This window comes from Mucilaginibacter sp. SJ (genome assembly GCF_028993635.1).
In the GTDB taxonomy this organism is placed as follows: Bacteria; Bacteroidota; Bacteroidia; order Sphingobacteriales; family Sphingobacteriaceae; genus Mucilaginibacter.
On sequence record NZ_CP118631.1, the window covers coordinates 689143 to 746813 of the forward strand.

Annotated in this window: 53 protein-coding genes and 1 tRNA gene (2 of these 54 only partly in view); 35 read left to right on the forward strand and 19 right to left on the reverse strand. The window is 40.7% G+C overall.

Translation table 11 applies throughout. From position 1 onward, the window contains the following. From MusilaSJ_RS02680 to MusilaSJ_RS02705, 6 genes are all read left to right on the forward strand, one after another. Nucleotides 1-172, forward strand: partial view of a peptidase domain-containing ABC transporter gene (locus tag MusilaSJ_RS02680; RefSeq protein WP_274988536.1) — the 3' portion only. The gene continues 2060 nt to the left of window position 1, outside the view; 172 of the gene's 2232 nt are visible here — the last part of the coding sequence; its start codon lies beyond the left edge, outside the window; the stop codon is at nucleotides 170-172. Nucleotides 173-201: 29 nt separating this feature from the next. Next, nucleotides 202-1545, forward strand: coding sequence for an HlyD family secretion protein (locus MusilaSJ_RS02685; protein WP_274988537.1), 1344 nt, complete (start codon nucleotides 202-204; stop codon nucleotides 1543-1545). 726 nt (nucleotides 1546-2271) lie between these two features. Further along, entirely contained in the window at nucleotides 2272-2502 is a 231-nt protein-coding gene (locus MusilaSJ_RS02690; RefSeq protein ID WP_274988538.1) for a hypothetical protein, read from the forward strand. Between the two features lie 335 nt (nucleotides 2503-2837). Beyond that, nucleotides 2838-3083, forward strand: a complete 246-nt coding sequence (locus tag MusilaSJ_RS02695) for a hypothetical protein (protein WP_274988539.1) — start codon at nucleotides 2838-2840, stop codon at nucleotides 3081-3083. Nucleotides 3084-3127: 44 nt separating this feature from the next. Then, complete coding sequence (locus MusilaSJ_RS02700; RefSeq protein WP_274988540.1) at nucleotides 3128-3250, forward strand: hypothetical protein; 123 nt, start codon at nucleotides 3128-3130, stop codon at nucleotides 3248-3250. Between the two features lie 33 nt (nucleotides 3251-3283). After that, complete coding sequence (locus MusilaSJ_RS02705) at nucleotides 3284-3445, forward strand: BF3379 family histone-like protein (protein WP_274988541.1); 162 nt, start codon at nucleotides 3284-3286, stop codon at nucleotides 3443-3445. Between the two features lie 59 nt (nucleotides 3446-3504). Here the strand turns inward: MusilaSJ_RS02705 and MusilaSJ_RS02710 are convergent, their stop codons facing one another. The 3 genes from MusilaSJ_RS02710 to MusilaSJ_RS02720 form a co-directional block, all read right to left on the reverse strand. After that, entirely contained in the window at nucleotides 3505-4041 is a 537-nt protein-coding gene (locus MusilaSJ_RS02710; protein ID WP_274988542.1) for a hypothetical protein, read from the reverse strand. Further along, nucleotides 4038-5009: a hypothetical protein gene (locus MusilaSJ_RS02715; protein WP_274988543.1), complete on the reverse strand. Its 972-nt coding sequence runs from the start codon at nucleotides 5007-5009 to the stop codon at nucleotides 4038-4040. The genes MusilaSJ_RS02710 and MusilaSJ_RS02715 overlap by 4 nt, the downstream gene beginning before the upstream one ends. A 339-nt stretch (nucleotides 5010-5348) precedes the next feature. Next, complete coding sequence (locus MusilaSJ_RS02720; protein ID WP_274988544.1) at nucleotides 5349-6476, reverse strand: endonuclease/exonuclease/phosphatase family protein; 1128 nt, start codon at nucleotides 6474-6476, stop codon at nucleotides 5349-5351. A 472-nt stretch (nucleotides 6477-6948) separates the two neighbouring features. Between MusilaSJ_RS02720 and MusilaSJ_RS02725 the strand changes: the two genes are divergently transcribed. Then, nucleotides 6949-7761 carry a hypothetical protein gene (locus MusilaSJ_RS02725; protein ID WP_274988545.1) on the forward strand — a complete coding sequence of 271 codons (813 nt, stop codon included), beginning with the start codon at nucleotides 6949-6951 and terminating at the stop codon, nucleotides 7759-7761. On the opposite strand, the gene MusilaSJ_RS02730 is transcribed toward MusilaSJ_RS02725, so the two are convergent. The 5 genes from MusilaSJ_RS02730 to MusilaSJ_RS02745 all read right to left on the reverse strand — a co-directional run bounded on the left by MusilaSJ_RS02730 (nucleotide 7762) and on the right by MusilaSJ_RS02745 (nucleotide 14491). Beyond that, nucleotides 7762-8181: a PD-(D/E)XK nuclease domain-containing protein gene (locus MusilaSJ_RS02730; protein ID WP_274988546.1), complete on the reverse strand. Its 420-nt coding sequence runs from the start codon at nucleotides 8179-8181 to the stop codon at nucleotides 7762-7764. Nucleotides 8182-8202: 21 nt separating this feature from the next. Further along, the gene (locus tag MusilaSJ_RS02735; protein ID WP_274988547.1) at nucleotides 8203-8661 is read right to left on the reverse strand and encodes a hypothetical protein; all 459 of its coding nucleotides are present in this window, start codon (nucleotides 8659-8661) and stop codon (nucleotides 8203-8205) included. A gap of 271 nt (nucleotides 8662-8932) precedes the next feature. Beyond that, nucleotides 8933-9130, reverse strand: a complete 198-nt coding sequence (locus tag MusilaSJ_RS28050) for an AbiV family abortive infection protein (RefSeq protein WP_446725140.1) — start codon at nucleotides 9128-9130, stop codon at nucleotides 8933-8935. Nucleotides 9131-9240: 110 nt separating this feature from the next. Beyond that, nucleotides 9241-11835, reverse strand: a complete 2595-nt coding sequence (locus MusilaSJ_RS02740; RefSeq protein WP_274988548.1) for a KAP family P-loop NTPase fold protein — start codon at nucleotides 11833-11835, stop codon at nucleotides 9241-9243. A 250-nt stretch (nucleotides 11836-12085) separates the two neighbouring features. Continuing rightward, nucleotides 12086-14491 carry a hypothetical protein gene (locus MusilaSJ_RS02745; protein ID WP_274988549.1) on the reverse strand — a complete coding sequence of 802 codons (2406 nt, stop codon included), beginning with the start codon at nucleotides 14489-14491 and terminating at the stop codon, nucleotides 12086-12088. Between the two features lie 215 nt (nucleotides 14492-14706). Here MusilaSJ_RS02745 and MusilaSJ_RS02750 point away from each other — a divergent pair, with 215 nt between their 5' ends. Further along, a complete protein-coding gene (locus tag MusilaSJ_RS02750; RefSeq protein ID WP_274988550.1) occupies nucleotides 14707-17388 on the forward strand; it encodes a S8 family peptidase in 2682 nt (893 codons plus the stop codon). Nucleotides 17389-17397: 9 nt separating this feature from the next. Here the strand turns inward: MusilaSJ_RS02750 and MusilaSJ_RS02755 are convergent, their stop codons facing one another. The 3 genes from MusilaSJ_RS02755 to MusilaSJ_RS02765 all read right to left on the reverse strand — a co-directional run bounded on the left by MusilaSJ_RS02755 (nucleotide 17398) and on the right by MusilaSJ_RS02765 (nucleotide 21191). Further along, nucleotides 17398-18429, reverse strand: coding sequence for an AAA family ATPase (locus MusilaSJ_RS02755; protein ID WP_274988551.1), 1032 nt, complete (start codon nucleotides 18427-18429; stop codon nucleotides 17398-17400). Nucleotides 18430-18673: 244 nt separating this feature from the next. Beyond that, nucleotides 18674-19999 (reverse strand): ApeA N-terminal domain 1-containing protein, encoded by a 1326-nt coding sequence (locus tag MusilaSJ_RS02760; protein WP_274988552.1) that lies wholly within the window; start codon nucleotides 19997-19999, stop codon nucleotides 18674-18676. 388 nt (nucleotides 20000-20387) lie between these two features. Continuing rightward, nucleotides 20388-21191: a competence protein CoiA family protein gene (locus MusilaSJ_RS02765; protein WP_274988553.1), complete on the reverse strand. Its 804-nt coding sequence runs from the start codon at nucleotides 21189-21191 to the stop codon at nucleotides 20388-20390. Between the two features lie 48 nt (nucleotides 21192-21239). Between MusilaSJ_RS02765 and MusilaSJ_RS02770 the strand changes: the two genes are divergently transcribed. Beyond that, nucleotides 21240-22013: a hypothetical protein gene (locus tag MusilaSJ_RS02770; RefSeq protein WP_274988554.1), complete on the forward strand. Its 774-nt coding sequence runs from the start codon at nucleotides 21240-21242 to the stop codon at nucleotides 22011-22013. Continuing rightward, complete coding sequence (locus MusilaSJ_RS02775; protein WP_274988555.1) at nucleotides 22003-22314, forward strand: hypothetical protein; 312 nt, start codon at nucleotides 22003-22005, stop codon at nucleotides 22312-22314. Before MusilaSJ_RS02770 ends, MusilaSJ_RS02775 begins: the two co-directional genes overlap by 11 nt. A gap of 123 nt (nucleotides 22315-22437) precedes the next feature. Here MusilaSJ_RS02775 and MusilaSJ_RS02780 read toward each other — a convergent pair whose 3' ends face one another. Next, on the reverse strand, nucleotides 22438-22677 hold the full coding sequence (locus tag MusilaSJ_RS02780; RefSeq protein WP_274988556.1) for a hypothetical protein: 240 nt from the start codon (nucleotides 22675-22677) through the stop codon (nucleotides 22438-22440). 448 nt (nucleotides 22678-23125) lie between these two features. Between MusilaSJ_RS02780 and MusilaSJ_RS02785 the strand changes: the two genes are divergently transcribed. The 7 genes from MusilaSJ_RS02785 to MusilaSJ_RS02815 all read left to right on the forward strand — a co-directional run bounded on the left by MusilaSJ_RS02785 (nucleotide 23126) and on the right by MusilaSJ_RS02815 (nucleotide 27150). Then, nucleotides 23126-23887 (forward strand): hypothetical protein, encoded by a 762-nt coding sequence (locus MusilaSJ_RS02785; protein WP_274988557.1) that lies wholly within the window; start codon nucleotides 23126-23128, stop codon nucleotides 23885-23887. Nucleotides 23888-24060: 173 nt separating this feature from the next. Then, nucleotides 24061-24330, forward strand: a complete 270-nt coding sequence (locus MusilaSJ_RS02790) for a helix-turn-helix transcriptional regulator (RefSeq protein WP_274988558.1) — start codon at nucleotides 24061-24063, stop codon at nucleotides 24328-24330. 15 nt (nucleotides 24331-24345) lie between these two features. Next, nucleotides 24346-24609 (forward strand): helix-turn-helix domain-containing protein, encoded by a 264-nt coding sequence (locus MusilaSJ_RS02795; RefSeq protein ID WP_274988559.1) that lies wholly within the window; start codon nucleotides 24346-24348, stop codon nucleotides 24607-24609. Further along, the gene (locus tag MusilaSJ_RS02800; RefSeq protein ID WP_274988560.1) at nucleotides 24606-24914 is read left to right on the forward strand and encodes a hypothetical protein; all 309 of its coding nucleotides are present in this window, start codon (nucleotides 24606-24608) and stop codon (nucleotides 24912-24914) included. The genes MusilaSJ_RS02795 and MusilaSJ_RS02800 overlap by 4 nt, the downstream gene beginning before the upstream one ends. Before the next feature lie 243 nt (nucleotides 24915-25157). After that, on the forward strand, nucleotides 25158-25535 hold the full coding sequence (locus MusilaSJ_RS02805) for a MobC family plasmid mobilization relaxosome protein (RefSeq protein ID WP_274988561.1): 378 nt from the start codon (nucleotides 25158-25160) through the stop codon (nucleotides 25533-25535). Beyond that, complete coding sequence (locus MusilaSJ_RS02810; RefSeq protein ID WP_274988562.1) at nucleotides 25525-26505, forward strand: relaxase/mobilization nuclease domain-containing protein; 981 nt, start codon at nucleotides 25525-25527, stop codon at nucleotides 26503-26505. The genes MusilaSJ_RS02805 and MusilaSJ_RS02810 overlap by 11 nt, the downstream gene beginning before the upstream one ends. Nucleotides 26506-26547: 42 nt before the next feature. Next, nucleotides 26548-27150, forward strand: coding sequence for a hypothetical protein (locus MusilaSJ_RS02815; protein WP_274988563.1), 603 nt, complete (start codon nucleotides 26548-26550; stop codon nucleotides 27148-27150). A 323-nt stretch (nucleotides 27151-27473) separates the two neighbouring features. Here MusilaSJ_RS02815 and MusilaSJ_RS02820 read toward each other — a convergent pair whose 3' ends face one another. Together MusilaSJ_RS02820 and MusilaSJ_RS02825 are read right to left on the reverse strand one after the other, a co-directional pair. Then, the gene (locus MusilaSJ_RS02820) at nucleotides 27474-28586 is read right to left on the reverse strand and encodes a tyrosine-type recombinase/integrase (RefSeq protein ID WP_274988564.1); all 1113 of its coding nucleotides are present in this window, start codon (nucleotides 28584-28586) and stop codon (nucleotides 27474-27476) included. Between the two features lie 95 nt (nucleotides 28587-28681). After that, the gene (locus MusilaSJ_RS02825) at nucleotides 28682-29104 is read right to left on the reverse strand and encodes a helix-turn-helix transcriptional regulator (RefSeq protein ID WP_274988565.1); all 423 of its coding nucleotides are present in this window, start codon (nucleotides 29102-29104) and stop codon (nucleotides 28682-28684) included. Nucleotides 29105-29297: 193 nt separating this feature from the next. Here MusilaSJ_RS02825 and MusilaSJ_RS02830 point away from each other — a divergent pair, with 193 nt between their 5' ends. From MusilaSJ_RS02830 to MusilaSJ_RS02855, 6 genes are all read left to right on the forward strand, one after another. Next, on the forward strand, nucleotides 29298-30725 hold the full coding sequence (locus MusilaSJ_RS02830; RefSeq protein WP_274988566.1) for a hypothetical protein: 1428 nt from the start codon (nucleotides 29298-29300) through the stop codon (nucleotides 30723-30725). 22 nt (nucleotides 30726-30747) lie between these two features. Beyond that, nucleotides 30748-31650, forward strand: coding sequence for a HEPN domain-containing protein (locus tag MusilaSJ_RS02835; protein ID WP_274988567.1), 903 nt, complete (start codon nucleotides 30748-30750; stop codon nucleotides 31648-31650). A gap of 36 nt (nucleotides 31651-31686) precedes the next feature. Continuing rightward, complete coding sequence (locus MusilaSJ_RS02840; RefSeq protein ID WP_274988568.1) at nucleotides 31687-32583, forward strand: tyrosine-type recombinase/integrase; 897 nt, start codon at nucleotides 31687-31689, stop codon at nucleotides 32581-32583. Next, a complete protein-coding gene (locus tag MusilaSJ_RS02845; protein ID WP_274988569.1) occupies nucleotides 32580-33635 on the forward strand; it encodes a hypothetical protein in 1056 nt (351 codons plus the stop codon). The genes MusilaSJ_RS02840 and MusilaSJ_RS02845 overlap by 4 nt, the downstream gene beginning before the upstream one ends. Nucleotides 33636-33682: 47 nt before the next feature. After that, complete coding sequence (locus MusilaSJ_RS02850; RefSeq protein WP_274988570.1) at nucleotides 33683-34462, forward strand: metallophosphoesterase; 780 nt, start codon at nucleotides 33683-33685, stop codon at nucleotides 34460-34462. Between the two features lie 117 nt (nucleotides 34463-34579). Next, on the forward strand, nucleotides 34580-35725 hold the full coding sequence (locus MusilaSJ_RS02855) for an IS481 family transposase (protein WP_446725127.1): 1146 nt from the start codon (nucleotides 34580-34582) through the stop codon (nucleotides 35723-35725). Between the two features lie 58 nt (nucleotides 35726-35783). Here the strand turns inward: MusilaSJ_RS02855 and MusilaSJ_RS02860 are convergent, their stop codons facing one another. From MusilaSJ_RS02860 to MusilaSJ_RS02875, 4 genes are all read right to left on the reverse strand, one after another. Then, entirely contained in the window at nucleotides 35784-36320 is a 537-nt protein-coding gene (locus tag MusilaSJ_RS02860) for an ORF6N domain-containing protein (protein ID WP_274988571.1), read from the reverse strand. A 66-nt stretch (nucleotides 36321-36386) separates the two neighbouring features. Then, complete coding sequence (locus MusilaSJ_RS02865) at nucleotides 36387-37598, reverse strand: site-specific integrase (RefSeq protein WP_274988572.1); 1212 nt, start codon at nucleotides 37596-37598, stop codon at nucleotides 36387-36389. A gap of 245 nt (nucleotides 37599-37843) precedes the next feature. Then, a tRNA-Ser gene (locus tag MusilaSJ_RS02870) sits at nucleotides 37844-37933 on the reverse strand. A gap of 175 nt (nucleotides 37934-38108) precedes the next feature. Then, the gene (locus MusilaSJ_RS02875) at nucleotides 38109-38444 is read right to left on the reverse strand and encodes an ArsR/SmtB family transcription factor (protein WP_274988573.1); all 336 of its coding nucleotides are present in this window, start codon (nucleotides 38442-38444) and stop codon (nucleotides 38109-38111) included. A 672-nt stretch (nucleotides 38445-39116) separates the two neighbouring features. Between MusilaSJ_RS02875 and MusilaSJ_RS02880 the strand changes: the two genes are divergently transcribed. Continuing rightward, nucleotides 39117-40310: a hypothetical protein gene (locus MusilaSJ_RS02880; RefSeq protein WP_274988574.1), complete on the forward strand. Its 1194-nt coding sequence runs from the start codon at nucleotides 39117-39119 to the stop codon at nucleotides 40308-40310. Between the two features lie 14 nt (nucleotides 40311-40324). Here MusilaSJ_RS02880 and MusilaSJ_RS02885 read toward each other — a convergent pair whose 3' ends face one another. Continuing rightward, nucleotides 40325-40654: an ArsR/SmtB family transcription factor gene (locus MusilaSJ_RS02885; RefSeq protein ID WP_274988575.1), complete on the reverse strand. Its 330-nt coding sequence runs from the start codon at nucleotides 40652-40654 to the stop codon at nucleotides 40325-40327. A 199-nt stretch (nucleotides 40655-40853) separates the two neighbouring features. On the opposite strand from MusilaSJ_RS02885, the gene MusilaSJ_RS02890 reads away from it, so the two are divergent. From MusilaSJ_RS02890 to MusilaSJ_RS02940, 11 genes are all read left to right on the forward strand, one after another. Next, entirely contained in the window at nucleotides 40854-43643 is a 2790-nt protein-coding gene (locus tag MusilaSJ_RS02890; protein ID WP_274988576.1) for a TonB-dependent receptor, read from the forward strand. 55 nt (nucleotides 43644-43698) lie between these two features. Then, a complete protein-coding gene (locus tag MusilaSJ_RS02895; RefSeq protein WP_274988577.1) occupies nucleotides 43699-45150 on the forward strand; it encodes a beta-helix domain-containing protein in 1452 nt (483 codons plus the stop codon). 86 nt (nucleotides 45151-45236) lie between these two features. Further along, nucleotides 45237-45926, forward strand: coding sequence for a helix-turn-helix domain-containing protein (locus MusilaSJ_RS02900; protein ID WP_274988578.1), 690 nt, complete (start codon nucleotides 45237-45239; stop codon nucleotides 45924-45926). Nucleotides 45927-46023: 97 nt separating this feature from the next. Further along, nucleotides 46024-46557, forward strand: a complete 534-nt coding sequence (locus MusilaSJ_RS02905) for a hypothetical protein (RefSeq protein WP_274988579.1) — start codon at nucleotides 46024-46026, stop codon at nucleotides 46555-46557. 451 nt (nucleotides 46558-47008) lie between these two features. Beyond that, complete coding sequence (locus MusilaSJ_RS02910; protein WP_274988580.1) at nucleotides 47009-50443, forward strand: DUF8693 domain-containing protein; 3435 nt, start codon at nucleotides 47009-47011, stop codon at nucleotides 50441-50443. A 4-nt stretch (nucleotides 50444-50447) separates the two neighbouring features. Continuing rightward, the gene (locus MusilaSJ_RS02915; protein WP_274988581.1) at nucleotides 50448-50696 is read left to right on the forward strand and encodes a hypothetical protein; all 249 of its coding nucleotides are present in this window, start codon (nucleotides 50448-50450) and stop codon (nucleotides 50694-50696) included. A 363-nt stretch (nucleotides 50697-51059) separates the two neighbouring features. Next, on the forward strand, nucleotides 51060-53228 hold the full coding sequence (locus MusilaSJ_RS02920; protein ID WP_274988582.1) for an alpha-galactosidase: 2169 nt from the start codon (nucleotides 51060-51062) through the stop codon (nucleotides 53226-53228). Nucleotides 53229-53783: 555 nt separating this feature from the next. Beyond that, nucleotides 53784-54587: a DUF4350 domain-containing protein gene (locus MusilaSJ_RS02925; RefSeq protein WP_274988583.1), complete on the forward strand. Its 804-nt coding sequence runs from the start codon at nucleotides 53784-53786 to the stop codon at nucleotides 54585-54587. Nucleotides 54588-54665: 78 nt separating this feature from the next. Next, nucleotides 54666-55202 (forward strand): RNA polymerase sigma factor, encoded by a 537-nt coding sequence (locus MusilaSJ_RS02930; RefSeq protein ID WP_274988584.1) that lies wholly within the window; start codon nucleotides 54666-54668, stop codon nucleotides 55200-55202. Nucleotides 55203-55378: 176 nt separating this feature from the next. Next, entirely contained in the window at nucleotides 55379-56257 is an 879-nt protein-coding gene (locus tag MusilaSJ_RS02935) for a FecR family protein (protein ID WP_274988585.1), read from the forward strand. Between the two features lie 138 nt (nucleotides 56258-56395). Further along, on the forward strand, nucleotides 56396-57671 hold the beginning of the coding sequence (locus MusilaSJ_RS02940; RefSeq protein WP_274988586.1) for a SusC/RagA family TonB-linked outer membrane protein. The gene runs 2123 nt beyond the window's last position; the window shows 1276 of its 3399 coding nt (coding positions 1-1276); its start codon is at nucleotides 56396-56398; its stop codon lies off the right edge, out of view.

The following is a 57671-nucleotide window of genomic DNA, read 5'->3' on the forward strand; positions in this document are numbered from 1 at the left end:
AGAAAAGACAGTAGTTGTAGTAGCACACAGGTTAAGCACTGTTAAAAGTGCCGATAAAATTGTCGTTTTGGATAAAGGTAAGATTGTTGAAGAAGGGACCCATGAACAACTCACTTTGGCTAAAGGCAAGTATTATCAACTTGTTAAAAATCAATTGGAAATGGGGAATTAATTATCAATCAAAGCAGGAAGAAAAAGTTTATGTCAAGCAAACAAAACGAAGAATGCGAATCAATAAATCGCGACCTTTTAAAAATAACTTCAACTAATCATCTCCAGAGCAGGTCAGAGCTGGCCCAGGAGATTATTGACCGGAGACCTTCCTTCTTTGAAAAGTGGGCGTTGATGCTTTTTTCCGCAATATTATTATGTCTTTTTGGAGGCACTTGGTTTATCAAATATCCGGATATTATTGAAGCAAATGCAACCCTTTCGGCTTATAATGCGCCTAAAGAAATTATTTCAGTGCAAACGGGAAGGCTTATCAAATTGTTCGTTCAAAATGGCCAGCAAGTGAAAAAGGATGATATGATAGGTTGGATAGAAAGCGCAGCAAAACCAGATGAGGTTTTAAGGCTTTCAGCTCAACTTGATAGTGGCTTGCGTTTATTAATGGTTGGAAAGTCAGAAAAAGTGTCTGTTTTGTTCAAAGAGCAATTTCAAAACCTCGGAGCTATACAGGTTTCTTATCAAACTTATATAATGGAACTCCAACAGTTTAACGATTATTTGGTAAACGGATTTTATGAAAATCAAAAGAAGTTGATTTTAAATGATGTCTCTTCGATAAGGAACACGGACCGGGAATTAAAAGAGCAAAAGCAGTTACTTAGGAAAGATAATGAGGTGGCAAGTCAGACTTATGAAATGAATCAAAAATTATTTGACCAGCATGTGATTACAAAGGAGGAATATCGTCAACAACAGAGTAAACTTTTTAATAAACAATTGGGAATGCCCCAGATAAATTCCAGTATTATTTCAAATCAGAATCAGGGGCAACATAAATTAAGAGAACTGGAACAAATTGATCATGATATGGCACAACAAAAAGTTCTCCTTCAGCAAGCACTTCAGACATTGAAAAGTAATGTTGACGAATGGAAAAAGCGTTATATTTTATCCGCTCCTATGGATGGGACATTGTTTTTTGCTTTGGAATTGCAACAGAACCAATTTGTAGAGCAAAATAAATTGCTTGGCTATGTTAAACCTGCTGACAGTAAATTTTACGCACAATTAGTTTTGCCCCAAAGAAACCTCGGAAAGGTCGATACAGGAATGCAGGTGCAACTGCGTTTCGATGCCTATCCCTATCAGGAGGTAGGTTTTATCAAAGGAAAAATAAACTATATTTCAAATATCGCCACTGATAGCGGCTATATTGCCAAGGTACAATTGAAAACAGATCTCAAAACTAATCTCGGCGAAAAAATTCGATATAAAACAGGTCTAAAAGCTACCGCTCTGGTCATTACTAAAGATATGCCATTGATCAAGCGGTTGTATTTCACTGTTGTAAAAGCTACCAGTCAAGGGAAATAGAGACAAATGGGGGAGTTTAACTTGATCTTTATATATATATGCAACTGTTTTAAATGAAACGGCGATGTGTACATCAAACAAAATCAAATTCGGATAGATTACGGTAAAATGCCTGGGGCATCTCCACGTTATTGGGAAGGAACACCTCATAGCCCGATTTCTGTATATCATATTCAATAATTCCAAAATATCATCATCATCAGTTAGCAGGGCCATTTACGCAGGCAGTACTGGGCGAATTTATCCGTGCGTTTGCTGGGCCGGGATCGGCACATCTTAGTAGATCATTGTCGGATCGCTGCCCGGGTGTAACAGGCATTACTTGATTTTTTAGATTAAATGCACACTCTTGAGAATGTATTAAATAATATAAGTTACATTCATTTAATCGAAACTTCATGTAGATAAGTCATTCGCTTTGCAAAACATAAAGGCCAATACCTGTTATAATGGCTTCTATAAAGCGCACATTTTCCAACAAATGGCTATATGAAAGATGGATCTTTAACATAATTTTAAAAATTATTGAATTGACAAGTGCGTGAAACATAGTTCACGGGATGAAACTCGTTTTTTAATGGCAGAATATGACCTGTGACGAAATTATGTATCATTCCCTTTTAACTGAATTTTAGATATTGATAGCAGGTCTTCTTTGAATCGGTTCGAACCAATTAAGTCAAGGAGTAATGAAGAAGAGTCTATTCATCATTTAATCATCAGAACATGAATTTGAACAATTTGGAGGACCTCAGGAAAGAGGTGGGGATGCTGGGCTTCAGCAAGCAAAGCCTGAATCAACTGGAGCCGCAGATGCGGACAGGAACGGGTTATTTGGATATCCGGGAGCAGCTGCCGGGAGATACGGGAATACCTGTGGAATTGACCTTACATCTCCGCAAGTCGAATGAATCAAAGTATTCTAACCTCAATAAGTTTGAGGCAGTGGCGAGCTAGATCCCGCCTGCGCCGTCCGGACAGCAATATATGGTCCTGACGGAGAATAAGGATAAGCCTGAAGTGCCGCTGGTGAAGAATTTTGATGCGGGTTATGATGCGGTGGAGTTTTTCAAGAAACAGAAAGGCAATGTGGAGTTGGCGGTCGGTGAAAGCCCGCAGGGGAAACAGTTGCTAGCGAGCCGGGAGCGTGGTTCGGAAAAGGAGAATTATGTGAACAATGATTTCCGCCAGGCTTTTTATGGTTCGGCGACGAGCCAGACTTTTTATGTGAATAAGGGTGTGGGGAGCAGGCGGTTAATATGGTGTATGGGCGTACGGTACACAGGGATAATATGCTCAACCCGGCAAGCGGAGAGATGTACCAGGCTTGGATCAAACTGGACAATGATCAGCCAAAGGATAATTACGGGAATTACAAGCTGAAACAGATGAATGACCCTTCTTTTGGTTTTGACCTGAAGCAGACCATGGACCTGTTTAATATCAAAGACCTGGCTGACCCGGCGAAAAAGGAACAGATTGTTGCTGCGATGTATAATTGTGACCGTGCACAGGTGACGGTGGAGCGGGAAGGATAATAAGGAGCAACAGGTGATGATGGCGGACAATCCGAGGTATGAAAATGGATTTCTTTACGGAGCAGGGCAGCAGGCTGAAAACGGAGCTTTTCATGAAAGCCCCTGCGCTGAATCTTAACCTGGGCAAGGCGAAGGACAAAAGCCAGGACCAGGGCGTGGGTGTGTAATTGTTTATTGTTTTACTGATAAAATCTATAAAGATGAATGCATTTCAGCAAATCGAACAATTGGTTGTTGCCGCGAAAGATGATGCAGAGAAGTTTTACGGAAGAGGTAATCAGTCTGCGGGTGTACGGTTGCGCAAGGCTTACCAGCAGATGAAATCACTAGCTCATGAAGGACGTAAGGAGGTGACGAAGTAGAAGGGCAAGGCTGCTGAGGTATAAATAAAAATGCCCCGCCAGTAGCGGGGCATTTTTATTTACTCTTGATTTTGATCAATTTCTTCTTCTTGGACTTGCGGTTCTCTTTCTTTTTGTAATCCGATGATTTTTGACAAGATTAGCAGGTTTCTCCATAACGTTGTTACGATTATTACTAATCCAATTATATTCCAAAAAGTTATATACCTAGTAGCCGCTTCATTCAGAAATATTTTAAGTGAGAATCCTACCACCGCGATAAACGTCAATGATTTGATACCGTTTTTTAGCAAATCAGTTGTTTTGTAATAAAGTTTTGTTGAAAAAAACAGATCAAAAACGGTGACATCGTCATTGTTGTTACGATCCGGAACTTTTGCACTGGTCTTAAAAGTGACAAGCACTGTTAATAAAGTAAGAACAAAACCTGCTAAGGTCAATGCAATTGTCGAAAGATCGGTCGTTGTAGACAGTGCATTACCCGACTCTGGTAAATTGACCAGTTTGATATGATAGCAATAATAAAATAACCCACAAGCGATACTTGCGAACAAATAATCGAATAATAAAGGCCTTTTGAAATAAATCTCTATCATCTCTTAAATGTTTGTATAAAACTATTGAATTCTGGTTTAATTAATTCATAGTATTTTGTCGTTGTCGTGTGCGCACTTCTATCGATCTTTACAACAATTTCTCGTTTGCCTTTAATCAGATTAAAAGTCTCGTCCTGGCCTTCTTTGTTCACAAATTTAAACTCAAACTCATCAAATTGGTCGATATGAAAATCATCTTCCTGAAATTTTCTCAATAATGCCTTGAACATGTTATTTGCTTCTTTATTAAGATGTTCAGACTTTACTTTTACCCCTGGGGTTTGAAACGAAGCTTCAATTCTAATGAAGTTTGGTTTTAACCTATTGTGGAGATTTGCGAATTCCACAATGTAACCCTTAATTTCATTATCCATTTGAGCAATATTTGCCGGCCGTAATTTGATCTCGAAATTCAAAACGTTTTTAAGGTTTTCCAAAGTTTTATCGATCGGAATATCCATGTAGGTAGTTGTTTGACAACCCTTCGCATTCCTGATCTCTTGGGCAAGGTTCCTCAGGTAAAATTCTATGTCGGAAATTCTTGGCCCATTATTGTTAAATTCAACGCATAGAACAGGTGGATTAACTGAATAATCAGCAAAAAAGTGCGTAACCTCAGCTATGGAGCCTTCTGCCTTACTGAAGGGTATCAGTTCAAATGAATCCTTAGGTTTTAGCATCAGGTTTTTATCCCTTACAAGCGCTATCGAACACTTGATTCTTTTTTCACGCAAAAGCAGAACTGGATTATACATAAACATCTCCCGACGTTCCGCTTTGGGTTGATTTTTATTTCGATCTATAAAGTAAGCTTTCCCAGCAACGTGTTCTCTATTGAGAAAAGTCATCAATTCTACAAGAATATCTACAGAGTTTTTATGACGGGTATCACTATAGGGTATAAAGGTGACCTTATGAAGGTAAAACTTGATTTCTTGTAAATTTTCCGGCTCGATAACTTCGGTCATGACGTGGTTTTAGGATTTTTTCACAATTTCCACTTATTTATTCATAATTACAAATATTAACGATTGCCTCAAATCTCGAACTGGGTGTTAGTTGTTTCTATAAGCAATATGAACGATTTAGTTTGTCTTCGCGTAAGTTTGTTTGACGGAAATAGTTGATTTCGAAAAACTTAACGAAAAGATCAATCGCCTGGAAGGAGGTTTACTGCATTGGCGCTTCAGCGGGAAAGGGATCTTCCCGATTGATCAATTGGACTAAGTCAGCCGGTCCAGCCGCTCCATTCCATGCCTCCATTTCGCCGCATCCCGACGGTTGAAACACCGGCTTGCGCCGATGTTTTATTCAGGGATACGACAGCTGTTAATGTAGGCTTCACTATCATTGATCAATAACCGTGTCCACAGCACTTTATGATCTGATAATTGCCAGGTCTTCCAGCTGTTATAGTATTTCTTCAATTTAACCTCATCGTTTGCAATGGTTGCGCCCTCACGCGTGTTTACAAGCTCATTTTTGTAGACTTGATAGTCATCATCATCAAAACAATTTTTATAGATCTCGAAGACGCCAGCATTAGCGTTTTTGGCATCAGTGGCTTCCGAGTCAATAAAATCAAGCTGGCCTTGTTTGGTTTTAAAGGCGATTTGATCGTAATAGTGATCCCGTCCAAGATTGGTAGATGCACGGAGATTTTTCGGAACAGTGAAACCTGAGTCAAGTAATGCTTCCATGGTCTCATGGTTTTGGGCGACGATGTTGAAATCGCCTAAAAGAATCATGCTTTTATCTTTCAGAAAAGCTTCATCTGCTCTTTTACTCAGATAGTTGGCGATAGTTTTGATTTCTTCAATACGCTGTTGTAATTCCGGTCCTGGTCGATCCTCTCCATAGTAAATATGTACGGTACATAGATCGAATTTAAACCAGCCGCATTGGAATGATACAACATATGGTGTTCTGCGGAATTGTTTTCCGGCTACTACCTTATCACCCTCTACTTGCAGTTCTGTTTTCGAGATCAATAAGTTTGATGGCAGAACGATCTCGCCCGCGATGTTTTTAAACCAGATCTTGCGCTTATCATAAATAAAGGTGAGACGTTCGCCATTACCGCCACCCTTTGCGTCAGAAACATCGGTCGCGATATAGCTATAGTTATTACCCATAATGCTAAGCACGGTTTCTAATGGTTCCAGTTCGTTGACTTCCTGTACGGCGATCAGGTCGAATGCGGACAGGATCTCTGCGATGTAAAAATAGCTCTCCGGTAAACGCGGTTGCGGGTTGAAGCCGCCGTCTTTTCCAAAATCACGGATGTTCCAGGTAGCCAGGAGGAGGTGTTTTTCCAGGTTTTTGTCTGGGATTTCCTCATCTAACTGTGTTTTGAGCGCCAATAATTTGTCGATGATGTGATTTCTTCTTTCTGCGGGAATGAAGTTGGTTTTGAGTTTAGGATAGTAGGCCATGTCAGGATGGATTAAAAGGTTTAAGAAAGATTTGTGATTGATAATTAATTTGCTGTTTTACAGTTGATTAACCAGCTGCTAAAGTAGTTAAATGACTGTGGATTATTGGTGCACAATCTTCATTTTTTATGCGCTTTTGTGGATAAACGCAGGTGAGCCGGTCCAGCCGCTCCGCTTCGTTCCTGCACTCCGCCGCTTCCCGGCGGTTTGACACCAGCTTGCGCCGGTGTTTTTTTAGGATAATAAGTACTACAGAATTTGAATTACGTTTTATATTTTTGTGAAAAAAATTAAAGGCGTCCGAAGACCTCGCTTATAGCTTGCGTGGACAGGTGTCCGGTCCGCAAGGACCTGCTGGGTTCGATTCCCGGCCGGGAGATGTTGATACAACGTTTGCCGGCCGGGGCACCACAATATAAACCTTATGACCTCACAAGAAATCGACCAGTACTTTGATTATCATAATGCCAATATGAAAATCCTCAAAATTGGCTTTGATCAAATCCGCGATCAGATTAAATCTTTATACCATAGCAAAGACAAGGCAGGAAACTATGTTTTCAAGCTTCATGATGCGGATCGCTCCAAAATTGCGGCAAGGGAAACGGAGACCGCGCTGTTCAGGATCTTGTCCGGAATACAGGTTTCGTGGGCAGAAGAGAGCATAAAAAGGATATTTTATGAAAAAGACTTATTTACTGATGCGCAAAGGACGTATTTGATTCGGCAGGGTGAATTGGGGCAGAAGTGGTATAAAACGCTGGATGTTGTTTTTTGTATCGCTTATGGTCTTGTCCCTGCAGGTGATGAAACTTGCAAATCGGTAAATATAAGATTGCAAAGGCGACAGTTGGGCAGTACTTTGGTTAATCAGTATTTGCATTTGCGGGAGATCATAACACGCCATTTAATGCCCAATTTTGCTATCCGGAATAAGGTCCAGCATGGCGAGTGGCTATATGGTTTTAAACCGAGCTTTTCGGAAGTATTTAGCCAGGATATAACTGATCAGCTTCAGCGCGAAAATATCGTTACAACCACTTCGCGATTTACATTAGTCAATGCGTTCTATCAAATGATCGTTGACATGGGCAGATTTAAGAGCGGGGCATTTGCTTTGGATCCGAATATTACACCGTTCGAATATTTTTATCCGCACTATATTCGTAAGATAGATTTTGAGGTCAAAAAAATAAATACCCCGGAACTGGATGCCTATATTGATGAAATGATCGACCGAGAGATCCGTGGACAGCAACACCGTGCTGCACGTGCCGGGCAGTGATCAGTTTGAAAGTCTTTCAAACGTAAACCCATTGATATTTCTTTTGGCTTCATCGAAGCTGATGCCTAATCCAAGGATCACTTTGCGCTCCAAATTTAGTTTTTGCGCATATTGCTTCTCTTTGATCTGATCGCGGGCTTCCGCGCTTAGATCCTTGTTATCGCCAAATTTAAATTCCACAATGTAAATAACGTCGGTAAACCTGATAACGGCATCGATCCTGCCGATATTGGTTTCTTCTTCTGATAATACATGGGATCCCAGTAAAGTGAGGATCAAATGTACATTGGAGTGAAAATAACCTTCTTTGGCTTTGCTAATGCTGTACGAAACCGATGCCAATACGCTTTTCATTGTTCTGATAAAGGATGGAATATCACGCATCATCAATGCATAGCGAAGTTCGTAATAGGGAATCATGCCGTCTTCCAGGTCATGCAGTTAGCTGACGTAATCGATCATTGCCACCAGGTCATCTTTGATCTCTTTTAACAACGTGATGGCCATATCTGTGTCCTCTCCTTCATTATTGGCATCAAGCAGTAGTTGGTTGGTGTTCAAAAAATCTTTAAAGCTTTTTAGGAATGCAAATAACTTATCCGGCGTAGCGAATTTCTCAGGTACAAGCTTATCGGCAATCAGGTTTTCTTCCACATTACCGTGGATACTAATGACTAAATCCATGATTTTGGTGCCGTGCTTTAATTTGTACACGCCGTAGGTACGCTGTTGGTGCGTGGACCTGTAAAACCAGTCGATGTGTTCATATCGGATGGAAAAGAAGTCCTTAATGTATTTTTCGATTCGGTCAAGGTTGTACATGCTGATATTGATTTGCGGCCAAATATAATTACTTATTGTTTCCCGGTACTGTGCTAATCCTGACGCTTTCCAGGTCATGTGGTTAAAGCCCTTCCTCGACTTTTTATTAAACAAATTTCTCAAAAGCCTGCCACACAGCAAGCCCGTGCCCTACGGGTTTTGCTCAAAAAATCTTCCTCCCATTTCTTCATCGGCTGCCGCTACCGCGGAGGGTGTTTGGGAGCGTATTTTTTGAGCAAAGGGCTTGCCTTAATGGCCGGCTTCTTAAGGTGAGGTGCTTAATAAAAAGCGAGAGCGAGTGCGCGAGCGGACTTAAAAATTAAGCATGATGAAAAGCAGGACGGACAATTTAAAGGGGCGGGGCCCGTCGTCTTAATGTACAGAAAAACTCATAGAAAAAACCTCGGGATGCTTTTACTTCATGACTTTTCCAGTCTTTCCAAAATCTCTTCCAATCTGTGATGGTAAACGCTTTCGAGTGATATGCCAGCAGTGTATAAGATTTCCCTAATTCCTCTAAAGCAAGTTCTGCAATACCCAGTCCAATCTATTTTTTTCCTCCGTATTTAAAGACTGCGTTTTGGGCAGCTTGAAACAGTTCCCAGCAATTGTCGATGGTTGCGTTGTAAAGGCTAAGAATTTCTGCTTTAGTTAGATTCATGATTTTAAATTTGAAAGCATATCCAACATTAATTTTTCATCGCTTTTATCAGAAATTTTAAATCCTTTTTGATTAGTGTAGAAACTATCGATATGATTTAGAATTATCTTCTTGATTTTTTCTGAATCGGGATCGTCAAACGATTTTGACTGCAAATGATCTCTAAATTCCTCCCACTTACCGAAAATTTGTTCGAGAAAAGGTTCGAATACTACCAACCCACCTGTGCTGTAAGGCTGGTAATAAGGCCTTAATATATGTCGAACATATTGTTCAAAAGCTGCGTCGTTTGTTAAAAGAAATGTTTTTAATGCGGATGAAGCTTTTTTGTTGATCAAGACACGATCATCTGGAGCTATTTCAAATTTGTTCAGATAATAAAACGACATCATTCCGGTATATGAAACTGCGTTATCGTTGTTTTTCAGAAATTCTTCGAACAATGAAGACAGTTTCTCTTGCCAATGAGTTTTTGTTAATATGGCCGGTTCTCCGTCGTAAAGATGTGTGGCCAAATATCGGCCAGCTAATTCGGCCCGATCGATCAAGCTGATATCTTGGTTATCCATCAACGCATGAAGAAATTGTTCATATAGGGCCTCGTCATCTTTAAAATATTTATTTTTATTGTATTTATCGAACGTTACCAATAGTTTCTTAGTTAGTTCCAGCCATACCTCATGATTGTGCTTAATATTTAGGTATGCTATGATCATTTTTTTTAGAGTATCGCTGTCTTTAAATTCTGTAACACGGGTGGTTATATGGATTAACTCTTGGCCTTTACCTTCGTTATTCCACTCGTCAAATTTCGCGGTGATATCCGAATGGCTTTTTTCCAGCACATCATTAAAAGCTTTTAGGGAAATCAAATTAAAGAGCTGATAAGAAAAGTACAGATAGAAATTGTGGATCTCTTTGAATTTACGTCGATTTTTATAGCCCATATCGGTGACCAGGTAATCGACAGCCGCCTTCAGCTTTTTGAGCTCATCAGCCCCTAATGCAGCTGCATTCTCTTTTGCGAATTGCTCCCAGTTGTCTTTGTTCAAAATAAACTCGTCACTTTTATCCACGTCGAAATCTAAAAGGAACCGATTCCGAATACGATTATACACTTCGATGTTACGGTTTCGGAGTAACTCAAGGACCATCAGGTCATGAATATCAATTTCATCTTGTAATGTTCCAAAAGCTAGTTTAAATGAGTTACAGAATCGTTTCAGATCACGCGAATTTTCAGTTAACTTTTCCAATATGTTATCATGATCAGCTGCAGGAAAAAACGGTATACTTAAATCACCAAAATCAGTTGTGATTTTTGATACTGCGTCGGTTATAGCAGTTTTGTGCCTGGTTTCAAGATCATCTGTCAAAAGATATTCTTTAATCAAAGGTATAAAGATGCTCTTTTTAAATGCTGGCAAAGTAATGGTTAATTGGAACACCTTTTTCAGGTATTCCTCTTCGTTCGCAAAGTCCTTGGTGCCCTTTAGAACATTGATCACGTATTGCTGATCAATACTGGCAACAAAAAACATATTTGAAAAATTGGCAGTGTTTCGCATGATACGCAGGACTTCCATAACTTCTTTGCCGGTAAGGCGATCCATATCGTCGATGAAAATGACGATACGCTTAGAGAGTCCACTTATTGCCTTATTGATGAGCTCGTATTGTTTTTGGATACTATCGTCTCCTCCCCATTCGTTGATCAAAGTATCGAAGAAACGAAAATAGACCTCTTTGCCAGTCTGTAATATGCGCTTTGAATAATCCTTTAGCTTCGAATGAATGGACTGATTGTAAGGTTTCAATTCCTTTGATAAGGTTTTAAAAAACTCTTCTATAATTGCGTCCGATTTACTAACTCGCCATGGATTAAAATCGAAAACAAGAGTGTTATCCTTATCATTGTCCAGTTCCTCTTTTAAACGGAGAAGAAAATCTGTTTTTCCAGATCCCCACTCACCCACAACGGCAATAGCAAATGAGCTGTTAGTGGATGTATTCATGATATGTTTCGCGACGGACGTTGCATAGGTTGCTCTGGAGTAGGCATCAGTATAGGCGGAAAGCGATGAATGATCATCGATGAGAGATAATTGCGTTGGTGCAACAATTAGCGCTTTGAAATAGGACTTATAGGTAATGATTAATAGAAGAGTTCCGATAACAAAACAGTTTGCGTAAGCGATCCCTGATAACAATTTGATTTGAAATAAATAGAAATTATTCGTTTCATCATAGCGCACTATCAGAAAATATAACAACAAAACCATAGCGACGAAAGCTACAGAATTCAATGTAGTATACAGTCCTTTCCAACATTGCTTTATGAAAAAAACGACGGCAAAAACTAAATAAAGGATAAAGATCCAATCGGTGATCAGGTTGTCCATAGTGCAGTACTTTAAAAAGGGACGAGTTATCACGATATCCCAAAGTTCGATGAATGCTTTGGAAAATAGGATAAACAAAAGGGATAAGGCCAGCAACCAGTAACCACTTGAAAAACTAAAATCTTTAAAATAGCCGTCCCAGTTAAATTCCTTGGTTCGTTTCTGTATTTTTTGTGGTGTAGAAGACATTGGGTTCAGGATGATAATATAAGGTTGAAATTATGAAGAAATTTTTAGAGCTAACTAATTTTGTTCCTTTAAGATATTTTGCCTGCCATTGACATTTTATGCAACAAAAAACTTTGTGTTGGGTAAACCTTAGTTTGGGTTTTTAATAATTGGTTAGTTGATTAGGCTAGTTGGGTGCTGGCAAGAGCAGTTAAGTGATAGGAAAGGCAGACGCGAGATCTACCTTTTTATTTTCGGTTGTTTATGATTTTTATTGGGCTTCATCCTCGGATGATTCATTTTTCCTGAGCATTTTTAAATACCGGTTATCGAACAGATCTGAAGAAAGCCAGGATCCAAGTACACTGTAGGGGTAATGCGTTTTGTCTATATTCATGCCGATGACCAGTTTGCCTTTGGCATCTTTCATATTTTCATTATACAGGATATCGCCCATGACGCCATTCCGTTCGTCCTTTAGCCGATCGTGGTAACCGTATCCGGCGATCGTAAACTTTCTGTTCTCCTCAAAAGTTTGAAGAAAGATCCAGTTATGAGGAAATTCTGCTGATCCTTTACGCATTTTATTTTTCATGTCGTTGACCAGTTCTTCGAAGGTCTCCTGTCCGTCTAAAGGGACGTTTAAAAGTACGTATGAGGTTTCCAGCCAGGTTTGTTTTTGTCTCTCTTCTAACCGGTTAAGCATGTCCCGCCACCATTTGGTTTTTTGTAATTCCGGTTTGGCCACCTTTTCGCCCTTGGCGTTGCCGATGATGTAATGATCGAGTTCTTTTGCCTTGAGGTCCATTTTGAAGAAGCCGATATTTTCTTCATCAGGTCCAAAGTTGAATCCGTTATCTAAATACCAGGCCAGCAGGTCGAGCTCGTCTCCCACGTATTCTATACTGGCTTCCAATTCTCGTCTTCTTTGCAGGTAGTGGATTTTTTCAGAGGCCAGGGTCAGGATATCGAAAACGATCTGTAGATCTGTAAGACTGACCGATGTGGCCAGCTCTTCGATTGCTTTGGTGGTCACCCCCGCTTTGATCAGTTGCTTTAAGTTGCTTCCAGCCATTCCCAGATGCGAGAGTGTTACTCCAAGTGGTATAAAATAGGTAAGCGGTTCAGCATTAAAACGATTGTTTGGCCCTTTTTTGACTTTCAGTGATAGTTCTTTCGGATTTTCCTGTAAAAACTCAATGAACCGAAGGGCCTGTTCAGAAGGATCTTCGATCAGTTCTTTGAAGGTTTTGGATAAACGGTCTGGTGCACCTCGCTTGGCAGGTGGACTGACCTGGCCGGCTTTTGCTTCTACCACCAGCGCAAATTTATCGATGATCACCAATAGGTCATTTTCATATTCTCTGTTGTCTTTACCTTTCCATTTGCTGCCTTTGTAGATCGATGCCATAGGAAAAGCTTCCTTAAATAAATTTACGATCTCGGCTTCAAGGTAGTCCGCGCGGACTTCATTGTATTTCACCCTTAGTTTCTCGTCTTTTGCGCAAAATCCTTCCAGTAATCCAAGGCTCAAATGGGTCATTACCCCCCACAAGGAACTAAAAATTGCGTTATCCTCGATCCAAATGAAAGGTTTTTCATGAACTGGGTTCCCCAGTATAAAATGTTCGATATCATGATCCGCGAGGGCACCGAAATTCAAGGTGATCTTTCCGAATATTTCTTTTAGATTTTCTGCTGTGATCTGGTTATCTCCATAACCTTCCAGTGTCTCAAAATCGAATGTGAAAAGGTTTTCCAGGAAATAGTCCGAGTGCATCAAAAACATAGCACCCAATTGTTTTTTGTCTTTTCTAAACATCTCCCACAGCTTCCGGCGATTTTCGGGTGATATTTTTTCCACAGGGAATGCAGCCTCATAAGCGTCAATCATCCGGTTATAATCTTTCTGACATAAAAATTCAACGGTCTTCAGGCGGTGCTCGTTGATTCTTTCTTGTACCTCGTCCGTCATCTTATAAATAATTTGCAGAAAGATAACGGCGTCAAATTCATGGATGGCCTTAAAATCTTTGCTGATGCGGCTTGCAAGATCAAGCGTAACTGCCCGCATTTTGTGTTCATATGACCAGTTCCGTACAGCTGTGGTCTGCATCATCATTTCCGTTCTTAATAGATGAACAGGCAATTCCTCCGGGGTTTTGATCGTCTCGGGCAAATTGAAATGTTTCAGCTTATTCAATTCGCCTACCGTTTTCAGGTCATCTTTGAAACGTCGCACTTCCTCTGAAAATGGCTCAGGCTTGTAGGACCTTGGCAGGGTTAAGGAAAATGCCTGCAGCAGCTCCTGGTAGTAGGGCGGAAATTCGAGGCTCCCGGTTACGGCTTCTTCATCGTAACCAGCCAGTGAGGTTATAAAATAATAGAAAGAAAATGCAAGCAATTTTGGCTGGTCGTATTTTTCAAACCAATTTTTTAACTTTTGGTATTCTGCCGGAAAAGCTTCGTTTGCATCTTTTCCGATCTTGCGGAGTGCGGCTAAGCGTTCTTCGAAACTCAGATCAGTTGGGCCCTCAAACTCAGCTTGAAAGTATTTTAGTTTGATTGGGGCGGGTGCGACACTATTCTTGTCCATGACTTTCCTGATCTGGTCGATAGAAAGTTCTTTTTTCTTTTTAACAGGCTTTTTCTTTTTTCTGTTCCGGCTGTTTGGCATGGTGCTAAGATTTAGATAATGCTAATATACCACATAAACAATAAACTGGAACGGTAGCGGTGTGTCGGTATTAACGTAGATACTCGGTATTCGACAGATATATTGAATGAAATCCTGAGCAAGAAACAAGTAAACTGTTAAACTGAATTGCTCAAGCTTTTGATTGTTAGGGGGATTTGTATATTTGTTTTAAACTAAGATTAAACCTAATCACAATGCCAGATTATCCACACAAATTATTACAAAACCCCCAGGGTTCCGTCAGGCATTTCGATGGCGGGCGCGGCTTCGAGGACAAGGAAGATGATGATGACAAGGAAGAGGTCGTAAAAGATTACGCCAGGCAAAAAGATAACCTAAGGCTGGCCTATGCGAACTGGAACCAGAATCTCGAGGCCAAATATGCAAATCGCAGGCTCAAACCAAGCTACTCGATCGATTATATCAGGATCGATTTCCTGGTGACGTTTGCCAATACGATCGAATACAGCACCAAGGATATTTTTGAAAAAAAATATGGGCTACATCCTATCCGGTTTTATAATTTCAATAAATCGGTCCTTTTTGAAATTGCTGACAGGGCCAAATTTGATACACTGCAAGGTTTATTGGAGCAATTTATTAATAGCAATGATGATCAGTCCCCCGAGGGTAAAACATATAATATTGTTACGCTTATTCAGGATTTCAGACTCCTCACGGCGAGGCAGTTGTTTAGTGAATCTTTACAAAATCAGACAGGTTCACTGGCTTTACAGCTTACGCATCAGGAAGAGTCGGTTTTTCGGGATCAGAAATTGGTTTTACAAAGGCAGTTGCTTGATCATATTCAAAACACAATTGCGGGCGTTCCGGTTTCTTATCGCCTGGAAGATCGGGTATTGTTGGTTAATGGTATTGCTGACGATGTATTGTTGGATATCCTGGGTAATTTTGACATTGTTGCTTCGGCACAGGCTGTTCGTGTTCCCCGAACCATTCCCGGTGTTAATCCGGCCTTGAACCGGGCTTATGATTTTAACATTACTGGAGTACACGACCGCCTGCCCCGCATCGTGGTTATTGATACTGGCATCAGTCAGCAGAGTCCATTGCGACCTGCTTTAGGTAACCCTGCTTATTCATTTGACCAGCTTTACCCGCCTTACCGTCCTGTTCATTACCACGGAACTGCGGTTGCGGCGATAACGGCGGTGGGAGAGCAGCTTTTTGATTCGACTAAACGAACGTTGATCGCCCAGTGCCGGTTGAGTTCCTATCGGTTATTTGAAAATGATGAAGGATCGATAGATCTGATCGCATTCGAGGACAATATCAGAGATGCTGCTGCCAATGGTGTTAGGCTATTCAATTTGTCGATCAATTTAAGAGCAAAGAGATATAACGGCAATTACTGCTTTTTTGCATATTTATTGGACAAGCTGAGTTATGAATTGGATATCTTATTTTTTATCTCGGCGGGCAATCTGAATGCGGATGACTTATTTACTATTTATGATCGGATGCAAACGCCCGGTTATGCCCCCCTGTTGGATTATCCTGCACATTTTTTCTCACCTGAGGAGATGTCCGATGAACACAGCTGCGAGGCAACCAATCTGAAAGAACCGGCGGAATCACTCAACAATATGACTGTCGGGGCGCTGGCTGATAATTTGAATCCCGGGACTTTGGTGGATATGTCATTGGATAAGATCACGCCTGCATATTATACCAGTAAGTACCATGTGAGCCCTTACTATAAAGTCAATGGTGGCAGGTTGAAAAGCAAGCATATCAATTATCGTTTATTTAAACCTGATATCGTTTTTCCAGGTGGTGATTATGGAGCTGATAGTGCGGGTATGCAGGTATTAGGCACCGGGGTGGGTACCGATCTGTACAGACAGGAATGCGGTACAAGCTTCGCAACGCCGTTTGCCACTAATCTTGCCGCACAGATAGCACATAAATATCCGACCATTAATGCGCAGTCTATTAAGGCATTGATGATCAATTCTTCGACGCCTACTGCACTATCCGGATTTTTACAGGACCACTTGAACCGCTTGAAGGAGAAGTTTTCCATGCTGGAGTTTGGGAAAGCTCTAGCTGCTTTGTCTCGTTCTGAAAAATTGAAGATCAATAAGTGGTTTCATCAGGAGGATCTGCTCAGCCGACTCATGGGGCATGGTAAGCCGGATCCTGTAAAAGCGCTGAGTTCAGATCGGAAATCTATTACGGTTATTATTGAAGACCGTATCGCGGTAGACACCCATAAAGCGATCCCTATTCATCTGCCAAAATATCTGAATGCTTTTGGTAAACAAAGTACGCTGATCGAAGTGGAAGCTACGCTCTGTTATAAATTTCACCCAGACTTTTATGAACAAATGGGTTATAACCCTTTGCATATCAGTTTTAACTTTATCAAAACTTTTACTGATCCGGTCAAAACGGCCAAAGTCGCGGCATACCGGCAGGATGCAGATGGCTTGAATTTTTATACTCCCTTATATCGGGGGATTACGGAAGCGGCTGATAAGAACACGGCCCGGAAAGAGGCATTGGGTGTTAAGCGTGTCCTGGAGACCTGGTCGGACGATTTTTATCCAAATATTAGGCAGTTCTCGAATACGCAGAAACTTAAGTTGAAGATCAATATCAATGACCTGGCAAAAACGGATAATGAGATCTCGCTGATCGTGAGATGTACCGGAAAATCTGAGGCGTCCTACGAGGTGAAGAATTACCTGAGCGGTCAACATCCCTTTTCTATGGTATTGACTTTCTCTGAATTAACAAAAAAGGATTTTTCCGGAGTTGATTTTTATGAACAGTTTACGGAGATCAATGTAACAGCGGATATCGTTGCCGCACTGGAAGCGGAGGCAGACGATTTGGAAGCTGATGTTTAATTCTTGAAGTTATTGAGCCGGTACAACCGGCTCCTTTTTGATAAGTGCAATTTTTTCACTGGCAATCAGGTTGCTCCAGATTTTTGTGTCCAATTGTTGGAGCTGGTTATTGATGAAGGATTTTTTCATTGCATTGCTCAATGTTTTTTGAATGCTGTAGAAAGATAATCCATGGCATTTTGGTAATAATTTTTTCACCTGCGCGTGATCGTAATCGAATTTGCTGTTCCGCAGTGTTTTATGTACGAGTTCTTCGACCTGCTCTTTACTCGGCTTGTCTAGTTTAACAATCAGGTCAAAACGGCGCAGCAATGCCTCGTCCAGCATACTTACCTGGTTTGTGGCAGCGATGACCATTGTATCCTGCGGCAAATAGTCAAATAGTTGCAAGATGGTATTGACCACCCGTTTCATCTCGCCATGATCCTGGCTGTAATCCCTGATCTTACCTAAGCTATCGAATTCGTCAAAAAATATGATACAATCTTCTTTGGCGGCTTTCTTGAATATCTTACTAATATTTTTACTGGTCTCTCCCAGTTTGGAAGATACAATTGCGCCCAGATTGACCACATAGATCATTTTGTTCAATTCGCCGGCCAGTATGTAGGCTGCCAGGGTTTTTCCGCAGCCGGAAGGACCATGAAAAAGGATCTTATTGGAAATAGGTAGTTCCAGTTGACGGATCACGCCTGCAAATTGATGCTCCTTGATAAAAAAGGAAAGTTCTTCTTTAACTTCGTCTGTACAGATGATCTGCTCAAAAGAATAATCGGATGTAACCTTATCCAGGATAAATTCCCTGATCTCCCGCTCATCCTCCCGGTCGTAATAGTTGTTGGATTCAACTTTTACCAAGCCGGAGAATTTCTGCTCTTTTAAAGACTCTTTTAAGATGGATTGAAGCTGTAACGCAAAGTTGAGTTTTTTCGTTTTTTTCGAATGCTCGATCAGTTCGCTTAAGGTTTTAAGCAAATTGTCCTGGTCATTCTCCAGACCGTATTTAGCAATCTCTTTTACGAAATCAAATTGTGTCGACATGCTTTTCTTTACGCTAATATTAGCTAATTATTTTATTTTTTACGAATTCAATTTTCTGAATGTTATCAACAAAACAAATGCCTGATTATTAAATCGCGAAGATATCAATACTGGAGGCATAAATTGCGAAAAAAACGTGGAGAAAATTCCTATACAAAAATACTAAAATAATTAGCAAATAAAAAGAGTGTGATTTGGGAGTGATCATCCGAGTGCATTATTGAGAAATAACGCCATGAATGGGCTAATTATGAAAACCTAACACACGCTTGAGATTAAATAGATCTATTTTAAACCATTCTTTGTCTCGGGAAATCAATTGTTTTATTTTGTCCTCGGGTACAGCGACTGCCCGCCAAAGGTGATAACGAATGATCGTCGCCATCAGCTGGTTAACGCCGATCATATCATGCTCGTTGATGCTGAGGTCAAATTTGATGGTTTTGCTCAGATGCTGGTAAAGGTCGCGCTGGTCTCCTATGATCTCGAACAATTTTGCGATAAAATCTTCTCCAAATGTCGTAAAGAATACGCTTTCCAAATGATTATCAAGGGCGTTCCTAAGTTTTCGATTCATCTCGCCTTTGTATACATTTTTAAGGGAGGCCGTTGGAAATGCATCAAGTCCCTGGATGATCGCACATAAATTCTTAAAACGATCTTCTATGGAGCTTGTCCGGCTGTTTAATTCATTAAAGAATAATTTTGATATTAATCGCTGCTTGATGCTGAACGCGTGCCAGTTTTGATAAAGGTCCGGCAGTACATTTAATAGATCTTCCATTCGGAATAATGGCGGTATGCCTGCATGACGGGGCACCCTGATATTCCTGACGGTTTCAGTTTGAAAGTAAAAGTAAGGTAAGGCCTCGTTTGAATCAGGTAGTTCGTCAATGGGATGATCAAAAAGGATGAGTCCAGTAATATCCTGCCGCATGCTGAAGATCAATTGGAAAAACCATCCAATTTCCCGAGCCTGACGATTGATGTTTATCAAATCTGTAGCTTTTTCGCTTTGGATGGTAATAAAAGGTTCATAAGTGACGGAAAACTTAATCTTTTTAGAAGGTTTGTGCGACAAACCGTATGGATTATGCAGGGTGATTTTCAGTTGATCTTCTGATAATAGGTCTACCTTCTCAAAATAATGTTTGATTGTTAATTTCTTGACATTTTTAGGGTTTATATCGACGTCGACGTAAATACCGATCTCCGATAATTGTTCGTAGATCACGTTGGCCTGCCTGAAATTAGCGAGTGCAATATCATTGCGCTCATAAGAAACGATCAAGGATGTTGCGGTTAGTTCTTGGCGCGAAAAATTACTCCAATAATAATTGTTGGAAGTTTGAATCGCGTCTGAGGCTTTAAATTTCCAGATACCCCGATCGGTGGAAATAATTCCGGTGAAATCGAAGGGTTCCCGGTGACCCCGCGTTTGAAAATGATCTCCGGTGATGATGTTAAAAGCAAAGTCGTTGTCTTTGAAGGTCAGTGTGCAGGGAATCTCTTTTCCCTCTTCGTGGATGGTACCGGTATAACTTTTTGAGAAATCAAAAACTGGTTTCATGGTGCAGCGTTAATTTTTTTTTTGCCTTATGGTTTGATCATTAAGGTTTTACATGTCTATCGTGGCTAACGAACTGGCAGCTTAGCCGATGCGCTGCATTTTGCGCGCTCTCGCGCACTCTATTCCGCTTATTCGCTAAGCGCTACTTTCGCAACAGCCTATATTTTGGGCTTCGGCTCGCCGTCCGAAAATCCCTGCCACGCTGTCGCCGGGCAGAAATTTTCCGCGCAGTGCCCAAAACACAGGCAGTTGCTTTAGGGAGCGACCCGGATTTGATAAGTATTTCATTGAATAAATCGAGGTATCTCCATTTTCTTTAGCGTATTTAGTAGAGTAACTCAAAACCATTGCTAAGAACAATGGGTTCGAATTTTTGATTATCACTTGATCAGCGTTTATATTTCCAGAGGATCGATTTGGGTAGGGGGTATTTGTAGCTCTTCATTTCAAAACGTTTGGGGGAGTACCAACGTTCGAGGTCTTCAGGGTAAATCTCGTCGATGAGGTTTTTGATCTCGAACGTGCTCCGTAATTTTTTACCTTCAAAATAAACCATCCCGCCTTGGTTTTTATCGTAAAACTCCGTGCTGTCTCCATACGCGGCACCAAACGCGGCCACAGTAAAGGCTTTCTCGCGCCGGTGCCAGAAAAGGAGCTTTTTGTTATTCATGAAGTAAAGCAATTTCTCATGTTCCTTCATTTTGAAACGATCTTCATGTAGACGGACATTTTCATAGGGCAGTACCCAAATGACACCGACATTGGCATCAAAGTAGGTTTCCGTGTCTATAATGATCTTCCTTACGTCTGTCGGATCCACCAGTATTTCTATCGCGATATTATGCCTTTTACCATGAATAAAAACATCGGGGCGGCAACCTATCACACCAGTGTATTCCAGGTCCACCTGCCGTCCTGTCCCGGCATAACGCTTGGACAACGTATCATAAATAGACATTTTGTATAGTACCTTTTCCCCTGATTCATGCTGAGCGTAGCTGCACACGCTCTCCGGAGTATGCGCGAAATGCGCGATCCTCACCATCCCGTTTTTCAAGTACATGGCCGCTCCGCAAGCTGTACATTGAAATTGCCGGCCCTCCAGCTTCGCATATTCCCAGGCAAATACCTTTTGGTTGGTACCTTTTAAAAAAGCAGATTGCATATTGATACCTAATATATAATATTTCATTCAAGTTATAGATATTTGGATACCTATATTTCCTTAACACGCACCGTCATGGCTATACAATTTACTGCAGATCACTATTTAATGCTGCAATCCAGTTATTTAAAACATTTTCCAGAGCAGTTCCCTTTGGAATTGATCAGTGATTACAGCAGTATTTTACGTTATCAAAAATATTTAAAGAATTCAAAGCCGGAAAGGCGGTTGTTGTGCATTTTATTGAATACCGTCTTAGAAAAGATCGAGCGGGGGCAACGCTTCCAGAAAATATTGATCCTGAAGCTTATTTTGCATCACCTAAAATATGGCGAAACGGATCAGGAAATCAAGATCAAGGTTTTTAAGATCTATCAGGAGCTTATTTTAAATGAACCAGATGACGTTTGCTGGAAGTTAAGCAATATGCTTAAAAACCGGGAGTTGTTGCCGTATCAAATCGATTGGTTGCTGGATAATATAGCGTTATCTGAGCATATTTTAAATAGAGTGTTACGTTACCCGGTAAAAAATAAATCGATCTCCCGGTGGGCGGAAACAGCTATTCATAACGAAGAATTGTGGAATAGGCGTTCGGAGATCATTGGTTGTATCTTAAATTATCGGCCTAAATTCCGACATAAGAATCACCAAAACCTGGTATGGGGGATCTATTATTCTAAATTAACGCACGAAGAAAAGAAAGTATTGCTGGATAAACATTTCTATGCAGATAATCTAAGCGAACTGTTGAAGATATGTGATCGTCAAAATTACACCGACCTTATCAAAAAATGGTTCCAGGAAATCTCGCTACACATGGAAAGCACAACGGACGATGATAACTGAACAAATTTTTGATAAGTTTTTGACATGGTTGCAGCCTTTGAAGAGCGAGCATGGGAAAGGTGTTTCCCATAAGAGTTCGGTGGAACGGTGCCTGGTGAATCATTGGGCGCGGACGCGTTTATTTGAGACGGGTTCGTTTGGTGGGTCGTCTAAAGATCATCATCGACAACCCAGTGAATATAAGCGGATAATAATGACCAAGGCCAACACGAAAATGTTGGTGGTCGTTGAAGAATTAACTGCTTGTGGTCTGTTCATCTGGAGCATGGCGCAAGAAACGAGAATAAATCTGAAATCATAATGCGTGCACAGTAATCAGTCAGTGGCTTCGAAGGCGTTCGTGTAATAGCTGAAGGTCAGTGGTTGTACCGGTAAATATTTCAGCCTAGTGTTTGGCGGATAAGCCTGTTTGCTGTAGTTCGAATTAGCGTTGTTTGTCGGTAGAAATCAGGTCGGAAGCGGGCAGGCCCGAAGCCAGCCGCAGGATGTCGATCTGGTCATTGATCTGTTCTTTTTTATGCTCGACCGTGTGATTGGCCGTCAGGCTGGTCCTGATATTTAACGAGAGAATTTGATCGAGCCAGGTTTCAGCTAAGATCTTAAATAAATCAAAAGCTTCTATGGACGTGATTTTGTGTTGCCAAAGCAGCAATTTAAAAAACAAGGTCTACCCAGTACTCACCTTACCATACAAATGTATGCCATTGGTAAATAAGTGGAATATGAATGTCTATATGATGCAGTTGCCAAGGCAGTGATATGAAAATATTTTTTTTCAGTGATATTGAAAGCCTGCATCGTTGACCATAAGGATGGGCGGGAAGAAAGTAAGGGTTTAGTTGATAATGACTGCTTATCAAACATTTCGAAAGAATAAAGGATTGAATTTTAAATCTGATTTGTTTCTTGAATCTTCAAATACTAGATAAATGATGATTGTTGAAAAATCAAGCTCGAACTGAACTTTTTTCGTCCATTATTTAATCCAAGAACAACATGTTATTCCAAAAATACGCGATGCTAATTAACTTAAATCTTTGATTTTTAATATTATTAAGTACAATAAAATAATTTAACATCAATACGCTTATTTTTGAATAAATCACCTTCCTATGAGCATTAATTACTTTAAACCTCGTGACCGTTTCGATTTTTCAAAGGATACTTTGGATATCGGTAATCCATTACAATGGGACAGGTCACATTTCTTAAAACACTTTTTTAAAAGAGTGTTTACCATTCCCGAAGATCGCATAGATGAATTTTTTCAGCACCACCTGATCTATTATTTATCTCGACATACCGACGATGCGGAGGAGATCTTCTTTAAATATTTTTGGTCGCTCATCGAAAGGCAATTAAAAGTGTTACTAAGCAAGGATGTTTACGACAAAAACCATTTGAGGAACGAGCAGGAAATAGCGCGGTTGCAAAAGTTTACAGGAATGTTGATCTCGCTTGACCGTTGGAATGTACACAAATCAAATGATGCGGTAATAGCGCAGCAGGAGTCAGAGATATTAGCACTTAAACAAGAGGTAACTAAATTGAAAGCCGATCTCAGAAAAGCTACAGCGTTTGAAACCGAAGGTTATATCAATATTCCGGAAGGCTACCGAAATGCCGTTTTGCACCTGCATTTGCAAATGCAGGAACTCAAAACTCCTGAAGGGAAAGAATTGATGTTTTCTCAGACGCAGAGTGTTTGGATGAAAATGATCTGCAAATATTTCCGTGAAGGAGACAAGGAGATCAATTACGAAACCATACGCCGTTATTTTCCAGGTGACAAGCGCGATCCGGGAGATAAACACGCCGATATTCCTGCAAAAGCAAAGCTATTTACGATCAATACTACGAAAAAGAAGAGTTAGCTTTTTCTTTTGCCGGTAAAGTAATTAGCTATTCGCCAATATAGCAGCAATCTGTTAACCAGCTTCTTATAAGCTTCTGTAGCTTTCTCCAAACATCTCCATTTTAACCATGCAGTTCTGCATGGTCAAGAAATCTATTCTGTATAACACACATTTGTTTCAAAACAAATGCTATGCAGATAATCGATCACGAAGCTCTTAGCCTGTGCATACGCCAGGCGGTTAGGGCAGAACTACAGGAACATTTTAAAACAGATGGCAGCCAACTGCCTAACTCGGAAAAACTTTTATCCAAGCAGGAATTTGCCGCCGAACTCGGCGTGTCTCTCGTTACGCTTACTGAATGGATGAAAAAAGGCTTACCCTATTTGCGCCTGCATAAAAGGGTGTACTTCAGAAAAAGTGAAGTACTTAATGCCATGCAACAAACCATTAACGATTAAAACTAGGAGGAACAGATGAATGTGGAACTGATCACTAAAGGGGATTTACTGGAATTTAAAAGCGATTTGTTAAATGAGATCAAAAGGATCATACAGCCGGGGCAAGGCAGTACAAAAAAATGGTTAAAGAGTGTGGAGGTAAGAAAGCTGTTGGGGATATCGCCCGGTACGCTTCAAAATCTTCGGATCAACGGCACGCTGCGTTTCACTAAAGTAGGTAGCATCATGTACTACAAGTTGGAAGATATCAACAAGATCCTGGAAGGAGAAGGTAAATGAAGCTGCAAAAGGAAATTGTCAAAGAGCTGGCAGCCTATACCAGCTTGCTTAAACAGATGGAAAAGGATAACCGCTTGCTGCCAACCCATCTTAGCCTGTTTACCGGTTTGTTTGTTTGCTGGCAGCGAAACGGTTTTATCAGCCCATTTAGTGTGACCCGGAAAACGCTCATGGCGTTTTCCAAGGTCGCATCTATTGCCACTTATCATAAGTGCATCAGGGAATTGGATGAGTATGGTTACATCCGGTATCAGCCGTCCTATCATCCGAAGGAGGGCAGTTTGGTTTACTGGCCGGAAGCATGAGCTGTGGCCTAAAAGGATGCTGTCTAAATTACTGCAAAACTTCGTTTTGCACCATTGAAATTGCATACGGCGAACGGAATGCAGAACAAATACAGATAGTGGGATATAAGGCGGAGAAATCTACGACCCGAAGGGAGCGAGTTAATGTTTTTGCTTCACAAAAACCCGGATACACCCCGCCGGGGTGATCCGGTAACTCGCTCCCGTTGGTCGGTTTAGGAAGAGGTGTTAAGAAAGTATTTTATGATAGGATCATCTGAAAAAGAGAAAATACAGAAAAAGCGGTTACCCGGCAGGCCGAAGAAAACAGTGAGTAAGAGCGATTTCCTGATGGTTCGGCTAACGCCGACGGAACGTGTCCTGATCGATGGGCGCGCTAAAAAGGCCGGGTTGAAAACCAGCGAATGGTTCCGCAGGGCTGCCAAAAGCGCTAAGGTTTTCCCGCGATTTACTGTCGAGGAAGCCGGTTGGTTCAGGATGCTGGCGGGGCTTGCCAATAACCTTAACCAACTGACACACCTTGCCCATGTGGCGGGGCTTTTTTCCTTGGCTCTGAAATGCCAGGCTTTGCTTAAACAGATCGAGGAATTATTAAATAAAATCAGCAGCCATGATAGGTAAACCAATAACCGGGCGAAGCTTTGGCGGTTGTGTTCGTTACGTTGTGAATAAACAGGACGCGAAGATTATTGCTGCCGAAGGTGTGCGGATGCAGAACGCAGGAACGATCACCAATGATTTTAATCTGCAACGAAAGATGAGGCCGGAATTAGGGAAAGCCGTGGGACACCTGGTTTTAAGCTGGAGTAGGGAAGATTTGTCTAAGTTGAGTGATAGCATTATGGTTGAGCGGGCAAAAGAATACATGGATAAAGTGGGTATCCGTAATACCCAGTTCGTGGTAGTTCGTCACCACGACAGGGAGAATCCGCATTTACATGTGATCTATAACAGGGTAGATAACGACGGTAATACAATTACCGATAAAAACAACTTTGCGAAAAATGTGAAAGCCTGCAAAGAGATCACGCTGAAGTATGGATATCATTTGGGGGAAGGCAAAGAGCAGGTGAATAGACAAGCCTTAAAAGGGAACGAGAAAATCAGGTATGAGCTTTTTGATGCCATTAAAGCAGCGCTTAAACAATCAGGTGACTGGAAACAACTGGAAGCGAATCTAAAAAAGCTGGGTATTGGTATCGCTTATAAATTTCGTAACGGCAGTAATGAGGTGCAGGGGATCTCCTTTGAAAAGGGCGATATCAAAATGAAAGGCTCTGCCATTGACAGGAGTTTCAGTTATGCCGGGATTAATACGCAGCTTAACCGGAATCTACAGACGCAGCAGGAACATGTAGTAAGAAAAGTAGATTCACCTTCATTAGCCGATCAGTTACGGGATGCGATCAGGCAGCGGGGCCAGTCTAATCACTTACACGTTCAAACTGGCGGTAAAGGCATAATGGAAACGTTGCTGGAACCACAGTTTGTTGCTGGTCCGCCCGACCCGATGGGAGATGCGGATATAGCTAAAAGGAAAAGAAAGAAACATGAAGCGGAGCATTCCCAGTCACAAGGGATAAGCAGGTAGCATGATTATAAAAAGATTATCAAATTATTAAAACCAAGTATTATGCAACAGGAAGAACTGGAAGAAAAAGTAACAATGTTGGAAGAACTGATACAGGGGTTCATTCAAAGGATAACCATCGTAGAAACCGAAATGCCGGAATTTTTAAAAGCCTTTTTACAGCAATACAAAGGAAAATTAGATGGGATAGCAGTCAGGATTGAAACGGCCAATAAACGTTATGATGAAAAGAAAATCGAGCAACAGATCAATGAATTGAAAGATGTAGTATCACGTGTGCCTAAAATTATCGGTGTCAGAAATAGCCATCATTTCGGGGCTTGGTCAAAAAGCCTGGTTATCGGGGTGGTGGTAGCTTTTATTGTTACAGCCGGATCATTTGGAACTGCTTTATATTTAAATCATCAAAATGACCGGCTAAACGAGGAAGCTTATAATTTCTGGCTGGTTAGGGCTATGTATCCAGAAACAGCGGAAACCATTATTACGGGATTGAAGAATGATCCGAATGCTTTTATTGCCAAAGCGGAAAAGGCGATGGAGAAACAACAGGCAATTGCTGCCGCTAAAGCTATTGCCGATCAGGCAGACAAGGCTCAGAAACAGGCAAGGGACAACCTTAAGAAAGTAAGGTCTGCAAAGTGATTACACTTTGAAATGTTTTGTTTTTGATGGAAGGAAACGGCCATGCGGCTGCGGCAGGCGGCTTCATTACACCCTACGCTTCGCTGCGGATTTCATTGCGCCGTCAGCCTTGCCACCGCGCGTGCAGGAGTGTATTCGTTCCTCATACACACCTGCCTTCCCAGCCCACGGTTATCGGTTAGTCACAGCACCGCAGTCACAAAATTAGCTACGCAGGAAAACAGTCAAGGGTATATAAACCACGGCTATCGCCGTGGCCCTTGACAGTTTTCCTGCTAACAGCTCCGGTTGTTTAAGCGGTGATATGACTGGGTGTGCGCAGATCAAAAGTCGAGAACAATCCGGTTCGCCGCTTCTTTCTTTGCCTTATCCACGACGCGGGTATATCGCTGGGTAGTTTTAAGGTGTCTGTGACCTAATAGCTTTGATATGGTATAGATATCTGTGCCATGATCAAGTTGTAAGGTGGCGTAGGTATGCCGGAGACAGCTAAATGTCAGGTGTTTATTTATGCCCGCATCCTTTGGCCAGGCTTTAAGCATATCCCGGGTGTAATTATAGTTGGCTTTTGGAAAGACAGTCGCTTCAGGATCGCCACGTTCTCCCATTAAGTCAAATGCCTGGTTAGAAATATAAACGTGTTGAGGTTTGTAAGTTTTGCGCTGACGGAATTGGAGATAGTAGTTATCCCGCTCCCCGCGAACCTGATTCCATTTGAGGTATTTGATATCGCAAAACCGAAGCCCGGTTAAAATTGCCAGTAATACCACCCTTTTATACAGATCATCATTTACAGCAGTGTCAAGCAATTTCCGTATTTCATCCATCGTTAAATATTCCACCTCTGCTTCAATTTCTCTTAGTCCGGGTGACAAGGCATGCAGGTCATCGCTGATCAGTTTTTCACGCCAGGCTTGTTTTAAGGCCGTACGGAACTTGTTATAATAACTTAGCGCACTGTTATGCCCAATACCTCGCCTTGATTCGCGCAGTTTAGGCTCATTTAACAAAAATTGTTTGAATTGTTCGCAAAGAGAGAGGTCAAGTTTAGCAAAACTAATATCTGCATCCTCTGCAAAAAGCTGGAAATACCTGACACTGCTATCCCAATTGTGCCAATTTAAACCGCGTTGCTGATCTGCAAGTTTCCTGAAGTAGGTAATAAAACTTTCATGTTTCCTGAAACTTGGGGACATTCCATGTTTCTGAGCCTGCAATTCGAGTTGGCGGCTGGCGCAGATTGTAGTTGCCAGCTCCATCGTAGTCCGGTTATGATTTCTTTCGGCGGGACTTGCCGGATTATCATATACGAAGAGTTTAAGGTTTTCGTAGCCGGTCTGCTTATTTGTTTTGGGGTTTACGATTGGTGGATAGTAGTCCAAAAACAGGCGGTGACGCCCCTTTGTAAGAGCGTGTTTTCTGATTGTTACTTTCATGGCGTTCAAAATTGGTTACGCATGAAGTAACAGGTTGATCTGCTAAAAGCTTAAAACTAAATTAGATTAATGAAAGTAAAAGGATTATTTGCTGTTTATAAGCCTTTGTTTTTTAAAATCTCAACTTTTTCTCTTTCACTAGCTAAAAGTTGTTCGTAAAGTTTTTTATTTTCCTCAAATAATTCAATTACCTTATCAATTGGGTGGAAAGTAGGTTGGTAATTTATTGCATTTAATGTAGACGTGTCTGTACTTGTAAAGGTGTTTGAAATTATGTTCAAGACACTATCCTCACTAAAGTTCTTAATTGCTTCAACAGGAACTTTTAATATCTCAGCTACCTGCTTTAAGATATCATCTTCAATGACTTCTTTTTGTTCCAATAGAGATACCCTTTTTTGACTCCATTCTTCACCAAGAGCAATAGCCAAAGCCTCTTGTTTAAGCCCCAGCATTTCACGGAAGCGTTTAACATTGCGGCCTTGGTGGATATTCTTTGGTGTTTCGGTGCTGTTCATAAGTAAGTATGTAGGGTTCGTTCAAAATTAAACAAAATAATAAAAAGCCCTGCATTATCTAATATAGAAATAATATCGGGTTAAATATGCCTTTTAATGGTATTGCATAGAAAGCCTCAGAATAGTTTAGTATTTTTTTGCTGTTGAAATTTGTACTGCCGGTTAATGAAGAGCGGTATCAAATTCAAGGCTTATGTATTGTGGTGTTTATGCTCCCTGGGATCATGCCCCAAAGTTCCTTCGTTTTTCAGAAGTGATGGATCCGATGATACCTGTAAAATATTTTTTTGATGCCGATGACGTAGAGGGACACCAGGAAACCTTGAAAACCTGGCGTCACCATGTTGTTAATGATGGATTCTATAGTGATAAACGCTTTGGTCCCGGAGTTTTGTTCCATGATTATGAGCTTAATATCCGGCTTATAGAAGGACTTCACCTGCTTTTTTTAGAGCATCAGGAGTTTTCCTATGAGAAAAAGAAAGTTGATGTGGAGCAGCTTAGCGCAGAGAAAGAGGAATGGCTTTGGTTTCCTGTTGAGCTTTCGGAAAAAGAATTATTAAATCCGTACGTTATACTTGAAGCTGCATTTGATGAGGTAAAGCCGCAAGAGTTTCGCGATCACCTTGTCGAATGGCTCGCTGCTGCATTGTCCACCCATGCCATCGATGAATCCATGTCGCCGGGAGAGATTATTACGGTATACGAACATCTCAAAAAAATGTACTCCGCAGCATGGTTGATTTTTCAGCGGGATACAGAGCATGCATTTTTCAAGTTTAAAGCTACTAAGGTTAAACCTCAACAGGAAGATAATAACAATGTGACCGAAGCAGATACAAGCACGGCACACCCGGTAATAGAACAATCTCCGGCATCAAAGCTTGCGCTGAAAGAAGTTGTAAAGGCAATCTTGAATATTGAGCCCGCCGTAAGGGCAATCATTCAAATCGGCACATTGGAAAATCCGTTCGGTTATATACTATACATCATGATCGATGAACCGCGACATGAACTGGACTACCTTGTCAATGAGTTGATCGAGAACAGCCTTAAACCATTAATCGATATTTCTACGATTGTTGCAAGTGTATCAAGTATCAAAAATGGAAATACTTCAGAAAGAAAATTTTTGACCTGGGTACTTACTAACGGTGTAATTATTTACGAGACGGATGGGCTTGGTTTAGATAACCTGAATGCCGGGAATAATAGATTAATCTTAAATACCCTACAACATGAATCTCGGCTCAAATTTGCAAGACTGTATTATACTGAAATAAGCTATCACTTTAGAAAAAAAGAATTTAGGGATGCACTTCAGGCCGTGCATAGGTCTATTGAGGCAACATTAATGGAATATCTTGATGTTAAAGTTGGGTTTGAGACAACTATACCCAATCTTAACAGGTTGATCACGGTGACTTTGATTATCGATTCAAAGGTATCAGACTGGTTCCTTGAACTAAAATCTGCGCGTCCGGAGTTACATGATCTTTTGCAAAGCGTGTATCCCGAGACGATTAGAAACAGCTTAAACATTTCAGAACAAGAGATAATGGATCTGATGGGTAAAGCAGCAGATTTAATGATGCTCATCCATAGCCTTTTAAACGAATAACCCACCTTAAAAAGTTTTAACAATGAAGAGTAATCCCATTAAGCTTACTGAATACCAAAATAAAGAATTGCAGGTAATAGCTGATGCATTAAACACTCAATACCAAATTGAAAAAATCATTTGCTTTGCCGCATTAAGTTCGTATAGTTCTAAAGAAACTGTTTTTAGTTCAGCACAAAATAATTTAACAAATAATTATTACTTATTGGTATTGACTACAGAAATCACACGCATTGAACATGTGATGCAAGATTATATCAATAAGCAGTTTTCAGGTGTATTTGTGATTGCACATGGGCTTGAAACGGTAATTAATCTGGTATATAACTACGATACCTTTTTTCTGAATGCCTGTTTGAACGGAGTTCTCATTTATACATCCGATGGTTTTACTATGATCCCTGACTATGACGAAGCAAAAGCTGAAGAAGCAGTATTGAAAGACAAAGAAGCATTTGAAAGAATTTACAAACTTGCTTGTGGCTTTTTGGAGAGCGCATTTATTTGTCTGGAAAACAACTTTGATAATAACGTTATTTTCTTGCTTCACCAGGCAGTAGAACAGGGAAGTCGGGCATTGATCAGGTTATTTACAGGTTACCGTTCTGACATCCATAACATCAGTCGGTTACTTGATTTCTGCAACTGCTTTTCACCGGAGCCATCAGTGTTATTTCGAAGGCATTTTTCAGAGGAAAAACATCTTTTTCGCGTATTAGCCACAAGTTATTCGGATGCTCGCTATAAAGATAACTATCATGTCATCGATCATGAAGCTGACCTGCTGTGTAAACAGGTTAAAGCTTTTCTTGATCTTGTTGCCGAACTGGCAAAAAAAGAAACCGTACAGGGCACCGCTAGGACCACAGTTGAAGTTCCGGCAGAGGTCGTGGATTATTCCCCGGCCCTGCCAGCTTCGCTGTGATTGTCATTTTGGCGGTCGGTGAAAGACTTTTTCTTAATGAACGGAAAAATAAAAAATGATTCAATCGGCCTGCTGTTCCAGCAGGCCTTGAATAAAAAGCTCGAATCCGATCTAAGTAAGCACCACAAAAACAATTTGCGCTATGCCTTTAACCATTTCATGGAATTTCTCGGAGTGGAAGGACGTGAAATGTCAATCCGCGAATTGACCACCTCCAGGATTGAAGAGTTCTTACAGCTTTTCGGCTCTTCTGCAACGTATTACATGAACAGGCGGCGGGAGCTGAACATCCTTTTTAACCTTGCTTCGAGAATGATCGATGAGGAATTGCCGGCCGCAAAAAGAACTGAATCCAGGCGGGTTAAAGCAACACTCCACCTGGCTTACGAAAAAGAACAGTTAGAGCCTGTATTTACTTTCCTGAAAGCTAACCACACAAATCTTTACCGGTGCTGCCTGATGACTTACGGTTGCTTATTACGTCCGCATGAAGAGATCAGGTTGTTAACCAAGAAACACTTCAGGAAAGACAATACGGAGATTCATCTCGATGGCTCAGAAAACAAAGGCGGCAAGATCCGTGTGGTTTACGTACCGGATTACGTCAGGGATGAACTGGAACCTGTATTACAAGAGTTAAAAAGGGAGGACAATATCTTTAGCGGTGTTAGCGAACCTTTTAATCAGACCTATTTTGGCAAGCAATGGAACCGCGAAAAAAAGAAAATGTTAAGCCACGGCCTGATCTATCCCAAACAAACCCTTTATTCTTTCCGGCATACTGCTGCAATTGACGTGTTTCGCCGAACAAAGGATGTTTATATGGTGCAAAAGATCATGGGACATTCCTCAGTGGTCATCACATTAAAATACCTGCGCAGCCTTGGTGAGTTCGATACCGAAGAATTGAAAGCAGCAGCTCCGGTATTATGATCACATTTACACGTGAAGAGTTGTACCGGCTTGTTTGGGAAACACCCATGACACTGATCGCGAAGAAATATATCATATCTGATGTAGGCTTTCGTAAGTTATGTATCCGCATGGACGTTCCTGTTCCCAAGCGGGGACAATGGGCTAAGATCCAGGCAGGGCATAAACTGAAACAGCCCGTGCTGCCCGTAACCGGCAAAGTTTATAAACCGGCTGTACTTGATGAAAGACCAGCCGGAGCACCTGTGAAAAAGGTTTGTCAGCTAAAAATTCATACAAGGAAAATAGCATCTGAAAAGCTGCCTTTCAGAGTCCCTGATCGTCTCGTCAGGCCTGAGCCGGTTACGCTCGCTGCCAGGGAGAGCCTGAAAAGACTGACTGATCCGAATTTTCCGGGCATGGTAATCACGGCAAAGCGGGAACTGGATATCAAAGTCTCACCTGCTAACGTAGGGCGTGCGCTCCGGTTTATGGATACGCTTATCAAATGCGTGAAGGTACGTGGCTATTTATTTGAACTGCATGACGATGGGAGTTATGTCGTGATACGCGACATCAAATTAAAAGTAACATTTCGGGAGCGGACAACCAAGGTGAGGATTTATAATAAATCTTATCGTAATTATGAATGGCACCCGAATGGGCAAGTCGTTTTCCGAATTGAAACGAGGCTAAAATCGGAATGGCAGGATCTTAAAGCTGTTTTGCTGGAAGAACAATTACCCAAAATACTGGCAAAGTTGGAACTGGCCGCAAAAGAGGAAGAACTTTACCTGGAGAAAGCCCGGATCTGGCAGGCAAACTGGGAAAGGGAAAGAAAAGAAAAAGCTGAATTTGAAGCCCGAAAGAAAAAGGAAAAAGAAGCTTATAAAGAATTGATGAGGGATGCCGAACGCTGGAAGCGATCTCAGCTGATCCGGGAGTATATATTGGCTATGCCGGATCCCGATCCGCAATGGTTTGCCTGGTCGAATGCTAAAGCAGATTGGCTGGATCCTTATAATCCGGCCAATGATGAATTGCTGAAAGATGCGGATAAGAATGATTTATGAAGCTTGAGTGTGCCATCGTTAAATAAATACTAAATACATTTACAATTATGCAATTACAGATAGCTTCTGATCTTCACCTGGAGTTCCCGGAAAACCGGAATTATATGGCTGTAAACCCTTTGGAGGCCAATGGGGATATTCTTTTATTGGCGGGCGATATAATGCCACTAAAAGATATTGACCGTCATGGTGATTTCTTTAGTTTACTTGCCGACAATTATGAGCATACTTATTGGGTTCCCGGCAACCATGAATTTTACCATTTCGACATCGCCAACAGGTCAGGTGCTTTTCGGGAATCGATACGATCCAATGTGACGCTGCTTAATAATTCTACTATTGAATTGAACCGGGCCAAGATCCATTTTACGACACTATGGTCGAAAATATCGAAATATAAAGCCCGTTATATTGAACGCGGAATGATGGATTTCAGGGTGATCAGAGATGAGGGCAGGTTGTTCTCGGTCGAAAAATACAACCAAATGCATTCAGATTCCCTGGCATTTCTCGAAACTGCATTGAAGGCTGGAGCGGATAACCGGAATGAGGGTGTCAGGAACATCTTTGTGTCGCATCATGTGCCTACATTTCAGCATTATCCCAAACAATACTTAGATAGCGTTTTGAATGAGGCTTTTGCAACTGATTTAGATGCGTTTATTGAGGACAGTGGTGCCTATTACTGGATATACGGCCATCATCACGATGCTACCCCTGAATTTAATATCGGGAAAACTAAGCTGCTGACTAATCAACTCGGATATGTACACCAGGATGAGCATAGCAATTTTGATCGCGGCAAGACAATAACAATTGGTGCATAGATAGCATAAAGGATGCACTGGCATGGAATCCATGCCAGTGTTCCTGAAATAGTTGAGATAGTCACAATTTAACCTGACAGTTACGATAATTTAAAACACGTAACAGAGATTAGCATTATGACGACCCAATCAAAGATCATCAAAAACAAGATGGGCATATTGGAGCTTGCCCAGCATTTAGGTAACGTATCACAGGCCTGCAAAGTGATGGGCTATTCCCGAGACAGTTTCTACAGATTCAAGGAACTTTACGAACAAGGAGGCGAACTGGCCTTACAAGAGATTAGCAGACGGAAACCGATTTTAAAGAACCGTGTAGAAGAGCATGTAGAAAAAGCCGTTGTTGAAATGGCAATAGACCAGCCGGCTTTAGGTCAGTTACGGGTATCCAATGAACTAAAAAAGCAAGGCATATTAATATCTCCGGGAGGCGTAAGGAGCATTTGGCTTCGCCACGACCTGCAAACCTTTAAGCTACGTTTAAAGGCATTGGAAGCCAAGTCGGCACAGGAAGGATTGGTCTTAACCGAAGCACAGGTAGTCGCTTTAGAGAAGGCCAAAGAAGAAAAGAAAGCGCATGGTGAGATAGAAACGCACCATCCTGGTTATCTGGGTGCGCAGGACACTTACTATGTCGGCAACATTAAAGGCGTAGGCCATATTTACCAGCAAACCTTTATTGATACTTATGCTAAAGTTGCCTTTACCAGGCTATATGACCGAAAGAATGCATTGGTGGCAGCAGAGATGCTTAATGACAAAGTGGTGCCGTTTTATGAGCAGCATGATCTGCGTTTACTTAGGATACTTACTGACAGAGGCACGGAATATTGCGGGTCAGGAGAGCAGCATGAGTTCCAGTTATACCTAGCCATCGAGGATATAGACCATACCAAAACAAAGGCTAAAAGTCCACAAACCAATGGAATCTGCGAGCGCTTTCACCGCACTATCCAGGATGAGTTCTATGCTATCGCTTTCCGAAAAAAGATCTATCGCACTATAGCTGATCTACAGGCTGATCTGGATAGATGGATGTACAATTACAATAACGAAAGAACCCACAGTGGGAAATACTGCTTCGGTAAAACGCCAATGCAGACACTGATTGACAGCATTCCATTAGCGCAGGAAAAACTATTGGAGAGACTCGCCGAAGACCAGCTTCTTCAGAGCCTTCACAAAAAGGGCTCAGAAGAAGCTGAGTCGGTGCATTCCGAAGAGAAAAAGCTATATTCACAAATCAAATCTGACAACTTATAAAACACCCAACTGTCAGATCAAATTGTGGCTATTACAGCTAAAATAGAATGCCTGTTTTTTAAAAGCTATCGGTATCCGGCATATAGCCGATTCTTTTTCTGTCCATTGGCTGCGATTTTTTTTCGATCAGTTCATCGAGATAGCCGAATAGCAAGTCAATATTTTTATCCTGCCTGATCAGTTTGCTTTTGATCTGTTCAATTTCCAACCTGAGTTCGGTGTTATCGAGGTACATGTTTCGTATCCGGTTGAATATCCGCATAACCTGAATATTGACCTGGATGGCCTGTTTGCTATTTAATACGCTTGATAGCATCAGTACGCCATGCTCAGTGAAGACATAAGGTAGTTTTCGCCTTCCCCCGCGTTTTGATGTCGCAATTTGCGACATCAAACTTTCAAACTCCGATTCATTTAGCCTGAACATAAAATCATCAGGAAACCTGTCCATGTTCCTGGTTACCTGTTCGTTCAAACGCCGTGTTTCTACACCGTAAAGTTCCGCCAGGTCGCTGTCAAGCATGACTTTCTGATCCCTGATATAATAGATTTTGGTCATGATGATATCGTCTGATATTGAAGTTGTATTGCTCATTTATTTCTTATTTGAAAATTTAACCACAGCGCCAATTATGGCTCTGTGGTCGTTCCAATAGGTAGTTTAATAAAGCTTTCTTAGTTTAGACATGTCCTGTGCAACTTTCATGTCAAGGATTTTAGCATAATGCTGTGTTGTTTTGATATTGGTATGGCCAAGCATTTTTGATACGCTTTCTATTGAAACGCCGTTTGCAAGTGTTACCGTAGTTGCGAAAGTATGACGAGCTATGTGATAGGTTAATTCTTTATTGATACAGCAAGCGTCCGCTATTTCTTTCAGATAGCTATTCATTTTCTGGTTGCTCAATACGGGAAGTAATAAGCCATCATTAACGCATTGAGGATGCTCCTCATACTTAGCCATTAATTCCATCGCCTGTTGCAATAAAGGAATGCGGGAAGAAGTATCCGTTTTCTGACGGCTTGTATAAACCCATTTTTGTCCGTCAATGCCTGTTACGATTTCAGTCCGCTTTAATTTCTTGACATCGGCATAAGCTAAGCCGGTGTAGCAGCTGAATAGGAAAATATCCCTTACCTGAGATACCCGGTCGCTAACCAGTTTCTTATTCGCCATCACCTCCAGCTCTTCGGCATTTAGAAAATCCCGTTTAACTTCCTTTACTTTTGGTTTGTATTTAACAAACGGATCTTTATCAAGCCAACCATTTGCAATACAGATCAGAATGATCTTCTTAAAGTTTTTTAAGTATTTAACTGTCGAATTATTGCTGCAGCTTCTTTCAGAGCGCAGATAAAAATCATAAGCCATAATAAACTCATGATCGATTGCCCGGATATCAATATCGGAGGAGTTAAACTTCCATTGCAGGAAAGCCTGTGTATGTTTCAAACTTGTTTCGTAGCGGTCAAGAGTTCCCTTAGCATATTCTTTGCCGATAAGCGCGGCAACCTGCCTGTTGTGTTCCTGAAATATCGGCACCAACATTTTTCCAGGTGAAGGCTTGCCGCCGAGAAGTCTGTCTTTCAAATTAGGCGCGGAGATCAGTACCTTTCGCTCTATCATGTCCCGGTGAACATCATACACCTGGTGTTCTAAAGTTTTCAGGTAGGCATTGATACTTTTTACATCTTCATTGCTACCAGTTAACTTTTGTCCATTTGTGTTCCATTTGTCGGGATTGACATAGCGTTTAGAGGAGACTTCGATGCGTACGCCATCAACAGTGATACGCAGGTAAACAGGGGCGAGGCCTTCGGAATTTGTTTTTGATCTCTTTACGTAAAAGAGCAGGTTAAAAGATTTGTTCATCGCTGAAGCTTTTAAGTGAATAAAATTAGTTACATATCCTGCTGAAATCAAGATGTTTAAATATTGAACATGCTCAATAACAGCGACTTATAAGCGTTCCGGTGACCGATAGGATTACCTTGAGAAAGGTCACCCACGGGGCACCAGAACAAAGCGATTGATTGGTTTATTTTGGTGAGGGCTAAAAACAGAAAGCGCCGTAAATAATTCATTTACAGCGCTTTTGATCCTAATTGAATAATACTTGGCGGAGAGTTAGGGATTCGAACCCCAGGAACCTTTCACAGTTCAACAGTTTTCAAGACTGCCGCAATCGACCACTCTGCCAACTCTCCGGGCGCAAAAGTACAAATCTGAACCGAATTGCCAAATCTGAATTGCTACTTTAAGCGCAGGTTAAGTAAATGTTATAATGCAGTATCTGTTTATCAGCTTATTACAATTGTAATTTTTTTTTGTAATTAATCATCTTGGGTTCAGAAATTCACCCCGATGCTCATATAATCAGGTTTAGTAATTCTCCAGATCATGCTCAAATGCCCTCATACCATCAAATAGCATTGCAAATCCATCGGCCATTTGACGAAACAAGCGCTCATCAATGCTGTATTTAATTGAGCCGCGGAAGCCGTGAGTCTTTATAATACCCATCCGTTTTAATTCGGCAACATGCTTGGTTATTGTTTCCTGGTTAAACGGGATGCTATATAAACTTTCTTTGGGTACTAAATTGCCCTCAGCCATAATGAGACGGACAATAGCAACCCTGACGGGCAATGCAAGGGCTTTCGCAAAATTAGCCAGTTCGTTATCGGTATTTGAAAATTTTAAGTTGAAATAAGGCATCACTTATTCATTCGGTTTTTAAATACATTAATATGACAGCGTTAAGCGCTGTTAACGCAGGTAATAAAAATTAAGAAAATATTGTAAAGGTATGGGCAGGAGGGGAGCAGATAGCTCAGATTTTCCAGGAACGAATAATGGAAAAAATATTAGCGGCATAAAAAACCTTGTGGGCCGTAAATCTGTTTTCAGCGTCATATTGTGATGTGAGCCGAAATGGGCATAACTCACAGGTACGGACTAACCTGAACTGATTATTTAATGCAGCTAAGTTTTTGCCGAAAATGACCCGCGGGCGGGATAAAAAAAGAACTGGTACCGATTTGCTGTTATTTGCATCCGAAATAACCGGACCGTTTTGTTTTACCGTTCCGTTGTTAAGTGTTAAATACTTTCCTGTTTTAGTATGACCGGCAATTTTGGGACATCGTGTAACATATAAGCACGAAAAAAAGAAGTAACCTATTGCTATAATTAAACACAGTATTCTTTTACCTAATGTTGCTACCCTCATGAACCAGGTTTTCAGAATTCAAATTTACATGTGTAGTGTTAATGATGTGTTGTTAAATGATTAAAATAACATTAAGTAAATTGACGTTTAATTTGTAACTTGTATATAAATGTAGACCAAGACCCTTGTTAGTCTTTTAAATAAATTGCGTGTTTACAATGAGCAGATATATTAAAATGTTATTCGCTTGTTTGTTGCTGTTAAGTACAACCAACTTGTGTGCCCAAAGTGCCAGAAGGATTTGTTTTGCTTTTTATGATGGTACATTTAATGCCGACGCAGACACTTTGGTTATTGTTGACCCGACGCCTGACCTATCTGCGAAAAATATAAAAAACTTTTACGATAACGTTGATGCTGGTTATTATAAGCCTTTAGTTAGCGCATTGTTGAGTTATAAACAAGATCATCAGCTTAATGACTGGCTGTATTACCAACTCGTGCGTAAAACTGCACAGCATATAAGCCCTAAAGAAAAAAATTACAGTAGGTATACTTTGTATAAATGGTTCCTGATGGTTAAATCGGGTTATGATGCACGATTGGCATTGGCCGGAAAAAAAATAATTTTTTATGTTTACAATAATGAGGATGTATCAGATATTCCTTCTTATACGGTTAATGATAAAAAGTACATGTGTCTTAACATTCACGACTACCCGGGCACCGATCTCACAATACAGCCTGCTATTCCTGTTGATATCAATGTGCCCGGCGCAATAAACTCATTTTCATATAAGGTTATGAGCATGCCTGATTTTACGCCTGCGGACTATGTTGAAAAGGACTTGCAGTTTACCTATCAGCATAAGGCATACTATTTCAGGATTAAGCTTAACCCCCTGATCGATTCCATTTTCAGAAATTATCCGGTTGTAGATTTTGAATCTTACTTCAATATTCCCTTAAGTAAAGAAACTTATGGGTCGCTGATCCCTTTACTTAAAAAAAATGTGAGCGGCATGAACATAAAAAAAGGAGTTGATTACCTGATGCATTTTACGCGATACGCCTTTTTATATGAAAATGATGATATGAATTTTGGCCGGGAGAAGCGGTTAAGCCCGGAAGAAACCCTGTTTGCCCAATACAGCGACTGCGATGATCGTGCCGCGTTATTTTTTTACCTGGTTAAAGAGATCTACAATTTGCCGATGATAGCTGTGTTATATCCAACTCATATAACTATGGCAGTGCAGTTTGATAAACCGGTGGGGAAACCCTTGCTTTATAAAGGAAAAGCTTATTCTTTTTGTGAGCCCACCCCACAGCTACATGATCTGAGGATAGGACAAATATCTGCTTCGCTTAAACAGGTACCTTATAAGGTTGTGTATGAATATAACCCATAAATTGAGCGGGCAGATCAGGCCTGCTGTTCCGCCTTGTTAATAGCACTGAGCATATTTTCAAACTCGGCTGTATACCTGTTCCAGGTTGGCCAGTTTACATTATACAATGATTTTTTACCATCAATTGCAACAGTGATAAGCCTGGCATCCATTAATTCTTTTAAATGATGAGATACTGTTGGCTGCGCTAAAGGGAGTATTTCAACTATTTCGCCGCAGGTAAAATGCTTGTGCTGTGCCAAAATACGCATAATAGCGATTCTTGCCGGGTGCGACAGCGCCTTTGCTACCATTGATATGTCCTGATCTGTTGCGGCAAATTCAGTCTTTTTATGATTAGCCATGTTTAAATATAAGTTACAAATATATAATTCATATTTAAACATGAGCAACTCCTGGCCGGAGCCTTCATCCAATCTTCATGTGTCGAATAAAATCGAATTCTGTTAGTTTGATTTAATATTTAAGATATTCGATTTGATAATTTTCACTTAACATAAATTTAATTTAACGGGGATACTTTTGCCCCGTCATTAAAAATTTATGAACAGAATCAAAACTCTCCTCCTGTTAACCTTATCTGTATTTCTCATTAACACTGGCGCTTTAGCCCAGGGTAACGGGAAAATCGTCGGTAAAATTATTGATCAAAAAACAAGCGAAACACTGATTGGCGCTACCGTTGGTATTGAAGGTTCTCAAAGAGGGGCCGCTACTAATGTAGACGGAAGTTATGTATTAGCCGATGTAAAACCCGGAAGGTATACGCTAATCATTAAATATATCGGCTATCAAAGTAAATCGATATCAGATGTGGAGGTAAAGGCGGGGGCTGCTACTTCTCTTGACGTTTCTTTGAGTACAGCTACTTCAACTGCACTTAAAGAGGTGGTTGTAAAAGCTACTTACCGCCAGGCCTCGGTTGCCGCATTATATGCGGTTCAAAAAAATAGCGCGTCTATATCTGATGGTATCTCATCAGAGCTGATCAAAAGATCGCCTGATCGCAGTACAAGCGATGTTTTGAAAAGAGTAAGCGGTACTACTATACAAGACAATAAATTTGTTGTGGTGAGAGGTCTGAGCGATCGGTATAATACAGCCTCCTTAGATGGATCTCCGCTGCCAAGTACCGAACCTAACCGTAAAGCTTTTTCATTTGATATTGTACCGGCAAACCTTATTGAAAACATTATCATTAGCAAAACGGCTACACCTGATATCCAGGGTGATTTTGCAGGTGGTAACGTGCAAATTATCACTAAAGATATCCCCGACCAAAACTTTGTAAGCTTTGGTATAGGTTACGGTTACAACACCCAAAGCACATTTAAAGATTTTCAAAGCGGTTTCCGTGCTACCAGCGATTACTTTGGTTTTGACGACGGAACCCGTAAGCTGGTGAGCAATTTTCCCACAACTAATCAAATTGTTAACAAACAGTTAAGTACTACGCAAACAATTCAATCAATCAGGAGCCTAAATAACGATTTTAATATTTATAAAAGCACCGCTTTACCAAGTCAAAACTACCAGCTTACTGTAGGTAATGTAAAAGAGCTTGGCGCCAATAAAAACAGGCTGGGTACTACTGTGGCTTTAACTTACCGCAACTCGCAAACTATAGTGCCCGATTTGATACAACAGTTTGATAATTACAATTATCATAATGAGCAGTATAAATTTTCGACCAATGTTGGTGCACTCGCAAACTTTGCATACAGTTTTGGCAAGAACAAGATCACTTTAAAAAATCTTTACAATCGTGTTTTCGATGATCAGTTTACTTACCGCACAGGGTCAAACTCCAGTAACGGAAGTTATGATAGCCGTTTTTATGCTAATGACCTGCTCGAAAAATCGCTGTTTAAAACTACGCTTGAAGGCGAACATGCACTTGGTTCCAAAAGTTCAAAGTTGAAATGGAACCTGGGTTACAGCAATATTATCAACGATCAGCCCGATCAGCGTAAAACCAATTACAGGCAAAGTGCTGCAGGAGAGCCATTTTACGCCCAGGTTACCAACCTGAGTAAAGAAAACGCCCGCGTTTTCTCTCATTTAAGCGAAAATATCTATTCGGGTAAAATTGATTTTAACCTGCCCGTTAACTTATTTAAACAAAGTACACTTAAGCTTGGTGTTAATTCGCAATATCGCGACAGGAAATTTGACGCAAGATTCATTGGCCTTGTTATCAATACCAACAACTCCGATTACGATATCAATACCATATTGCAAAGGCCAATCCAAACTATTTTTGGGCCAAACCTTGTTAATACCGGTCTTTATTCTCTTGATGAAATTTCAAACCCGACCGACAGGTATAATGCACATAGCTTAACCAACGCCGGCTATGCCATGCTGGATAGTAAGTTCAGCGAAAAAATCAGGATAGTGTACGGTTTAAGGGTTGAGAAATTTAATTTGAAACTGCGTACAGAAGAGGTTGCTGTACATCAGCCCCGCGCCGAATTAGATAACACCGACTTTTTACCGTCAGTAAACTTCACCTATAGCTTAACACAAAAAGCAAATTTCAGAGCTTCATATTACCGGACAGTTGCCCGCCCCGAATTTAGGGAACTTGCACCTTTTGCTTATTACGATTACGAGTTGTTGGCAACCTTACAGGGTGAGCCTGACTTGAAACGTACACTGATTGATAATGCCGATTTGAGGTATGAATTTTACCCGTCGGCCGGGCAGATCTTATCATTCTCAGTTTTCTATAAAAAATTCCAGAATGCTATAGAGCCTAAGATAGAAGATCAGAATTCTTCAACCACCATCAGTTACTTCAACTCAAAATCGGCGTACGTATATGGCTTTGAAATGGAAGCTCGCAAAACACTTGATTTTATCAATGGCGGTTCTTTCTTTAAAACAACTACAGCATACGCTAACCTTTCCATCAACAAATCAAAAGTAACAAACCCCGATGATGGTGTAGTAAGGCTTGAAAAAGACCGCCCGCTGGTAGGGCAGTCACCATATGTGATAAACGCCGGACTGCAGCATACCGAGCTTGACAACAAATTATCGGTGAATGTATTATTCAACAGGCTTGGTAAAAGGATTTTTTATGCCGGCGGCGAAAGGTTTTCAAGCGTATATGAGCAACCGAGAAATGTGCTTGACTTCCAGATTGGTTACAAAGTATTGAAAAGTAAAGGTGAGATCAAGCTAAGCGCTACAGATGTGCTTAATCAGAAATATAATTTCATATATGAGCTTGATGGCAAACCTTATATCCCGTCAGGCTCGGGTTACATATTCAGGAGTTACTTCCCGGGTTCAAGCTATGCACTTTCATTCAACTATACCTTTTAACAACTAATACAACAAACTTAAAACAACTGATTCAAATCGAAAAAAAAGCAAAATTATGAAAAAACAAGGATTATTATTAGCGTTTATCGTGGCCCTTTTTACCGCTGCATGTAGCAAGAAGGAAGCTGTTATTGACACTAATCCGCCAAAAGATACCACCGCAGTAAGTAACGTTGTTACCGTAACTGGTGATATTGCCACTAATACTACCTGGAAAGCTGATAAAATTTATTTATTAAAAGGCTTTGTTTATGTTACCAATGGAGCAACTCTTACTATTGAGCCCGGAACACTGATTAAAGGCGAAAAATCAAGCAAGGCTACCTTAACGGTAACCCGCGGCGCTAAAATCATGGCGGTTGGTACAGCCGACAAGCCTATTGTATTTACATCTCAGTTTGATGCAGGGGCACGTGCAAACGGCGACTGGGGCGGTATCATCCTTTTAGGTAAAGCTCCGGTTAATCAGGGTGATAATGTTGGTATCGAAGGCGGCCTGGATGCTAAGGGAGATGCAGCGAAATACATCCAATATGGTGGCACAGATGCCAATGATAACTCCGGTACCTTGAAGTATGTACGTATTGAGTATGCCGGTATTCCTTTTTCACCTGATAATGAAATTAACGGCTTAACATTTGGCGGTGTAGGTAAAGGTACTACTATTGACTATGTTGAAGTTTACCGTTCGGGTGACGATGCTTTTGAATGGTTTGGCGGCACAGTACAGTGTAAACACCTCATCGCCATGGGTAGTTTAGATGACGATTTTGATACCGACTTTGGCTTTGCAGGTAAAATACAGTTTGGCTTAAGCCAGCGCTTTAAAACCATTGCTGATATTTCTGGTTCAAATAGTTTTGAAAGCGATAATGATGGTTCTGGCTCAGATAAAACACCGCAAACTTCGGTTGTTTTTTCAAACATGACATTGTTAGGCCCAATCACAAAAGATGGCGAAACTAACGTTAATGCTAACTACCAGCATGCAGCTCAAATTCGTCGTAATTCAGCTATAAGCTGCTTTAACTCAATCTTCTCAGGTTATGTTGAAGGTATCTATATTGACGACTCAAAGGTTACCACCGCTAACTCTACTACAACAAACTTTACAGCCGGTCGCCTGGTATTTAAAAACAACATCATTTTAGGCAGCAATTCAAAAGGTAACGAAATTAAATCGTTTACCGCTGCTAATAAATTGTTGATTGAGGCTAAACTTAGGGCTGATAACGTATTTGACGCTACTAAATATGCCGATTTAGTTATTAACTCACCGTTCAAATTCTCATCTGATTTTGCTAATGCAGGTACTCCCGACTTTACTGTAAAGACCGGTTCAATTGCTGCCACAGGTGCTTTATTTACCGATGCAAAATTAACCGATGCTTTCTTTGAGAAAGTTGACTACAAGGGTGCTTTCGGTTCAACCGACTGGACTGCAGGCTGGGCTAACTTTGACCCTCAAACAATGCCTTATACAACACCAGGCGCTGTTAAAAAATAATTGAACATCGCGCCATAAAAAGGTCTTCCGGTAAGCTGGGAGACCTTTTTATATTCATCAATACCTATGCTTTCTATCTTATATCTATGCTATCATTAAAATCAAAATTTACTGAAACCGATAGTGAGCTTGCCCGCTTTGCCCGCATTCTCGCGCTTCCGGTAAGGGTTTACATAGTCAGAATGATTATTGAAAACGGCAATTCCATTAGTAAAAAAGAGATTTGTAATGTGCCCCTGGAAATGGAAAATATCCTGAAGCATGTGGCTGAACTAAAGCTCACAGGTATTATAAAGGTAAGCGGAACGAAAGCCAATCCAGTTTACAGCATAGATATTCCTTTGTTTAACCGGATGGTATCCCGTTTTTTTTCACTGTTTGATAATTTAAACAGCACTGAGCAATTGCCTGCCCCGCCTTTTTCAGATTCCAAAAACGGGAGTGATACTAATAAAATGGCGAAGGAAACTCCAGACAATCTGAGCTTCGGGGCGTTTATAAAAAAACATCGTTTAGCATTAAAAATCTCGCAGGAAAAGTTAAGCAGGAAAACAAATATCGACCGTGCTGAACTGAGCCGGATAGAATGCGGAAAGAAAAACCCGGGTCCGGAAAAGCTCATATTATTATCAAAAGCTCTTTATATTGATCTGGACAGCCTTACCAAAGAATACTATAGCTCCAGGATAGTGAACATGGTTGAAGAAAGCGGTTTTAGTGACGTAATAGTAAAAAATGTATTAGCCAGGCTGAATTATTTTTTGCCTGTAATTTAAGCCCCTTCTGATACGTGTGTTAACGTAAAATTAATATAGTTTATTGTAGCACAGTTGGTTATATATACGTAATAGATTAGTATAAATAACCTTTAATATGAAATCAAAACTTATCCTGCCAGTATTATTATTTAGCAGCACTGTATTTTTCAGTTCGTGCAGTAAACAAAAGAGCGAAAAAGATGAAGTAAAATTAGACGATAAAAATTTAACCACCTGCTCCACAGGTTCCGACTGCAGTTTCCTGTTTACCGAACAGGCCGATTTTGAGGGATATACCAATCTTAAACCAGGTACGTACCGTGTATTTTGGAGTATTCAGCAAGGAAACGGAATAACTAATACTTTATACATCAAGGCCCCTATGCAGGGTAAAAGCTTTGCACTTACAAAAGCAGATATCCTTGCAGGTAAAATACAGGTTAACAGTTCATGTCCATCTTGTTACATGATCCCGTTTAAGCCGGTAGATGGTTACGTTAAGGGTATTAATGCTACTCCCGATAAACAGGCCGATCAAACAAAATGGCTCATAGAGGCAAAGATATTCATGCAGGCAAATGATTATCCTCAACTAAAAGACACAATTTTTATTAAACAATATTTTCATCCAAATTTTGTAAATAATTAGTCTTTAACGGATTTTTAAATCGCTGTTTAAAAAATCATGATAAGGGGGCATTATTCTCCATCTTTTAAAACAAAAGGTAAGGAGTGATGCCCTTACTTATACCGTGTAATTTAAAATCCGGTTCTGAAAACTCAAAAACCTGCATCTATTCAATAATGTGGTAACCGGAGAGTTTTTTGTTAGCCTGCATTATAACCAGTAAAAGAGACTATTACCCCCGGGGGGACAGCAAGATCTGCGTCATTGTGTTCAATATTCTGATAATGCATTTCTTGTTAAATGTATTTTTGGAATAAACAAAACAGAGCGCGTGAATGTTACTATAGGTTAATTTATATTTTACTTGAAAACCTTTGCGATAAGTTTTTCGTAAAATGTAACTATTAATAAATAGATAACTATGCGCTTGCGGGCTGTCTTGAAAACACGAAGGAAACTTTTTTTACTGTTTTTGATAAATCTTTTCTTTTGTGCAAGTAACGCCTTTGCTTCCTATACCTTTAATTGGGATGGCAGTACCTCGACTGATTGGAATACAACTTCCAACTGGACGGTGACAGGTTCCGGATCAGGAAGCGCTACCTATCCTGGAAGTGGTGGAAGAACAGACGATATCGTTCAATTTGGAGTAACCGGGTCAACATACAGCAATCAACCTGTTCTTGCTACGAGTGTAACGGTTGGGTCCATTACATTTGGAAGTATCCAATACGTTTCTACTTATGTACTCAGCGGTACCACATTAACAGGAACTGTTTTAACCGTTAACGGCGCCACACTTACTGTAGCGGGAGATATTACCCAAAACTATAATTCAAGCACTTCAGGTATAAGCATTTTTAACGATATCAGGGGGACTGGAACTGTAACCTGCGCCAATTTACAATTTGGCAGCACTGCTTCTGTAACAACCACATCCTATTCGTTTTTAATCCTGGAGGTATCTGCTTTTACCGTAAGCAGTAACGTTAATATTAATTTAAACGTTAGGCAAATAAATGGCAGCGGTATCAGGCTTGAAGGAGGAACGATGACCATAAATGGGCAGCTCAATTTTACCAACCGGGGTGTGACCTCCAGAAATTCGGGCTACTTTACGGTCAATGCCCGGACATCGTATAAAGTAACGAACACGAATACGAATCCCACATTAGTATTGACTAACACGAGTGCTATTGGTACATTGGTCACCCCGTATTCTTCAGCAAACTTTTATGGCGACCATAACCCGGGCGGTAAGGCCACAGTCCGGTACACCGGCTTAAATCCTTTAGTCTACACCACAGCTACACTTGGGTTCGGTCCTGGTGGTGGCGTAGTTAACACTAATGCTTCAACTGATCCTACTTACGATAACCTGGTGATCCAGGGGACGGGGACAGCGGTTATAGGTGGATCTGCAAGTACAGGACAGACGAGTTATCTTAACGTCGATTCTACGCTTACTACAAACTCAAACGTCTCCTTTTCAAACCCTACAAATACCGCCACTACTATAGGCGCAGCCGGATCAACAGCGGCCACATGGACAAATAATTCAGCTGCAACGGTTACCGGTGGTACAGGATCAATTGATATAAACGGAACACTCAGCAATGCAGGTACCATGAACATGGGTACGGGTGCTTTAAATATCGCACGTAATTACACCAATACAGGCACATTTACGCCGAATGCTTCAGCGCTGATATCGTTTGACGGTACAACCCAAACGCTTACAGACGCAACCGCTACGGGCACAAATTTTTACAATGTTACCTTCACCACAGGCGGAACAAAGACAATGGTCTCAGGAAGTACATTTACCGTTGCGCCAACTTATACATTAAATGTTAACTCATCATCGACCGTTGCAGTAGGTAATGCCACGTCGACCACAACGGCACTTACCATATTATCCACCGCTGCTGGCGATGCAAGTATCGGCAGTCTTTCAGCAGGCAGCATTACGGGCAGCATCAATGTTCAACGTTATGTGAAAGGTACATTGCGTCGCTATATGCTGATGTCATCGCCGGTACTAAATACAACATCAACGTTTTTAACAACAGGTTCGCTCAGTACCTATAATCTTTTGCCGCTTATCGCTACAACATACATTACCGGTCCAGGTGGAACAGCGAATGGATTTGATGATGCTACGGCTACCGGCAACAGCCCTTCGGTATTTGTTTATGATGAAAATGCCCCGGTTACTTCAGATGTAAACCAGGTATTGAATAATGAATACAAGCCTTTTAGTTCAACAAGCCAGGGTTTGCCACCTGCAAACGGGTTTTTATATTATTTCAGAGGGAGCAGGGGTGTAGCAAACCCCTTTGTAAGGCCTTTTCCGGCAACGGATAATGCTACGCTAAACTTTTTTGGAACTGTTATTAAAGGTACAGGGGCCACCAACGCAACATTAACGGCCAATATCGTGAATTTTCCATCTACACCGCCAACTTATTATACCGCTACGGCGGTAAGTGCCCCGGCTACCTTGTCTTATCACACGTCAACACCGGTAGTAAAGCAGGGTTTAAATCTCATTGGAAATCCGTACGCGTCGGTAATAGATCTGCACACCCTTTACACGGTAAATACTACCAACAAATTTTATTACATGCTGGTAAAAGATGCCAGTACCGGAACCAATAGTTCGTCAACCAAGTTCGCGTTGTATGATGCCAGTACCGGATCTGTTGGCACAGGAGCAAGCCGCTACGCTTTATCGGGGCAGGGCTTTTTTACGGTAGCAACCTCTGCATCGGCTATTAAGTTTGATGAAACAATGAAGGTGGCATACTCAAATTATAGCGGAGCGCTTCCAACAACCCCGGTGTTTAACGTGGTTGGTGACCCTGAAAAAAACATTACGGCTTCATTTGCAACCAGCCAGGCTACTAATAATGTTGAAAGTACTATTCCCCGCCTTACTATGAACCTGGTGAAAGATACAGTTGTTCACAACTCTACCGATATTAATTTCGACGGCAGCGCTCATTCTAAATTTGTTCCCGGCGAAGATGCACCGTACTATCAGCCATCGGGGCAGGGCGATTTATTTTATTCATTAAGTAGTGATTCGGTAGGTTGTTTTGCCAATTACACAGGTAACCTCGAAAAATTAAAACGTGTAAACCTCATCGTTACTTTCTCTAATTATGGTACGTATAAACTTACATCACCTGTAAAAAAGAACATTGACGAACGATATTCCATCTATCTGAAAGATAAATACACCAATGATTCACTCGATGTTGTACATAACGCCGAGTATGCATTTAAGGTAGAGCCAAACCCGGCAAGCTACGCTCATGACAGATTTTATCTTGCCATCGGTATAGTTCCGGGACATGATTATCGCTTGCTGAGCTTTAACGGTAAAAAAGTAAATGAAGCAATATCCCTTAACTGGGAAACAGATAACGAAAGCAATTTTACCAAGTTCGCAGTTCAGAAAAGCGCTGATGGGGGCAAAACGTTTTTGACTATAGATAGTCTGCAGTCAGCAGCTACCGGTAAGTATAGCTACACCGACCAAACTCCCGGTAGCGGACAGATAATCTACCGTCTTGGCCAAACCCTGGTAACCGGGGAAAATAAACTCTCCGATAACCTCTATTTTGAGATCCGGCCGGGTGCCGGAGTAAATAAATTTCTGGTATATCCAACCGTAGTTTCAGCCAGCACAGTCAATATAAAAATGGAACAAACATCAACCAGGCCTGTTAGGATCAATATAGTTAGCCCTTCGGGGGCTATTGTCAGAAAACTATCGGCAACAGGCACAAATACTATACAGGAAAATGTTAATAGTTTGAGCCGGGGGCTTTACATAGTAGTTGCAGTTAACGAAGGCACGGGAGATAGGATTGGGAGTGGAATGTTTTTTAAACAATAACAATATGTTTGAATTAGCTATGATTAAATCAAAATTGAAATACGTACTGGCAATCATAGCCATCAATTTACTGGCTGTATCCGGAAGCTTTGCCGATCCGGGAGATGGTCTTTGCGATGGCAATGATGGCGGGCCCGATGGCTGCCCGCTGGATACCTGGGTATGGATATTGATTTTAATAGCCGTGCTGTTTACTGTACGGCACCTGGGCCGGAAGAATAACGTAAAAACAGTACAGGAACAATCCATTTAACCCGGATAACCACTCATTTAAATAAGCAATAATGTTAGGTCACATCTCTTTTTAACTGACCGGCAATCACATAATAACAATCCCGGAAGGCATTTTCGTAAAATTATTGCATAGTGTTATGGTACCAAACCTCACGACACTTGTATTATAGTATGAAGTAGTACAGCTGCTTATGCAAGCCTATTGCTTAATATTTATAAACCATAACAATAAGATCCTCTATAACCTTAAATGGGGACGGGATGTGCTGCGTATAAGCCGTTAACAACCAGACTGTTTTAATATTGCATTATTTAAATGCTTTAATCTGATATAATCATTTTAGCACGAGTGGTTATATCAGATTAAAGTAAAACATATGATATGAATAAATTTATACGGGGTGTTTTTTTTGCTTTTTTTTGCTCTTCGGCAATTGTAAATGCGCAAACAAGTAAAGCGATATTGATAACTACAAATAATATAAGCTTGGTGCTTACCATTGGGGCAAATAACAGGGTCTACCAGTCATACCTGGGTAAGCGTCTGTTAAATAATGAAGAAACCAGGCTGATCCCTAACGGCAAACGTGAAGTATATATTACCGGGGGAATGGAAGATTTGTTGCAGCCTGCCATTCGCTTAATACATAGCGATCATAATCCTTCGCTCGAGTTAAAATATGTTAGCCATGCCACAAAAAGCCTCGGCGATGATGTCAGTGAAACAACCGTTCAGTTGCAGGATCCCAAATATCCTGTACAGGTGATATTACATTACCAGGCTTTTAACAGGGAGGATATTATAAAAGTATGGACAGAAATTAAAAACGATGAAAAAGGAACAATAACCCTTCAAGATTATGCCTCCTGTATGCTTCACCTTGAAGCTAAGGGCTATTGGCTTACCCAATTTCATGGCGACTGGGCTTCTGAAATGAAAATGCAGGAAAGCAAACTTACCAGTGGCGTAAAAGAGATAGACAGCAAATTAGGTACGAGGGCAGATATGTACCAAACTCCGGTATTTTTCCTGGCATTGAATAAGTCGGCCGACGAAACAACGGGCGAACTGATAGCCGGAACACTGGCGTGGACAGGTAACTTTAAGTTTCATTTTGAAATTGATGAGCGCAACGCCTTAAGGATCATACCGGGTATTAACTCGTATGCGTCGGCATATGAGTTAAAGAAGGGAGAAACTTTTACTACTCCGGCCTTCATTTTTACTTATTCGGTTAACGGGAAAGGTCAGGCCAGTCGTAATTTGCATAAATGGGCCCGTAATTACGGGGTTCTTGATGGTAATAAGCCGCGCCTTACTTTACTCAATAACTGGGAGGCTACACATGTTAATTTCGATGAAAAGGAATTGGTTAATTTATTTGACGATGCCAAAAAACTGGGTACTGATCTGTTTTTGTTGGATGACGGATGGTTCGGAAATAAATATCCCCGTAATAGTGATAAAGCCGGTTTGGGCGACTGGCAGGAAGATAAATCAAAATTACCCAACGGTATTGCTTACCTGGTAAAGCAAGCTGAAGCTAAGGGCCTGAAATTTGGAATCTGGCTTGAGCCAGAAATGGTGAACCCTAAAAGCGAACTATATGAGCAACATCCCGATTGGATACTGAAATTACCCAACCGCGACGAAAATTATCAGCGCAATCAATTGGTGCTCGATCTTACCAACCCTAAAGTGGCCGATTATGTGTACCACCTGGTAGATAATATGCTAACTAAAAACCCCGATCTGGCTTATATTAAGTGGGATTGTAACCGTAATATGACCAATGCATGGTCGCCGTATTTAAAGGACAAGCAATCTGCTTTGTATGTTGATTATACTTTAAGCCTGTATAAGATCCTGGACCGGTTACGTCAAAAATACCCTCATCTGCCAATTATGTTATGTGCCGGCGGTGGCGGACGTACCGATTATGGAGCCTTAAAATATTTTACCGAGTTTTGGCCCAGCGACGATACCGATCCCATAGAACGTGTGTATATACAATGGGGATACAGTAATTTTTTCCCTTCATTAACTATATCAAGCCATATCACTTCATGGGGCAAACAATCTATGAAATTTAAAACAGATGTTGCCATGATGGGTAAGTTGGGGTATGATATTAAGGTTAATAAAATGACGGATGATGAGCTGCAGTTTAGCCAACAGGCAGTTAAAAACTATAACCGCCTGAGCAGTATCATTTGGTTCGGTGACCTGTACCGTATCATCTCGCCATACGAGGAGAACCGTATGGTGGCGGTGTATGTAAATGATGAAAAATCAAAAGCGGTGTTATTTAATTATAACCTGCACACGCGTTATAAAGAAGTGTTTAACAGGGTGCGTTTACAAGGATTGGACAGCCGCAAATTATACAGGGTAGAAGAGATCAACCTGATGCCGGGCGTCAAATCAAATCTTGTAGAAAGCGGCGGTACGTTTAGCGGGGATTATCTGATGACCATGGGGCTTAATTTAACTCCTGGAAAATTAATGCCCTTAAGCAGTATGATCATAGAAATAAACGCTTCAAATTAGAAATATTTCGCAACACTAAGCCATTGCCTGACCAGTAAAGAGGGTACGTACACGTTAATTTGCCTTCATAATAACAATAACTCAAACGTTTGCGTATTTTGTAGCAAATTATCATTTTACTATTAAATTTTATCTCTACTTTAGTTTTGCCAATTATATCCCTGTAACGCATAATGATAACTTTTATAACACGATTGTTTGATTTTGATATTGACAAGGGTGTTAAGATAAATAATATTGCCGTCAGGTTTAAGCCCGGTTTGCTTGTTATTGGTTCGGGGACTGAAAAATAGTGAATAAGTTTGGTAGAAAGTGTATTCGATACACAAAGGTTGGCCGGTAATGTTATTTGTTGTTGTTTAATTTTTAGTAAACTTAAAGGTTGGTGCTTATGCCTGGAGCAATTTCAATGGTAGCATTTCAAAATGGGAATAAGGGCTTTTAATCATATTTTTAATATGTTTTATATGTCGGGGGGGGGGGTGACGGGTATATGCCAGGATTTAACATACAATAACATTATTCATTACAACATACAAGCCGACACAAAATTACATGAGAACGACTAAAGGTTATATTATACTATTGTTACTTAATTTACTGGCAGCCCCAATGGTAATAGCACAAGGGAAGACTGTTACGTTGGATTATTTTTTTAATAATGAATACCGTAAAAATTCGGCAGGTACTTTGGAACGGTATCATTATACCTGGGAAGACCAAAGGAGCAGCGGCTATTCTATATGGGGTGATGTTTTTAAAAAGAATGGCGCCATCCTTAAGGACCTTGAAAGTGAACCAAATGCGCAAAATTTGATTGGAACAGATATTTATATTATTGCCGACCCTGATACAAAAAAGGAAACGGCTAACCCCAACTTTATTGAACCCAGGCACATTAAAGCTATCACCGATTGGGTTAAGCGCGGAGGGGTACTGGTACTAATGGCAAATGATAGTGCAAATGCCGAATTGCCCCACCTCAACAAACTCGCCGAACGGTTTGGGATCCATTTCAATGATGACTTGTACAAACATGTGATTGGTACCCAGTTTGAAATGGGAGCGATAACGGTTCCTGTAAATGACCCATTATTTAAAACAGCAAAAAAAATCTATCTGAAAGATATCTCCACGCTTAAATTATCGTCTCCGGCAGTGTCGCTGTTAACTGATAGTGACCGGGTAATTATTGCTACGGCGAAATATGGAGCCGGAACGGTGATTGCGGTCGGCGATCCATGGTTATATAATGAGTATACCAACGGTCGGCTCCCTGCGGCCATGGATTTTGATAATGATAAAGCAGCCGATGATTTAAGTAAATGGCTGTTATCCAGGATCAAAGTTAAACAATAGGGCATGCAGTTTCAATGCTTATTGTTCAAGAAAACCAGTTAAATACCGATGATAATTAAAGTCAATTAGTTTAAAGTAATGCTTTCAGAAGTCGAATTAATCGCGTTAATTAAAGCAGGGGATATAAATGCCTTCGATGAGTTTTATAAACGGAATTGGAGGGCTTTATATCAGACGGCCTACCGGTCAACCGGTTCATCGGATGATGCGAAGGATCTTGTACAAACTGTGTTTATTAATTTATGGAATTGCCGCTATAGTTTGCAGCCGGATAGATACAATGCCTCTTATCTTTTCAGGAGTTTAAAAAACAACATTATCAATTTTTACAAAAAAGATTCGGTCCGGAAAAAAAGTATGGATAACCTGTTGTACGTGGAATATGGCGACCAATATACTCACGAAGACAGTTTAATAGCAAAGGAGCTTTCTGTTGTAATTGAAGGAGAGATCCGGGAACTGCCAAAAAAAATGCAGGAAGTTTTTATTTTATCGAGGCAGCAAAACTTATCTGTTAATGAAATTTCAGAAGCCCTTAACATCGCCCCCCGCACTGTTAAAAACCAGCTATCAAACGCATTGAAAATATTACGGACAAAGCTGGGGATATTTTGAAAAACAATTAAGATACCCCAAATTACATTACCGCTTTACTGCTCATAATGAGTGTCAATATTTTATTATAAAAATTGAAAATTAATCTGGTACCAAAACCAGTTGGCTTTGTATATACTATATCAAAGCCAAAAAACTGCCTTAGCGGTTGAGATAAACTTAAAATACTAATCATAATGATAAAATGGCGCAAGCCCGGCCGTGGCCTTTATCCCGGAGATGACCATCTTCAGGATGAAAAAGCTATGCAGGCTATAGAAAAGGAAATGCTTTATCAGATCCATAAAGAAATTTATGGCAAATGGCATTTTATAAAAATATCAGCAGCTAAATATGCCATCGCCGCTTCACTGGTATTAATGTGCAGCGCGGTGCTTTTTTATTTCAAATTGTCTGTTAAAGATAAAGCTGCCATGATTGCTGTTACAGCAAAAAAAGGCAATCTCAAGACAATAACCCTTCCCGACGGATCAACTGTATGGCTAAACTCAGGCTCAACAATTAAGTTTCCTGAGCGCTTTGGAAAAACCAGGGAGATACAATTGGTTAATGGTGAAGCTTACTTTGATGTAAAGCATGACAGATCTTCGCCTTTTATAGTTCATTACGGCCGTTTACATGCACAGGTATTGGGCACGGCATTTAACGTTAAATTTTATAAGAACATCAGCGACGTAAGGCTGACAGTTACCAGGGGGCGGGTTGCGGTTGGTAATAATGCCGAGAATTTTGGTGTGCTTACACCAGATAAAGAGATTATTTATGACCAGGAAAAGGCTACCCATCACATCAGGACCATTGATGCTGAAAAGGTAGCGGCCTGGAAATCAAGTGAAGTTAATTTATATAATGTTTCATTTGATGAGTTGGTGATGAGGCTGGAAAACACCTATGGTATTCATATAAACTATAACCATAAAAATATTGATCATTTAACCACAACTATTCACTTTTCAAATAACAATACACTACCATATGTGCTGGAAATCATTAAAACCATCCATCATTTAAATTATGTTTTGAAAGGAAAGGAGGTTTACCTGGCAAAAAACTAATACAGTTAAACCCAGAAAGCCAATACCCCCGAAGCCAGGCTGCAGGGGTATTGATAGAGAGTGCAGATATAAATTATTGGCAGGTTCCAAGCTAATCCAATAATTCATATAGTTTTTAAGAACAAAAACCTCGTAAAGATGAAAAAAAAATCGACTAAATTTTTTAATTTTTTCATGAAGGTATCAATTATTGCTGTGGTTAGTTCCATGGTATTTTGCCAGATATTGCTTGCTAAACATGCAAAGAGCCAGATTTCAGATTTCCCCGTAAAAATTGCGTTTGGTAACGAATCATTGCAAAACTCAATTGATAAACTCGAAAAACAAACCAATATTAAGTTTTCTTACAACCCCGATGAATTAAAAGGCTATAAAATAAACCCGCGTAAATTCAATGACGAGCCATTGGGTAAAGTCCTTAATTACTTATTCGCTAAAACCCGTTTGTCATATAAAGAGATAAATACCGGAATTGTAATTTATGATAAATCAGCTTCTGTTAAATCCAGTACACCAACCAATAAAACCAATGAGCAAAATATTGAAGCTGCAGATATTACAGTTACTGGTAAAGTAACCGATTTAAATGGCGGATTGCCCGGTGTTTCTGTAAGTATAGAAGGCGGAGGAAGAGGAGTGATCACCGACCCCAAAGGCGATTATACTATTAAAGTGCCCGCCGATGCCACGCTGATATTTTCTTCAGTTGGTTATAAAACGCAAAAAGTGGCGGTAAATAATCAAACAACTATCAACGTAACTATGATAAGCGACCTGAAATCTTTAACTGATGTTATTGTGGTTGGTTATGGCGTCCAGAAAAAGTCAGATGTAACAGGTTCTATAGTTTCAGTTAGTGAACAGTCGCTGCGTGATGTGCCGGCCGCTAACATTGGTCAGGCTTTACAGGGGCAGGCCGCCGGCGTGGATATTCAGAAAAGCGGAGGTAATAGCCATCCGGGTGCATCGCCGTCTATTTTAATCCGCGGAAGCCGGTCAATAAATGCTTCCAACTCCCCCCTTATTGTAGTTGACGGGATCCCGTTTAATGGTAGCCTTAATGATATTAATCCCGATGATATTATCTCGTTAGAGATTTTAAAAGACGCTTCATCTACAGCTATTTATGGTTCGAGAGGTGCAAATGGTGTTTTACTTGTTTCTACGCGCAGGGGTAAAAAGGGCGGTGCAGCTGCTATTACCTATAGCGGATATGCCGGCTTTAACAAGCCGCTGGGCCAGTATTATATTATGAACGGAGCCCAGTTTGAAGATTTAAAAAAATGGGGCCTGATCAACGGTAACCCTGGCAAATATACAGGCATTGATGATCCGGCATTTTTAACCGATGGCTCTTTTGCCCCACAGGAGGTGGCTTCTATAAAAAGTGGGCGCAGTACCGACTGGCAGAAAC

Excerpts from the sequence above, each read along its gene's own strand:
- MusilaSJ_RS02685 (WP_274988537.1), top strand. The coding sequence starts at position 202 with ATGTCAAGCAAACAAAACGAAGAATGCGAATCAATAAATCGCGACCTT.
- MusilaSJ_RS02690 (WP_274988538.1), top strand. The coding sequence starts at position 2,272 with ATGAATTTGAACAATTTGGAGGACCTCAGGAAAGAGGTGGGGATGCTG.
- MusilaSJ_RS02695 (WP_274988539.1), top strand. The coding sequence starts at position 2,838 with ATGCTCAACCCGGCAAGCGGAGAGATGTACCAGGCTTGGATCAAACTG.
- MusilaSJ_RS02700 (WP_274988540.1), top strand. The coding sequence starts at position 3,128 with ATGGATTTCTTTACGGAGCAGGGCAGCAGGCTGAAAACGGAGCTTTTC.
- MusilaSJ_RS02705 (WP_274988541.1), top strand. The coding sequence starts at position 3,284 with ATGAATGCATTTCAGCAAATCGAACAATTGGTTGTTGCCGCGAAAGAT.
- MusilaSJ_RS02710 (WP_274988542.1), bottom strand. The coding sequence starts at position 4,041 with ATGATAGAGATTTATTTCAAAAGGCCTTTATTATTCGATTATTTGTTC.
- MusilaSJ_RS02715 (WP_274988543.1), bottom strand. The coding sequence starts at position 5,009 with ATGACCGAAGTTATCGAGCCGGAAAATTTACAAGAAATCAAGTTTTAC.
- MusilaSJ_RS02720 (WP_274988544.1), bottom strand. The coding sequence starts at position 6,476 with ATGGCCTACTATCCTAAACTCAAAACCAACTTCATTCCCGCAGAAAGA.
- MusilaSJ_RS02725 (WP_274988545.1), top strand. The coding sequence starts at position 6,949 with ATGAAAATCCTCAAAATTGGCTTTGATCAAATCCGCGATCAGATTAAA.
- MusilaSJ_RS02730 (WP_274988546.1), bottom strand. The coding sequence starts at position 8,181 with ATGATTCCCTATTACGAACTTCGCTATGCATTGATGATGCGTGATATT.
- MusilaSJ_RS02735 (WP_274988547.1), bottom strand. The coding sequence starts at position 8,661 with ATGACCTGGAAAGCGTCAGGATTAGCACAGTACCGGGAAACAATAAGT.
- MusilaSJ_RS02740 (WP_274988548.1), bottom strand. The coding sequence starts at position 11,835 with ATGTCTTCTACACCACAAAAAATACAGAAACGAACCAAGGAATTTAAC.
- MusilaSJ_RS02745 (WP_274988549.1), bottom strand. The coding sequence starts at position 14,491 with ATGCCAAACAGCCGGAACAGAAAAAAGAAAAAGCCTGTTAAAAAGAAA.
- MusilaSJ_RS02750 (WP_274988550.1), top strand. The coding sequence starts at position 14,707 with ATGCCAGATTATCCACACAAATTATTACAAAACCCCCAGGGTTCCGTC.
- MusilaSJ_RS02755 (WP_274988551.1), bottom strand. The coding sequence starts at position 18,429 with ATGTCGACACAATTTGATTTCGTAAAAGAGATTGCTAAATACGGTCTG.
- MusilaSJ_RS02760 (WP_274988552.1), bottom strand. The coding sequence starts at position 19,999 with ATGAAACCAGTTTTTGATTTCTCAAAAAGTTATACCGGTACCATCCAC.
- MusilaSJ_RS02765 (WP_274988553.1), bottom strand. The coding sequence starts at position 21,191 with ATGAAATATTATATATTAGGTATCAATATGCAATCTGCTTTTTTAAAA.
- MusilaSJ_RS02770 (WP_274988554.1), top strand. The coding sequence starts at position 21,240 with ATGGCTATACAATTTACTGCAGATCACTATTTAATGCTGCAATCCAGT.
- MusilaSJ_RS02775 (WP_274988555.1), top strand. The coding sequence starts at position 22,003 with ATGATAACTGAACAAATTTTTGATAAGTTTTTGACATGGTTGCAGCCT.
- MusilaSJ_RS02785 (WP_274988557.1), top strand. The coding sequence starts at position 23,126 with ATGAGCATTAATTACTTTAAACCTCGTGACCGTTTCGATTTTTCAAAG.
- MusilaSJ_RS02790 (WP_274988558.1), top strand. The coding sequence starts at position 24,061 with ATGCAGATAATCGATCACGAAGCTCTTAGCCTGTGCATACGCCAGGCG.
- MusilaSJ_RS02795 (WP_274988559.1), top strand. The coding sequence starts at position 24,346 with ATGAATGTGGAACTGATCACTAAAGGGGATTTACTGGAATTTAAAAGC.
- MusilaSJ_RS02800 (WP_274988560.1), top strand. The coding sequence starts at position 24,606 with ATGAAGCTGCAAAAGGAAATTGTCAAAGAGCTGGCAGCCTATACCAGC.
- MusilaSJ_RS02805 (WP_274988561.1), top strand. The coding sequence starts at position 25,158 with ATGATAGGATCATCTGAAAAAGAGAAAATACAGAAAAAGCGGTTACCC.
- MusilaSJ_RS02810 (WP_274988562.1), top strand. The coding sequence starts at position 25,525 with ATGATAGGTAAACCAATAACCGGGCGAAGCTTTGGCGGTTGTGTTCGT.
- MusilaSJ_RS02815 (WP_274988563.1), top strand. The coding sequence starts at position 26,548 with ATGCAACAGGAAGAACTGGAAGAAAAAGTAACAATGTTGGAAGAACTG.
- MusilaSJ_RS02820 (WP_274988564.1), bottom strand. The coding sequence starts at position 28,586 with ATGAAAGTAACAATCAGAAAACACGCTCTTACAAAGGGGCGTCACCGC.
- MusilaSJ_RS02825 (WP_274988565.1), bottom strand. The coding sequence starts at position 29,104 with ATGAACAGCACCGAAACACCAAAGAATATCCACCAAGGCCGCAATGTT.
- MusilaSJ_RS02830 (WP_274988566.1), top strand. The coding sequence starts at position 29,298 with ATGTATTGTGGTGTTTATGCTCCCTGGGATCATGCCCCAAAGTTCCTT.
- MusilaSJ_RS02835 (WP_274988567.1), top strand. The coding sequence starts at position 30,748 with ATGAAGAGTAATCCCATTAAGCTTACTGAATACCAAAATAAAGAATTG.
- MusilaSJ_RS02840 (WP_274988568.1), top strand. The coding sequence starts at position 31,687 with ATGAACGGAAAAATAAAAAATGATTCAATCGGCCTGCTGTTCCAGCAG.
- MusilaSJ_RS02845 (WP_274988569.1), top strand. The coding sequence starts at position 32,580 with ATGATCACATTTACACGTGAAGAGTTGTACCGGCTTGTTTGGGAAACA.
- MusilaSJ_RS02850 (WP_274988570.1), top strand. The coding sequence starts at position 33,683 with ATGCAATTACAGATAGCTTCTGATCTTCACCTGGAGTTCCCGGAAAAC.
- MusilaSJ_RS02855 (WP_446725127.1), top strand. The coding sequence starts at position 34,580 with ATGACGACCCAATCAAAGATCATCAAAAACAAGATGGGCATATTGGAG.
- MusilaSJ_RS02860 (WP_274988571.1), bottom strand. The coding sequence starts at position 36,320 with ATGAGCAATACAACTTCAATATCAGACGATATCATCATGACCAAAATC.
- MusilaSJ_RS02865 (WP_274988572.1), bottom strand. The coding sequence starts at position 37,598 with ATGAACAAATCTTTTAACCTGCTCTTTTACGTAAAGAGATCAAAAACA.
- MusilaSJ_RS02875 (WP_274988573.1), bottom strand. The coding sequence starts at position 38,444 with ATGCCTTATTTCAACTTAAAATTTTCAAATACCGATAACGAACTGGCT.
- MusilaSJ_RS02880 (WP_274988574.1), top strand. The coding sequence starts at position 39,117 with ATGAGCAGATATATTAAAATGTTATTCGCTTGTTTGTTGCTGTTAAGT.
- MusilaSJ_RS02885 (WP_274988575.1), bottom strand. The coding sequence starts at position 40,654 with ATGGCTAATCATAAAAAGACTGAATTTGCCGCAACAGATCAGGACATA.
- MusilaSJ_RS02890 (WP_274988576.1), top strand. The coding sequence starts at position 40,854 with ATGAACAGAATCAAAACTCTCCTCCTGTTAACCTTATCTGTATTTCTC.
- MusilaSJ_RS02895 (WP_274988577.1), top strand. The coding sequence starts at position 43,699 with ATGAAAAAACAAGGATTATTATTAGCGTTTATCGTGGCCCTTTTTACC.
- MusilaSJ_RS02900 (WP_274988578.1), top strand. The coding sequence starts at position 45,237 with ATGCTATCATTAAAATCAAAATTTACTGAAACCGATAGTGAGCTTGCC.
- MusilaSJ_RS02905 (WP_274988579.1), top strand. The coding sequence starts at position 46,024 with ATGAAATCAAAACTTATCCTGCCAGTATTATTATTTAGCAGCACTGTA.
- MusilaSJ_RS02915 (WP_274988581.1), top strand. The coding sequence starts at position 50,448 with ATGTTTGAATTAGCTATGATTAAATCAAAATTGAAATACGTACTGGCA.
- MusilaSJ_RS02920 (WP_274988582.1), top strand. The coding sequence starts at position 51,060 with ATGAATAAATTTATACGGGGTGTTTTTTTTGCTTTTTTTTGCTCTTCG.
- MusilaSJ_RS02925 (WP_274988583.1), top strand. The coding sequence starts at position 53,784 with ATGAGAACGACTAAAGGTTATATTATACTATTGTTACTTAATTTACTG.
- MusilaSJ_RS02930 (WP_274988584.1), top strand. The coding sequence starts at position 54,666 with ATGCTTTCAGAAGTCGAATTAATCGCGTTAATTAAAGCAGGGGATATA.
- MusilaSJ_RS02935 (WP_274988585.1), top strand. The coding sequence starts at position 55,379 with ATGATAAAATGGCGCAAGCCCGGCCGTGGCCTTTATCCCGGAGATGAC.